This is a genomic window from Leptospira borgpetersenii serovar Javanica, from assembly GCF_003046425.1.
Lineage (GTDB): Bacteria > Spirochaetota > Leptospiria > Leptospirales > Leptospiraceae > Leptospira > Leptospira borgpetersenii.
Map to the genome: position 1 here is coordinate 130001 of NZ_QAJG01000003.1, position 57671 is coordinate 187671.

Consider the following 57671-nt stretch of genomic DNA (forward strand, 5'->3'; position numbering starts at 1 on the left):
ATGAGTCCCTATTGAAACTGATTACAAACGCAGAATCCGAACTTGTTTTGGGAGGTATTTTTCTAAGAATATTAAAAGAATTGAATTTTAATTCCAAAGAGTCTTCCCGCAGTTTGCTGATTCAATTTTCCAAAAACGAAAGGTCTTCCTACCTCAAGGAATTGGCAAAAGGTTTCGAATCCGCCGTGTTCGAAAAGAAATCTCCGGAAAATCTTAAATGTTCCAGGAAGGCGGTTTATTATTCCCTTTGTAAAACCCTACGTCTGAAAAAATATCTTTCCGACTTTTCTCCGAAGGCAAAATCATACCAAAGGGAATATCTGAATCTAAACCGAACGCTTGCTCCGTTCCTCGAAGATCCCGAACTAAAATACATCCCCTTTTTGAGTAATATCATCTACAACATAGCGGATGAACTTGCCGAACTCGGACTTTCCAGAGAAGCGGTTCACTTCCAAAAGATCCTCATCATTTCCGAAAATTTGAGCGGAAGAGTCGTCGGTTACTCGTATGAGAAACTTGCTTACTATTATTTGATCGGAGGGGATTTTATTTCCGCAGAGAAAGTTTTGGATTACATCCTCAAATATCGTACCGACTTAAGAACCTCTTACAAAAATCACTTGTACCTAAAGTTAGGCACCATTGCTTATCTCAATCAGGAATATAAGAAATCTTTGGATTATTATTTGAACCTGGATTTTTTAGAATGGTCGTCCACGATTTCAAATCCGTTTTTAGGGGAACCGATTTCGATCAATAGTGCGAGGGATTTGATTTCGATGGCGATCTGGAGATCGAAAAATTCCTTTAAAGCGGTCGATGCTCTCAAATCTGTTTCCACTCCGAAGAATTTAACCGAAGACGATTTGTTTACACGACTTAGAATCATACAAATTCTGATGAATGACGAACCCGAGGTCGCGGGAAAGATGGCGACGGAAATCACTTTTTTAGCGCAGAGTAAGGGTTGGAAAAGAGTGGAATATGCCTCCACCTTACTGAATGGATTCATTCATTACAAAAAAAACGATCTCAGAAAAGCGATCATAGAATTTACGAAAGCGTACGGAATCTTAAAAACCGCGGACCCGGTTTATACGGAAGAATGGATTCGACTTACCGGTTTATTCTATTCCCATAAAGAATCCAAATCCTTAAGAACCGTGAAAAACGCTTTAGACCAAGCGGTCGCGATTACGATCCACAGAATGCCGGACGACATGCTTCTTCAATTGAAGAATTATCTTCCGGTCGTTTACGGTGTGAGGGAATTTACGAACGCCGCAATCAACTACTATGCTCTTCACGGACATACGACAGAGCTTCTGGGTTTTTTATCTCGTTTGGAACAGAAAGAAGCGATGGGAAACACGGCGTATCCGAATACTCTCGTTTCCATAATCGACACTAGTCGAAGAATCTCTTCGTTTCGAGGGTTTTATCCCGGACCTAAGGAACGTTTGAGTTCGAGTCGATCCGAAATCCGCAAAACGGAGGTTATGCGACTTTTGGAGGAATTTGATCCGTTTCGAAATCAGGAGATCAAAAAATCCCGTTTACCCGTATTGAGCGTATTTGTAAGAGATAAAAGAACTTATATTTTTTGGAAACGGGGTAATTCTCGGGAATTGGAACTCAAGGAAATTCCTTCCGAATCCGCTTCTTCGTTCACCGTTCAAGTCGTATTAAAATCTTTGATCGAGTCCTTGAATAAAAAAACTAGCATTCAAATTTACTTAAACGTTTCCGGAATGGAATCTTTCGATTATCTCAAAAAAGAATTTCCGGACGTAGATTTTAGATTGTTCACTAAATTCAGTAGAAAGGACGATAAAATTAAATCAGAACGTATTTACGTCTGTGATTGTAAAAACCCGGACCAACTATCAAGTTCTAACTTCCAAAAGGTAAGTTTCACACATTTTGAAGGAAATAAGTTACTCGTTGGAAATCGTTCGATGATGGTTTGGAACTTGAAGGTAGAAGACAATTCTCCCGAAAATTTAAACGAATACTCTTGGAGTTGCAGCGAGGAACAGATTCGTTTTTCAAGATTACACAGGCGTTACGACTTTAGAAACACTCCGCAACGACTGATCTTTACGAGGGATTCTTTGAGCGGAAACGGCTGGAAAGGAAGATCGGAAGATTTTTTGGATTGGGTTTCCTTTTGGATCAATTCCGGAGTATATAGAATGTACTACGTTCCATCTTTGAACTTAAATTCAGAATCGGACATAAACCTTGTGGAAAAACTTTCTCAGGAAACGAACGAACCGGGTACCTCGTTTCATGGAATTCGAATCCGAAAACACATGGAATGAATTCGAGAAGCTGCATTTTTTCAAAACGTTAGTCCCATAAAATCGAGTGTTTTTTCTTTTAAACGATCGACATTTTTCGACAATTCAAAGATCCTATCCAGTAAAATCACATGGACGCCGAAGGTAGTCAGTTCTACATACTCAATTGCCGTTCCTCAAACCCAAAAATAAGGTTCATTCTAAATTCACACTATTTTAAATTTCATCTGATCTTTATTCTCCCACAATGGAATTAATCGGCTTTTTTATCATCGTACTACTTATATTCGCCAATGGATTTTTCGTTTCCGCAGAATTCGCTTTGGTTTCGATTCGTCCATCCCGTTTGGAAGAATTGATTAAGGAAAATAAACCTCTCGCGCTCGTCACAAAACGTGCCGCTCAAAAATTGAACGATATGTTGTCCGTCTGCCAGGTCGGAATCACAATCGCCAGTCTTTTGTTAGGTTGGGTCGGCGAAGGATACGTTTCAAGATGGCTTGTTTTTCTTCTAGAAATGTTCGGGTATTCCTCAAGCGAGGCTACAATTCACGGTTTGGCGATCACGATTTCGTTCACGATCATCACGTTTCTTCATATTCTTTTGGGAGAACTTCTTCCTAAAACGATCGCAATTCAGAATACGGAAACGATCGCTCTTTTTATCAGTATTCCTTTATTCTTCTTTTATTATATATTCTATCCGATCACTTTTTTCTTAAACGAGTTGACTTCCTTTCTTTTGAGGTTGATGGGAATCCAAGCCAATAAGAGTAGAATGATGCACTCCCCCGAAGAATTGATGATTATCATAGAAGAACAAAATAAACAGGGGAAGATCGACCAGGAAGAATTTCAGATCATCCAAAACACGTTCCAGTTTTCAGAACATCAGGCAAAGGACGTAATGACTCATCGTTTGAGTATCATAGGCATTCCGCACGATACCATGATGGATTCCTTGATTTCGATCATCGCGGAACATCATTTTTCGAGATATCCGATTTATGAAGGCAACACGGATAAGATCATAGGAATCATTCACGTTCAAACGTATCTTACTTGGTTATCCAATTCCAAAAAAGGAAGAAAGGAAAAAGTAACGGCTATTATGCAACCTCCAATTTTCGTCCCCGAGGGTCTTTCGATCGAAAAGGTGATGCAAAAACTCAGAGAAAACAAACAGCATATGGCGATCGTTATCGACGAATACGGCGGAGTTTCCGGCCTTCTTACTTTAGAGGATATCATCGAGGAAATTTTCGGACAGATTCGCGATGAAACCGACGATCACGAGACGGATCCATTTCCCACACAACATTCCGATAGTTTTACAATCGACGGGGCTGCAGAGTTGGACGATCTGAAAGAAATTCTCGTAGGTGTTCAAGAAGAAGAGATCAAGGACATCCGCACGATTGCGGGTTTTATTTTAGGTCGTTTAGAAGATATGCCGGAAGAAGGTTCTACGATTACTTTACAATCGGGAACTCTTACCGTCGAGAAAATGGAAGGGAATAAAATTCTTTCTGTACGTTTTACAAGAGTCGGCTTAGGCAATAAGGTTCAGTCTAAGAAATAAAATCGGATATAATATGTCTATGTCCAATTCCGGAAAAGAAATACTCGTTGCCGTTTCAGGAAGTATAGCGGCCTATAAAGCCTGCGAACTTGTGCGAAATCTCACAAAAGAAGGTTACCCTGTCGGTGTGATTATGACCGCACACGCGACTCAGTTTGTCGGTCCGATTACGTTCGAAGCAATGACAGGCAAAAAAGTTCGAGTCGACGAATACGAACAAGGAATGGCTCATATCGATGCAAAAAATTCCGCCTCCGTGATCGCAGTGGTTCCCGCGACCGCGAACATCATCGGTAAGATGGCAAATGGAATTGCGGACGATCTCGTAACTTCCGCGTATCTTGCGGCAACTTGTCCGGTAATCGTCGCTCCGGCGATGAATCCTTTTATGTACGCACATCCGGCGGTTCAGAGAAATTTAAAACGTTTAGCGGACGACGGAGTGATTCTCGCGGATCCTTCCGAAGGTGTAGTCGTTTGCGGAGATGAAGGTTATGGAAAGTTAGCCGAAATTTCTGTAATTCAAAAGTTAATTCTGGACGCGCACCAAAAAAATTCTTAAATACAGAGAAGTTTAAGTGGGATTTTCCAAGGCTATCATTACATCCGGACCGACTAGAGAATGGATCGATCCAGTTCGATATATTTCAAACGCTTCTTCGGGTAAAATGGGATTTCACATTGCAGAAGAAATCGGGAAATGGATCTCGAATGTTACTTACGTTCATGGCTTAGTTCAAGAAGAATATAAAAGTCCCATCGGAATCAAAAGAGTTTCCGTGGAAACTACTTTAGAAATGTGTGATATCGTTCTTTCTGAAATTCAATCCGATACTCTATTGGTTATGGCCGCCGCTCCGGCGGACTTCCGACCCGCCGAGAGTAAAGAAACCAAAATCAAAAAAGAGGACGGTCGTGAAACTTTGCTTTTGGAATTTGTAAAAAATCCGGACATTTTGAAGACCGTGAGTTCTAAGATTTTGAAAGATACAATCCACGGTTGTTGTTTGGTAGGTTTTGCGGCGGAAACGAATTCACTGGAAGAACACGCCATCGGCAAGTTAAAAAATAAGAATCTGGATTATATCGTTGGAAACTATGTCGGGAAAAATGAAAAGGGCTTTGGCGAAGGGGAAACGAGTGTGATTATTTATTCTTCTTTTGGAAAAGTCGCAGAGATAGGACCTCTTCCAAAAAAAGTTGTTTCGGAAAAGATAGTTGAGTTCTTGAAAAGGGAAACTTCAAAGACATTCGTAAATTTGTAGTTAGGCGCTATGTTAAAATCAAACTTATACCTTTTAAAGAGTAATTATTCAAAGGTAAAGTAAACATAATATGAGATTGGATAACTACGAAACAGCAATTTTTAGAAAAAGGACAAAATGATTAATTTAGAGAACAAAATTATAGCAATTGAAACAAATCTAAAAGGTTACAAATCTCTAAAAAATTTCAAATGGGAAAATATTCCAGATTTTGCAGTAATAACTGGTTTAAATGGAAGTGGAAAAACTCAATTACTTGAAGCCTTGAATGGAGGTGAAGAAATTTCCAGTAATGGCTATAATAGTGTTAAATCGAATAATATTACATTAAGCTATAAAAAGAATCAAGACGCAAACATATATTATATTGACGTTACATATAAACCACGATTAGAAAAGTATTCTGCAATTAGAAAATTAAAAGTACAAGAAATACAAAATAATTACTATAGAGACCCTAATCAAACTTCCAAAACAATAACCATTGAAGAAGATATTGGTGATTTAGATTCAAAAATTATAGAGAATTTAACAAGATATTTTTTGAATTATATTGAAGACAAATCTGTAGAAAGTTCTGGCAAAAATATTTCTTTGAAAAATGAAGCTTTGAATTTCTTCAATAAAGAATTTCAACTTTCTGCAGAAGAAATGGTAGCTAATCTTAATGATTTGATAAAGAAATATTCAAAATTCAATATTGGTTATATAATAATCCAAATTACTCTTGAGTATTTGGATTACGTAACTCAAAAGGTGCATAATCCAAAATCCAATTATAACAATAAAATAAACCTGGATGATACTTTATCTAGACTATTTGTCATACACCATAAATGTAAGCGAGATTTAATTAAAAAAATTCAACAATACAAAGAACAAGAAATATTAACAATTGAAGAAGCTCATGAACTAGAATTAGGAGTTGAAAGTTATTTTTATAAAAAGGAGCATCCATGCAAGTTAATAAATAATATTTTAAATGAATGTCGACAAACCTACAAAAACCACTTTAACTTGAAATACAATATTGATTATGATAGGGACAAAGCCATTAAAGATGGAGAAGCAGATATATATTTAATTGATTTGGAGACAAACGAAAAAAGAGATTTTACTCACCTGTCTTCTGGAGAAAAAGTAATAATTTCTTTACTAGTAAAATTCTTTACTATTCCTAAATTAGATTGTGTTGATATCATATTAGTCGATGAATTCGATGCCTTTCTTAATCCACAAATGGCATCTATGTATACTAATATTATGTATAACATTTTCTACATGAAATATGGAAAACAAGTTATTCTAACAACTCATAGTCCATCAACTGTTTCTTACGTACCGGAAGAAAACTTATTTTGGATGGAAGAAGGAAGGGTCCATAAGGAAGAAAAAATGAATATAATTCATAAACTTGCTTTCGGCTACCTTGCAGAAGAAGATTCTTGTCCATTTAATAGCTATCTTATCGATCCAAGAAAACCATACTATATTCTTGTTGAAGGATATACAGATATTTTGCATTTTAAAACTGCTTGCAGAAAACTTGGAGATAAGTACGAACAAGGGATTTGGAATAAATGCAATTTTATTAGCTTAGGCGGAACTAAAGAAATATATGCAAAAACTTTTATAAGCAATTTTGGGCATAGTAAAAAGATAATATCTATTTTTGACAACGATAAAAGTGGTAATGATTTATTTTTAGATTTATTTAAAAATGCTTATGATAATAATAAAGCGGAAAAAAACATTAAACAAATTAATAAAGATTCAATTGGCTTATTATTAAAGCCACCAAATGATATTAATTATTCTAAATTATATAAAAAACAAATTACCTTAGGATATATAACAATAGAATTACTTTATCCAAAGGCGGTAGTAGAAAATTTCAACATACAGAACAACGGATTTATTAGAAAAATTGAAAATATAGATGATTTAAAAAAATATTATAGCAATCCAGGAATTGCAACAGATATTCAAAATTGTTTTGTTATCGAAAAAGATAAACTGAAACTACAATTTGCGAAAGAATATATTAAAAATCATGAAAAGGATAATTTTATTTATTTTCGAGCAACTTTAGATTTAGTTTTAAATATTATAGAAAATTGGGAAAAAATTGATAATGAGATTACAAATGTGAAAATTGCAAAATAAATATATTATCTTAACTAGAAAATTACGCATATCGACTAACTAAACGTAAAACGCATCGCTCACCACTAGTTCGTTAGGCGATATTCTGAGAACAGTTTCTGAGTTCAAGATCAGATTGAGGAGACTTTCGGATTAATAACATAAAATGCAGAAAGGTTAAATTTAAAAAATAGTATCGAATTCCAGCAATATTAATTGTGATTAGCTCTTTCAAGTTGTCAGAAACGGAAAAAGTTGGGAATCAAGAGTTTTCGAAGAAATCACCTAATCAAATCCAAAAGATTGCGTATCGAAAATTAGTTATGATAGCACGATCAAAGAATATTGAGGATTTAAAGATTCCACCTTCTAATCGTTTAGAAAAGTTATCAGGTAAAAGATTAGGCCAATATAGAATTAATGATCAATGGCGCCTTTGTTTTAAATAGAAAGAATTAAATGCTTATGATGTCGAAATAGTCGATTATCATTAGGAGTAATAATAAATGAAAAAAATTCCAAATGTTCATCTTGGTGAAATCCTAAATGAAAAGTTTTACTTCCAATGAATATAACTGCCTATCGTTTAGCAAAGGAAACAAAGATAAATCCAACACGAGTGAGCGAAATAATTCATGGGAAGAGGGAAATTACTGCGATTACTGCTTTAAGATTTTCTAAATTCTTTAGAATGGTTGGCATCCGAATTTCAAGCAAAGATAAAGTATTTTTGAGATAGTTTTTAGTCTTTTCTTACGGAAAAAACTGGCGAGGAACAGATTTGCAGCTTGATCTTTCCGACAAAGTAAACTGAAGTTTTAGGACAGGTCTAAAATTTGTAACGCAGACGGTCAAATCGCTCTAAAAAAAGGAGAAAAACATGGCAAAGTTAAAGAAAAAAATCAGCCCGCCGAAGCAGAAATCTGATGAAACGAGAGTTAAATTCGTGGGCGCTCCGTCGCACAGCATAACACCTTTTCTTATGTTCAACGCGAACCCCGAAGAAGCGGCGAATTTCTATGTATCGATCTTCAAGAAATCCAAAGTTCTTAGCGCAAACGCGATGCAAGCCGATTTCATTCTGAACGGCCAAAGGTTTTTTTCCTACAATGGCGGGCCTGATTTTCAATTCAGCTGGGGCGTCTCATTCATGATCAGTGTAGAAACACAAAAAGAAGTCGATTATTATTGGAACGCCCTTCTCGCAGACGGCGGCAAAGAAAAGATGTGCGGCTGGATCCAGGATAAATACGGCATGTGGTGGCAGATAACGCCTAAGATTCTCTTGCAACTTATATCGCATAAAGATCGTGCGAAGGCTGAGCGCGCAACACAAGCGATGTTGAAGATGCAGAAAATTGACATCGCCGCACTTAAGGCTGCAGCCGGCTAAAACGGTTTTTACTTTTTGCCCTCGCAAGAAAAAACGCTACTTTCGCTTCGGGCTTCCGCCTCAGATAACTTTGTCGTTTCGTTCGGGATCGCTCATGCAATCCTCATTGTGGCCTTTGACACATTCGCTTTATCACTCAGTGTGCGAGACGTAGCGTCGAAAAGCTATTTCGTTGGCCACAGGTTTCCAAGCGGAAATTAAAAAACTTTCCTATACTTATTTAGAGGAGCAAAGCCGAATAGGGAAAGTCAAGTTAGCAAAAAGAAATAAATCACAAATTGATTCGATCGTTTCTAACGATGATAGTTTGTATAGATTCAGAGTTTGTTCCAAAACTGTCTTCTGTGGAAGCGACACTGTCATCAGTCCTCAAAATGTAGGAACTCACACGTTTGATTCAAAATTCCTAAAAAACGATCACACAAATTTTTGAAGGTTTCTGGACAAGCTCTCAAGTGTTTTATTGTCAATCATCTTCCAAAGAACCGACTTTACATAAATCAATCACGATGTGGAAAACTTTTGAGCTTAGAGTAAACTCAATGCTCTTAGAAGCAGAATGTAAAATTACCGTCAAAAGGGCTTACTTTCATAATACAAAGAAAAACTAAGAGTCTTAAAAGCCGTCGAGCCGGTAAAAATTACTGAAATCCATAATTTTATTTCGAGAGGAAAAAACAATCATTTCGTAATTTAAAGGTTAGCCAATTCGGAAACAATCCTAACTGGTGAGAAAAATCACATCTGTCGATTTTCTTTACGGCTTCTTAAACTAATCCGGCCAATTTTTCTTGATCTTGGGCGAGAAGAATTACGGATTCGCAATAAGTTTCCCAATCGGTCCGTCCGGAAACAAAATCGAGATAAACGGATTCCAATAAAAGAAAAAACATAAATTACCTCTTTTCTACAAGATCGAACCAATTTCGGATTTTCCTTGAGTTCTTTTTCTTGTGGTAGATAATCGAGGAACGTCGTTTAGTGTTCCTATGTCTCTTGCTCTTTCCGAACTTCAGATCCGAACTCTGAAACAAATCTTAGAATCTTCTAAAATACCTTTTAAATCGGAAGTACGCCTAGACATTCTATCTTCATTTAAAATCGGCGGAATTTGTCCGGTGGTTGTCGAACCTGAAAATTCAAACCAGGTTTTGGAAACGCTTTTTATTTTTTACAAATCAGAAATACCTTGGAAAATTCTTGGAGGAGGTTCGAATCTTTTAATTTCGGATCATCCGGACAACTTCGTCACTTTGCGTTTGTCCGGCAAATTTAAAGAATTTGAATCTTTAGGAGGGGGAAAATTCCGAATCGGATCGGCGACCAATACCACGCCGACATTTCGACAAATTTCACAATTAGGTTATACCGGAGCCGAGTTTTTAAGTACAATCCCGGGATGGACAGGTGGAGCGGTGATTCAGAATGCGGGTTGTTATGGAGGAGAACTTTTTGATTTGATTCAAACCGTTGAATTTTTGAGAAACAACGAAATATTTGTTCGCAGTCCCTCCGAAATCAAACATGGTTACCGATTTACTGAATTTTTAAACGAAAAGGATTCTATCATCTTAGGAATTGAAATTCTTCTCAAAGAAGGAAATTTAGAAGAAATTCAAGCGTCGTTAAAAGATAAAAGAAATAGAAGAAATTCTTCTCAACCTGAAAACAAAAAGAGTGCCGGTTCTGTTTTTAAGAATCCCAAAATTTTTCTGGAGAATGGGAAGGAAATCAAAGCTTGGGAATTGATCGATCAAGTCGGTTTGAGGGGAAAGATAAAAGGTGGGGCTCAGATTTCTCCCGAACACTGTAATTTCATCGTAAATGTAGGAGCTGCGACCGCTGCAGATGTGAACTATCTGGTCGAACTCATTTTAGATAAGGTCTTTCAGACTACCGGAATTCGTTTAAATCGAGAGATCGAATACTTCGGCGATATACCGTGATGTTGCCTTTCGAAGCTACGCTCTTAAAGTTGTTATTAACGTGAATTCGGCATAAAAAGAAATTTTTTCCCAAAGTAGAAGTTCCCAAATTGTATTTGCAGAAAGATGAGAAGGTTATCTACGCCAAATTCATGTTAACTCATGTTTTTTAGAAAAAAATGGGGCATACGATGGAAATCTGTCTAGTTCTTTTACAGCAAACTTGAGCTCGGACTACTACGGAAAAATTTTAATCTTTAGAAGAATACATTGAAAGATCTGCCTCATGAATCAATTCATCCAGTTTCTGAAGGGGACCGACGGACATACCCCAAGTAAAATGAAAAGGAGGATTATTCTCTTTACATTTTCTCAAAAGAATCGACATCGCTTCCTCAAATCTCTTCCGGGTTTGAATGATCTTTTCCTTGTTCTCATTTTGAAAAAGAATCAAAAATTCATCCCCTCCGATTCTAAAAATGTTATCCGTTCCACGAATAACATAACGCAGAACATTTGCAAAATGACAAAGGACTTGATCTCCCACCTTATGACCGTAGGTGTCGTTGATTATTTTAAAATCATTCAAATCGAGAAGAGCAACTAACGCAATACGGTCTTCTACTCTTCTATCGGACGATTCATTCTTAAGATGATTCAACTTATTACGATTAAATACTCCCGTTAACGCATCTCGAAACGCGAGAACCTTCGTTTCTTCGAATTGATTGGAATGCGCCAAAGAAATTGCCGTAAAGTCTGCAATTGTTTGAAGAATGACTAAATCTTCCGGAGTAAAAGAGGAACCATCAAATCGATTTACCAATTCGATGACTCCGTAAACTTGTCCCCTGAAAATCATAGGAACTGCAATGATCGTTTTCGTTTCAAAGCCGGTTTTTTCGTCGACTCTTTTGGAAAATCTCGGGTCATTTCTCACATTCTCCACGAAAATCGGCAACTTTGTTTGAACAACCGAACCGGCAATTCCTTCTCCAGACTTCAACCGAATGTTCTTGATACGATTGAGTTCAAGACCTTCTGCAATTAGGAAGAATAATTCCCCGGAATTCTCATCGTATCGCATAAGACTCCAGTTTTCAGGACTGAAAAACAAACGAACTTCTTCCATGACGGCATCTAAAACTTCTTGTTGTTCCAGGGAAGACGTAATAATTTTCCCAATGGAGGAATATAACTTTACCAGCTCTGGCTCTTTTATAGTCATTTGTGTTTCTTGGTCTTTCGGCGGATTGGTCATCATTACTTTTTTATTCGAATACAAACTTTTATTTTAAGAAATTAAGGCGTTATGTATCAAAAAAAATTACTCCTTGAAACGACATTTTGAGACAAAATCAGAAGTTTTTTATGATTAATTAAAGATATTTTTAAAAAAAACCAGCCGATTTTATTTCAATTTTATTTCATTAAAAATCTAAGATTGTCTTAACGAAACTTCGTCTTTTTCGAGGAAATCTCCAAGCATACAGATGTCTATTCCAAAATTTATCCACCTATATTCTAACGCCGCTTTACGCTTTTATGAATTATTTTAGGAATAGACTTGAGTCAATTTTGTATTTCGCTTTAAATAAATTGTCCTTAGACGTTTGATTTTTGAAGAACTTTCCCTCTTTTAAAACGATTCGATTCATAAACAAAGGCTTTGCACATTGAAATTTAAGTACAATAAATCGATAAAAATTTTATCGATCACCCTTCCGTCAGGCCGAAAACCAAGTCGCATTCATCCTTGCAACACGTTCAATTTCATAAGTCCTTAATTTCCTAAGTATCTTGTGTCAAACCTTTCCACAATTTTTTACATAAGAACATAAAGTTTAAACTTATGAAACAAACAATCTTCGTCGTAGTAGAATCAAAAAGAGTTCTTACATTCTAAGATTTTGGGACAAGTTCAAAATTAAAGTTTTCCTAATCGGTCTCTTTTAAAAGTAGACCATCTTCGAATTCAGAACCTCTGTGCGGAAAAGCCTGTTCATAAAATAATGCAGCAAACAATTCAAAATCTTCATCGGTCGGGAGCGAATTTTCTTCCCAATATTCGTTTCTTCGTTTAATCAACACGGAAATCGTTTCGTCTTCAAGTGAAAATTCCTCTTCTGCTTCGTTAAGTTTTCGAATCAGCCAGTTAAGATTATAAATTGTGTAAGGCCCCAAAAATTCCAGAGTAGCGACCGTAGGTTCCCATTTCATCAAGGCTTCCGTATGAAATAAAGGAATCCTCAAATCGTAGGGGTCGTTTGTTTTTAAGTACTGTTTGTAATTGGCTGATATCGATTCCAAAAAAGAAAAGGTATTTATATAACTGTTTCGAATTAGAGTTTCTTTTTCCGGATAACGAAACATCACGTCTAAAACGTCTACAAATTCTCCTTTGGAAATTGCATCTTTTAAAATCGCGTCTGCGGGTCTTGGAATCGGATCGATTAACTTTACGAACAAATATTTCACTTCGTAAGCGAATCTGGATTCTCGGGGAATATAATATTCGATCCAAATCGGTTCTTTATAATAATGAACGAGTTCCCCTTTGGGAAGATCGGGAGTTACGTTTAAGGACTTTAATTTCTTAACATCGTCCGTGATTACTTTTTTGCCCTCAACCCTCGTTCTAGATTTTTTGATTTGTCGTAGTTCCGACTTATTCAGTAAAGGTTTAGGTTTGAACGGCTCCATAATATATAATATCGGTTTTGAAGAAATCGAATCTAAATTCAAAATCTACCATAAAATCTACGTACACAACACGTCTATAGGAACCACTTCCTTCAAATGGAAAGTTAAAAGAAAGATACAATCCAAATCCTCAGAAAGAAGCTAAGAGGATTCATCATCCCGGAATCCATAAAACGAATCTTACCGAACCGATCCAAAATCACAAAAGATGGGTAGGAGTTGATCTTCCATTCCTTCAAAAGGGAAATATTTGCGGGAATGACTTTAAATCGAAGATCTTTTTCCCGTATGTATTGATTCAGTTCCTCTAGATTTTCTCCTTCTTCGACGCTTACAAAGGAAAATCGAAAACTGTTTTCCAATTGATGAGAATACCATTTAATCAAAGGAAGATGAAAGGAACAAACTCCGCACCAAGTCGCCCAAAAGTAAACGACGGTTACTCGACCTTTGGAATCATATCTTTCTCCTTCGAAGGATTTCATACCATCGATTGAGATAGACGGTTTTACATCGGACGCTTTGAAAATCGAAAGTACAATCGTAATCGTTAAAAATAACAAAATCCAAAGCGTGACATTTCCGCTCTTTTTCAGAATTTCTTTCATATCCTTTAAATTCGTCTTATTCCGAGAACGTTACATCTTATTATTTTTCCGATGAAACGTTCCGGCAAAAAAATTCGCGATCTCAAAAGGGCTTGCAGTTTTTAAAACTTGTCGGAGGGTTTCAGAGATATTTTTTTCCAGGCCTTGGGACAATTTCTTAAGGAACATTGATCTTCATCGATTGATTTTTCGAATGGATCATATTTTTTCCGGACGAATTTTTTGCACGAACTTCAAAGATCGAATCGGATTCCAAAATCGGAATACATAATCGTTACCACCAAAACGACCCAAATCAGACCGGCAAATAAAACTCCCCAATCAGAAAGAATCGCTTTCGTAGGATTGTGTCCCATATTCTTGATATAGATGATATACAAAGATCGAAAGATTGCATACACGACGATCGGAATCGTATAAATCAAACGGTCTGTTCCAAGGTTAGCGATCGTAGCAGGACTAGTGACGTAAAGAACATAACTCATCAAAGTCATCGTAGCTACCATTCCAAGCATCATATCAAGAAAACTAGTCGAGTATTCGTCCAAAATTTTACGATGTCCCTTTGCATTTCCTTCCAAAATGATGAGTTCCCCTCTTCTTTTGGAAAACCCCCAAAAGAGTGCGAGCATAAAAGTACACAATAAAAGCCAAGAGGAAAAAGTTACGTGAATGATCACGGAACCCGCAATCGCACGGATCACGAATCCGATGCTGATACTCATCACGTCCAGAATCACCATATGTTTTAAAAATCTGCTATAAAGCACATTGAACATGAGATAAAAAGCGACTAACCCGAAAAATAGAGGATGCAATAAATACGCCATGATTAAGGACAAAGGAAGTATGATTGCCGTGATAAAAAGAGCAAACGAAGGATCCAACTTTCCGGAAGCTAACGGTCTATGTTTTTTTTCGGGATGTAACGCATCTTCCTTACGATCCAAATAATCATTGAGAACATACTGACAACTAGCAACAAGTGAAAAAAGAAAAAAAGCCGAGATGACTCGTTGCACCGACTCCGGATCGGTCAACTTTTTAGCGAAAATAATACCCGCAAAAATGATTACATTTTTGATCCATTGATGAATCCGGAGTAATTTCAAATATTGTAAGAGCATACTCGGTTATATTCCGGATAATCCTTCAAATCATCAAGGAAAATCCAGGAATCCCATCGAAAGATCCTTAAGCGATATCAAATCGGCAAAGGACATTTTATCCAAGCGAAAAAGCACTGTTTCTTTTGTGGGTAAAAAACTGTCATTCAACCGTGTTTAAAATCAAAAATATCCGAATGAAATCGTCTATAAATCAACCTCTACTGATTCTTATTCGATATAAGTACACGAATGTTGAATTTGCGATATAAATTGAGAATTTTCAACCTACTTGAATTTTCAATCCGTCGTCCTTTCCTCCCAGATCTCCTAACCCGGAATGACCCGTAAACGCGATCAAAAGTGTGAAAGTTCCGACTCTCCCCATGAACATGAGTGCGATGTAAAGAAACTTCTCTAAGTCGTTTGTATAAGCCGTCATTCCTAAACTTAAACCCACAGTTCCAAATGCGGACATCACTTCGAAGAAGATGGTTTCAATTCCGTATTTATTTCCGTTTGCAAGTGTGATTAAAAACATAAATACGACCAAAGAAATGGTGGCAAGAAAGTAGATTCGAGTGGAAATAGCCACCGAATTTTTAGAGACGTCCTCTCCCCAAGCCTGCACTCTCGCTTGCGGTCTAATTACGTTTTTCAAATATAAGATTAATATAAAGAAGGTAGTGATTTTGATGCCCCCTGCAGCTCCTTGAGGACCTCCTCCGATAAACATCAAAGCACAGAGGAGAACGTAAGTCGCGCTTCGAATTTCGGTGACGTCGAACGTATTAAAACCTGCGGTCCTCGAGGAAACGGAAAGGAAAAAGGAATTGAACAATTTCTCCGTAAATCCCATTTTTCCGATCGTTTCGATATTATTGTACTCTATGAGTAAAATTGAAATTCCTCCGATATGAATCAGAATCAAAGAACCTAATACGATGATCGCCATCTGCATTCGATTCGCGTCTCCAAATAACTCTTTTCGATACAGCTCCAATCGTACGGAAGCCGTAATGATGAAGATATACCAAGTCGGCGGATCTTCTCCTAACAGAACCGTCCTTCTCATCATAAAAGTTTCCGTGACCGCTTCGATCTTCTTCATGAACTTTTGGATGATCTCCAAAATCGACTTTTCAATAAAGATAATCACAGGAAATCCTATTCCACCCATCACGATCAGAAACTGAATAATGAGCAAACACAAAGGATCTTTCGCCAAAAAACTCAAATCGTCCACGATGGAAAATCCGGCGTTATTAAAAGCGGAAACAGAGGTAAACACACTCAGAAAGAATCGACTCGGAGTTCCCGGAAGACGATCCGTCTCGGGCATACAAAAGTAAAGAAGACCGGCTCCCACTGCTTCGATCGAAAGTGAAATATTAAAAAGAGATAAAAGCATTCTTCTCACATAAAATGCTTCAGCTTCGGTCTTATTCTTTCCGGGCAGAATAACTCCGGAATGTTGTTCGGATTTTTTATCCTGCATTCTTTTTGCGAAATGAGCATCCGTCGCCTCGTAAACAAAGGAAGCAAGACGAGTACTCCTCGACAAACCTCTAACAACCAATACACCGATCAACACTGTAAACGTGATGATTCCCAACCCCCCGATCTGAATTAGAAACATCATAATCAATTGTGTAGAGCGTTGGAATTCCGACAATAAAACAGGAGAAAGCCCCGTGACACAAATTGAAGAAGTAGCCAGATACAAGGAAACCGTGTAACTTAAACGACCGGACTCTGAAATGAAAATCCCGAAAGAACCGACCAATATGGCAATCGCGAAGCCAAGGCAAAGGATTCTAGCGACGGACAACAAAAGAAACACTTTTGCAATCCTATTTACGTTTCGCTTGATAAGTTTGAACGGTTGCATCAGTTTTCTATTCGAAGCGGGTTTCAAAAGCCTAACGTAAAAACGTCATTTCGTGTTTTGTCAAAGACGCAAAGTTCATCCTTTTTGAAAACCGTTCCCAGGCAAATGAAAAACTCCTTTAAACGGTCTGACTCGCCGATTTGAGTTTACAAAACCACTCTTTTTTGGAATTTGGTAAATTGAGGGATTTTCTTTAAAAACTCTCAACCGGTGTTTTTACCGAAAAGTATCTGCAATCTTTTATAAGAGGATGGCCATGAGCACTGCTGTTGCCGAATTCAAACCGAGCGAAAAACTTCTAAAAACCAGAAATATCGGAATTTCTGCCCACATCGATTCCGGAAAAACGACCCTTACCGAAAGGATTCTATTTTATACGAATCGAATCCACGCCATTCATGAGGTTCGTGGAAAGGATGGAGTCGGCGCAAAGATGGACAGCATGGATCTCGAAAGAGAAAGAGGGATCACCATCCAGTCTGCCGCGACCTATTGCCAGTGGAAGAACCACACGATCAACATCATCGATACCCCGGGTCACGTTGACTTTACCGTAGAGGTAGAACGTTCTCTCCGCGTATTGGATTCCGCGATTCTTGTCCTTTGTGGGGTTGCCGGAGTTCAATCCCAGTCGATTACCGTAGATCGTCAGATGAGACGTTACAACGTTCCTCGCGTCGCGTTCATCAATAAACTCGACAGAACGGGAGCAAACCCTTTTCGCGTAATCGAGCAACTCAAAGAAAAACTGAAACACAATGCCGTTCCGGTTCAAATTCCTATCGGTCTGGAAAACGACCTAAAAGGAGTCGTAGACCTCGTTACGATGAAAGCTTACTACTTTGAAGGAAAGGACGGAATGGACATCCAGGAAAAAGAAATTCCGGATGACCTCAAAGAACTCGCGAACAAAAAGCACGAAGAACTTTTGGACGCAGCTTCTATGTTCTCTGACGAATTGACCGAGGCTCTTCTCGAAGGAACTCCTACCGAAGAAATGATCAAAAAGGCGATCCGTACCGGAACGATCGAGCTCAAAATGACTCCTGTGTTCATGGGCTCAGCTTTCAAAAACAAAGGGGTTCAAAAACTTCTGGACGGAGTTTTGGATTATCTCGCAAGCCCTGTGGACGTTAAGAACAAGGCTCTCGACCAAAACAACAACGAAGAAATGATCACTCTTGAATCCAATTACGAGAAACCTCTGGTTTGTCTCGCATTCAAACTCGAAGACGGTCGGTACGGTCAGCTCACCTACGTGCGTGTTTACCAAGGAAAACTTTCCAAAGGTATGACCATTTACAACATGTCGAATAACAAGAAGCATAACGTAGGTCGGCTCTGCCGAATGCATTCCGACGAGATGGAAGACATCGATTCGGCGGAAGCGGGTGATATCATCGCCCTTTTCGGTATCGATTGTGCTTCCGGAGATACGTTCACCGACGGAAAACTCAAAGTTTCCATGGAATCCATGTTCGTTCCCGCTCCGGTGATTTCTCTTACCATCGAAGCGAAAGAATCCAAACATTTGAACAACCTTGCAAAAGCGTTAAACCGTTTTACCAAGGAAGATCCTACCTTCCAGACGCATGTGGATCCGGAATCCGGGCAAACCATCATCAAAGGGATGGGAGAACTTCATCTTGAAGTTTATATCGAGCGTATGAAGCGAGAGTATGGAGTAGAACTCATCACAGGAGCTCCTCAGGTTGCGTATCGTGAAACGATCACGTCCAAAGCGGATTTCGATTATACTCACAAGAAACAAACCGGCGGTCAAGGTCAGTTCGGTCGTGTTGCCGGTTACATGGAACCGATTCCTCTTGAAGAAACCTTGGATTATGATTTCGTAAACAAAGTCGTAGGTGGTGCAATCCCGAGAGAATATATCCAGTCGGTAGACAAAGGATTCAAAAGCTGTTTGGAACGTGGGTCCCTCATCGGGTTCCCGATCATCGGAGTTCGCTGCGTGATCAACGACGGTGCTTATCATGACGTGGATTCTTCCGATATGGCATTCCAAATCGCAGGCCGCTATGCGTTTCGTCAGGGATTCAACAAAGCGAACCCTCAGATTCTCGAGCCGATCATGAAAGTGGAAGTCGACGGACCTTCCGAGTTTCAAGGAGCGATCCTCGGGTCGTTGAACCAAAGACGCGGTATGATTTTGAATACAACCGAAGAGGATGCATACTGTAAAACGGAAGCAGAAGTTCCACTTGCGGACATGTTCGGATATTCCACCGTATTACGTTCCTCAACTCAAGGAAAGGCGGAATTCTCTATGGAATTCTCCAGATACGCTCCGGTTCCAAGAAATGTTGCGGAAGAGTTGATGAAAAAATACAAGGTCAACAGCAAAGACGAAGATTGATCTTAGAGCAAAATTCTTTTTTCTCCGAAAAAGGGAGCCTTCTCGCTCCCTTTTTTTGTCCTCCGAGCCTTTCCTGAAGCAAGCTGATCAAGAAACCTGCCGATATTGAAAGAAATGGTCTTTCGACGTTTTGGAATTCTAACGTTTTTTTTAATCCTTTCTCGGATCTTTGCGGCAGGATCACAGCAGAATGTTTCCCTTTACACCGTCCAAAAGGGAGATACATATTATTCTTTAGGAAAAAAATTCAAAGTCGATTATCATAAGATTATGGAATGGAATGGAAAAAAGAATACGAATTCGTTACATCCCGGAGAAACCTTAAAAATCCAGAAACCGGCAGCACTAGAAAATGAAAAACTCTCTTCTAAAAATACAAAATCGACTCTTAAAAAGGAAAAAGGCGTCGAATCCTCACGACCCGTTCTTAAATTCCCTTTAAAAAACCGTCCCCCCATACAAAATCATTTTACAAAACTCAGCTTCGCTCCTCACAAAGGAGTTTTATTCAAATCTTCCAGACACAATCAAGTTCGCCCGGCTTCTCCGGGAAAAGTATTGGTCGTGGACGAGATGGAAGGATACAAAAAATACGTGATCATAGAACATAAGAACGGCTATTCTACGGTGTATGCGAATTTAAAAACCGTCTCCGTAAACGAAGGAGAAACCGTGAGTTCCTCAAAGATATTAGGCTTTTTGGAATCCGGAAAAGGACTTTACTTCCAGCTCAATCACGGTAGCTCCGCGATCGACCCAAGTTTACAAATCCGCTAGACTTGGCTTCAAAAAATATGGAATACGAACTCGTAAACGCCTGCATTGTAACCAAGGACCGATGGATTCCAAACGGAAGTGTTGTAGTGAAAGACGGTCTCATTGCATCGGTAAACGCGGGCGGACCTCCTCCTGGAAAAAGAATTCGCTTAAATCTCAACGGGCTCTATGTCTATCCCGGATTGTTCAACGCACACGATCATCTCTTAAGCACATACCTTCCTAAAGTAGCTCCGAGTAAACCATACTTAAACTGGTTACCTTGGGACAACGATCTTAAATCTTCGATTGTATTTTCTGAAAGACAACAACTCGACCCGGAACAACTCTACCTTCTCGGCTCTTATAAAAATCTAATTTCCGGCGTTACTTCCGTTCAGGACCACATTCCTCATTTTGTTCAGGATCCGTTTGTGGAAAAAATGCCGGTCAGGATTCTCAATCAATACGCATTGTCACACAGTATCTGCACTTACTCCTTGAACTGGGGGGACGGCCCCAAGGAAGAATATGCAAAAGCTCTAAAACAGAACATTCCTTATGTTACTCGTATCGCGGAAGGATTCGATTCTGAATCGAGGGATTCTCTCAAAAATTTACACAAGCTGGGATGTCTGGGAGAACATACCGTTCTAATACACGGGATCGTGTTGTCCGAATCGGATATCCAACTGATCTCTGAAAAAAAAGCGCATTTAGTTTGGTGCCCGGAAGCGAACCAGTTTTTGTATGAAAGGACCGTAGATATACGCGATCTCTTAAAGCACGGAATCAATGTCAGTCTCGGGACTGACTCAAGTATTTGTGGTTCTCTCAATCTCTTGGAAGAAATAAGTACGGCACGGAAATTTTATCAGACCGAGTATGGAGAGGACCTTTCTACCAAAACACTCTTCGAAATGGTTACCTGTAATCCTGCAAAGGCGTTTCGAGTCGAAAAACAACTCGGAAGCATCGAAGTAGGAAAAATAGCGGATATAGTCGTCCTAACTCGAAATATCGAAGATCCGTATGCCAATCTCTGCGAATCCGATCTGAGCAGTGTCCGTCTTGTTCTACGGGACGGTATTCCCGTCTATGGAGATGTAAGTTTAGAATCTTTTTTCGAAGAATCGGGAGTGATCGTAGAAAGGGTTCTTGTAGATAATATAGAAAGATATTTAGTTGCATCTCCCGGGAAACTTTTGGAATCTCTTGTCATCTCCCTTGGTTATAAAAAGGATTTGGCTTTTTTCCCCGTACAAAAAGAATTTGATAACTTTGAGTAGGTAATCCATTTGGCCGGTCCGATTATCAGAAATTATAAAGGCGGATCCATCATCTATTTTGAGAGGGACAAAGCTGAGGATATCTACGTCCTGAGAAACGGACGAGTGATACTAACCTTCCCTGCGGTGGATACGGGACAAGAAGTCAAAGAAGATGTCCGAATTGGAGAATTTTTTGGAGTAAAATCCGCTCTTGGAAAATATCCAAGAGAAGAAACCGCTCAAGTAATCGGAAGCGCCACCGTTCTCGTTTTTAAACCGAACGAATTCGAACAATTTGTCGCTGAAAAAACTCATCTTATTCTCAAGATGATGAAAGTTTTCTCCAGCCAACTCAGGCAAGTTCATAAAAAACTCAAAGAGATCCTAGGCCAGTCCGATACGCGCAATCCTGCATTCGAATTGATGAATGTAGCGGAAGTTTTTTACAAAAATAACAATTTCCCGCACGCAATATACGCTTTTGAGAAATACCTGCAACACTATCCGGGCACGACGTACACCGGTAGAGCTACGGAACTCTTAGAACTTGCAAAGAGAAGTAGTCCTTATCCCCTGAATATGCCTCCCTTAGTATTTGAAGGAAGTACAAGCAAAATAACACCGGAGACTCTTCAAAACATCATGAAACCTGCTGTGGAAAAGTCGTCGCTTACCAACACAGGTGTGGATAATTCAATCACTTCCCTTTACAACAGGGCCCATACCCTCGTAAACGTTGAAAAACACGGAGAAGCAATGGCGATCTATAAAGATCTTCTTAACAGGACCGATTTTAAATTCGATTCGGAAAAGAAGTTAGTGGAAAATTCCCTTTTTCAGCTTGGAGTTTGTCTATTAAAACAAAACGACTTAGACAGCGCAAATTCCTCCTTTTCAACCTATATCAAAAAATATCCATCGGGAGAATCGATCAAAGAATCCCTTTTTCATCTCGCGGAAATTTCCGAGCTTCAAGGAGATCGTCAAAGAGCGAGGATGTTATACGGTAAAGTCGCGCTTCTACCTCCCGAAAAAGACAGCCTCTCCCAAAAATCCAGGTTAAAAGCCAAGGAAATGGGAATCTGATGGATATGATGCTCGAAACTATGTTCTCTAAATTCGGTCAGACGTACGAGCCGAATCAGATTATCTTTTGCGAAAACGAACCCGGAAATAATTTTTATCTGATCCAGTCTGGAAAAGTGAAGATCGTAAAAACGGTCCCGAATCCAACTAAGAAAGAAGATTATTTGATCAAAACTCTCGATATCCTCGAACAAGGGGACATTTTCGGAGAAATGGCGATCCTGGAAGAACAACCTAGATCCGCGACTGCGATCGCAATCTCAGAAGTGAAAGTATTGAACTTCAACCGTACAAACTTTGAACTTTTAATGACTAAAAACCCCATGTTGGCGATGAAAATTCTCACAATTTTTTCGGTTCGAATCAATGACGCTAAAAGAAGGCTTTTGATACTTCTAATGGACGACATTCAAGGAAAGGTTGCCGACGTATTCCTAATGCTCTATGAAAAGATGCACGCGCATAGTGATTTCAAAGAAATCGTTTTGAATGTTTCTCAACACGACGTGGCGGAATGGTGTGCCCAACCGGTAGGCGAGGTGCAAAAGGTCCTAAATACTCTTTCCAAAAGTGGTAAAATCGAACTTTACGAAGATAAAATTGTTATACACAACATCGCCGACTTCCAGAGAATAGTCTCACAAAAACGGAAACCAAATTCTTAAACGCTCCCGTAGCTCAGGTGGACAGAGCAGAAGTTTCCTAAACTTTTGGTCGGAGGTTCGAATCCTCTCGGGGGCACCAATCTAATGCTGATAAAGGAATTCTCCATTTCAAAACCGAACTTTATATAGAAGTTGCCGTGCCCCATTTAGAGTCTTGCTCTAAAATCTGGAAATTTTTTAGTCTTGAACTCGTTCCTGTCTCCAAGTCTTTAGATCATAGATTCTTTTAAGATTTTCGTTGGAAATTTTTTTTCGGAATTTCAATGTTTGACCTTCGATCGGAAAATCGTATGTTCAGAGAATTCTTTCTGAACATCCCCAATGCTGGGAATCCCTTAGCCATTTTACGGGAAAATTTTTTGTGAAACGAAAGAATTCCCATATTCTAAAACCAAAAACATGCCAACATTCAGAATCTACTTTTTTCACAAATCGAAAATTTTCAAAACTTGATTCCGAACTTAGTTTGCAAGTTCTCATAATTCATCAAAATCTAGAATCGTACTTAAAAAAATGGAATCCACTGCAATGGAATTCCTTAACTTGACGACACTAAACCCGAATTTCAAACCGATGCAACATCCAGATTCAATTCTCACTCTTTTGAAAAAATCAGAGGAATTCTTGAGAAAGAAAGAAATTCCGAGCGCCAGATTAGATGCGGAAATCCTTTTAGCCGATCTCCTCAACCTCCAAAGAGTAAAGTTATACGTGAACTTTGAAAGACTCCTAACAGAAACGGAAAAAAACGCTTACAGAGAAAGAATCGTAGACCGTTCCAAAAACAAACCCACAGCTTATATTACGGGCCAAAAGGCTTTTTACAATTCTGTTTTCTTCGTAAACGAGAAAGTCCTCATACCGAGACCCGAAACCGAAGAGCTCGTGGAAAAGATTTTACTCGACTTCAAAGGTAATAATAGCGAACAAAACGTATTGGATCTTTGTACGGGAAGCGGTTGTATTGGAATTAGCTTGAAATCAGCGAGGAAAGATTGGAATATTACATTAAGTGATATTTCAAAAGACGCTCTTGAAATCGCGAAAAAAAATGCGATCCAAATTATCGGAGAAGGAAATAATATTCAATTTTTGGAAAGTAATTTATTTCTTTCGATCCCGAAAGAATCCGAATTCGATTTGATCGTCACAAATCCTCCCTATATTCCCATTTCAGATAAAACAGAAATGATGAAGGATGTGGTTGACTACGAACCTCATCTAGCGCTATTTTTGGAAGACCCAAAGGAATTCTTATCCAAATTGATCGAAGACGCCCGAATTCATCTGAAAGAAGGTGGAAAGTTTTATATGGAAACGTATCCTTCCTTGGCTTGGACTTTCGTTTCCGAATCGACAACAAATGGCTGGAAAGAAGGAAAAGTAGAAAAGGATCTTTCTGGAAAAGATCGATTTGTCGTTTTGACAAAATAGTCGAAGAATGTTTTCCTTTTGAATCGGAAACCTCCTAAAGACGCTTAGGTTCGTTTTTCCAAAAAAAATCCTAAATTTTTGAAAACGTACGGGAAATTTCTTTTCGCCTCGAAACATCTCGGTAAGAAAGCTGGGTGCACTTTGTATCAACCCTAGCCCGGAAAAACGAATGATGACGAGTCAACGTTAGAGTTAGTTTCGCAAGTCGGACTCTTTTTGGAATTCTTGCGTAGGCGCCCACGGAGTGTCCCGCTGTTATCTTTTTAATTTTTTCTATCCATACTTTTCAAGATAGAAAAAGGATTTTTGAAACAAGTCTTAAAAATACGGAAACCCTACGAAAATGGAACAACAAAAAAGACCTCAAAATCCATAAACTCTAAGGCAAAACCAATCTGGGGAACTCAATTACTTTATTACGAACTTACCAAATGATTATAGTTGAGTTCATTTGATGTTTTGAGACAGTTTTTTTACTCGGAACTATATAAAGAGTACCTAATATTTCACACTGAAACAGGTTTTTAGAATAAAAATTACGGTACTTAATTTTATAGGAATCAGTAGTAAAAAAAATCAGATCGCGGAACTCCCTCTTTCTCCGGTTCTGATCCGAATCACGTCCTCAAGAGGAGTAATAAAAATCTTTCCATCTCCTATTTTCCCGTCTCCGGTTTTTGCCGCTTTCAGAATAGCGTCCACAGTAGGTTTTACAAATTCATCATTAACGGCAATTTCAAGACGGACTTTTCTTAGAAGATTCACCTGGTACTCGTGACCTCGAAAAACTTCGGTTTTTCCTTTTTGTTGACCGTATCCCTGAACATCACTCACGGTAAGTCTGTAAATTTCATTCTTCGTTAATTCTGCCTTTACCTCTTCCAATTTATGAGGCTGAATGATAGCAACGATTAATTTCATAGAATCTCCTTATTCAAAATTCTTCAGTAGTTAATTAAAGAATATAACCTTTTTCGCCGTGGATCTCCGAATCCAAACCGGTGATTTCTTTTTCTTCCGAGATACGGAACCCGATCGTTTTATCGATTAGAAATACAAGAATCACAGACACTACAAAAGAATACGCCCCGGTTGCAATAACACTGATTATTTGAACGAGAATCTGATCTCCTCTACTTGCAACGCCCGCACCAAGAGTGAAAGTGAAAATTCCAGTAAGGATAGCGCCTAACGCACCTCCTACTCCGTGAATTCCGAAAGCATCCAGGCTATCGTCGTATCCGAGTTTTCCTTTCAAAAGAATCGCACCGTAACACACGGGACTTACGAGAAAACCCATGATGATAGCGCCTTGAACACCGACAAATCCGGATGCGGGAGTAATCACAACTAAACCTGCGACGATACCGGAAGCGGCTCCAAGAGCGGTAGCTTTTCTTGTATGAAGATATTCGATTATAAGCCATGCAACACCGGCAGCCGCAGGAGCAATCAATGTAACTAAGAATGCTCTTGCTGCGATTCCGTTTACCGCAAGCCCGGAACCTGCGTTAAAACCGAACCAACCGAACCAAAGTAAACCGGCACCGATTAAAGTGTAAGTAAGATTGTTCGGAGCGATCAGAGAAGGTCCTTCTCCTTTTCTTTTTCCGAGAACAATCGCTGCCGCAAGTCCCGCGATTCCGGAAATCAAGTGTACTACGGTTCCTCCCGCGAAATCCAAAGCGCTCATCTTAAAGAGCCAACCATCCGCCGACCAAACCCAGTGTGCAACCGGATCATAAACAAGAGTGGACCAAAGAAAAATAAAGACTATATAACCGCCGAATTTTACCCTTTCAGCAATCGCTCCCGAAATCAGAGCAGGTGTGATCAATGCAAACATTCCTTGAAAAAGGAAGTGAATGTATTTGGGAATCGTCAATTCCAACGTTTTTTCATCAATTCCGTTCAGGAAAGCGAGATCAAAATTTCCAAAATAAGGATTAGTTCCCGAAAACGCAAAACTATATCCAAAAACTGTCCACTGTAGAGTTAAAACTAAGATCGCCACAAAACTATGCATCATAGTCGAAAGAACGTTTTTAGATCTTACAAGACCGCCGTAAAACAACGCTAATCCAGGAATCATAAAAAACACGAGAGCCGATGCGACGATCATCCAGACTGTGTCTCCTTTATCCGCGACAGTGGAAGCAGTTGCTTCTTGTCCAAATACGACAAGTGGAAGAAGTAGAAGAAGCAATAAGATTAACCTTTTAGTCCAATTCATAATCATTCTTACCCCAAATCAATTGATACCTATTACCTGCAAAATCGATACCAACTAAAGAATAATTTAAAAATTTTCAGAATAGGAAAAGACTGCTCTTGAAATGCAGTAAATCCCACATTTTTTGAAAGAAGAGCCAAATACAAATCGGAGCCCAGACTCAAACTGCAAAAATTCTAAATTCAGAGTAAATCAATTACTTCAAATTGCCCAAAAAATAAGCAGCTTTTGAGATTTTGCTATTTCTCTATAATAGATGCTAATAAAATCTAAAAACTGCTACTATTCTAACGTGAATTCGGTGCAATAAAATCAGAGTTTGTTTCCAGTATAAAAACCCCACGAAATCAGGCCACGATCTCTCATCAACTTGGTCATCATAAATCGATTTGTGAACCACGGAACAACTTCTTCGTTGTGAAAAAGCCTTCTAAAACCGTAAAAAGAAGATAAGAACCCGTCGAGACCAGTCGGGAGCGAGACGTTGAGTTATCCAGCGACAATAGAAGTGAGAGGCTTTCGTTTCCTTCGCGATCGACAGAGCGATCCACAAGTTGGGTTGCAATAGTAAGGATCGAAAAACGCATATTTTTCCAAGTGTTCCGACAAGAACGAGGTTTTCTACTTGCAAAAAGTATGATTTTCTGATAGAGAAAAATCTCCGAAGTCTTCCCATCTATTTCGCGACCCGTAGAGAGCGAAATAGAGTTTATTCACCCCTCCACCCAAAAACGTGCATAACCTTACCCACAAGTTGAAGAGGACTTTAGAATCAGAAGGATCCAAACGCACATTTTTGAAGTGTTCCGACAAGAATGAGGCTTTTTACTTGCAAGAAGTATGATTTTCCGATAGTGGAAAGTCCTCCAAGCCTTTCTTTCCTCCTCCCAAAATTAGGGAAAACTCATGCAACGCTCTCTATAAATCATTTGCAGGTGTAAGTTTTACAGTGGATTTGTCGTAATTCCGACAGATTTATATTGAGATCCAAATACTTGTGGGTAAGGTTATGACCCAAAGAAACTCAGCGCAGAGCTTTCCTATGGGTCGCTCTGCAGGGCCGCCGAGTCTGTTTCACGGAGGATTGTCGGAAGAGATCCAAGTAATTGTGGGATTGATTATGACAGAGGATATTATGCTTCTATTCAGAGAGCGATCAATTCATCGAGCGTCCCGTCAGGAGCCGAGATACTTTCGTTTTCTCCACCGGCCTTCTTACTCCGTCGATTCAAGAATACCACATTCGGAACTGTCTTATATTCAAAAATCATACTTATCTAAGGATCGGTTCCGCAGATTTTGGGACAAGTCCTATATTCTCTTTCAAGCAATGTCAAAAATAAGGAGCAGAACAAAAAAGAAAGTAACTTATCCGATATACATTTCCAACCCAATCAAATTGTGGTTTAAAAATTCTCTACATTCTGAAAATTCCATAACGAGGATATTCCGGCCTTTTAGAATGGTCAGCATAAAGAGTGATTCCTAAAATATCTCTCGTTTTGACGGGATCGATTACTCCATCGTCCCAAAGCCTGGCAGAAGAATAGATGCAAGAAGATCTACTTTCGTAATCCTCCAAGATCGGTTTACGAAATTCGAACTGCTCGGCTTCAGAAAGTTTTTTGCCTTCTTTTTCCAACTGTTCCATTTTTACCGTCAAAAGGACATTTGCCGCTTGCTCTCCACCCATTACGGAGATTCTTGAATTCGGCCACATCCATAAAAACCTTGGATTAAAAGCCCTTCCGCACATTCCATAATTTCCTGCTCCGTAAGAACCTCCGATTACCACCGAATATTTAGGTACGACAGAAGTTGAAACCGCATTCACCATCTTGGCACCGTCTTTTGCAATTCCGGAATTTTCGTATTTTTTACCGACCATAAATCCGGTGATGTTCTGAAGAAATAAAAGAGGAATTCCTCTTTGATTACAAAGTTCGATGAAATGTGAAGCTTTAAGCGCACTTTCTGAAAACAACACCCCATTGTTTGCGACGATTCCAACCATCTTTCCATAAACTTTTGCAAAGCCGGTCACGAGAGTAGTTCCATAATATTTTTTGAATTCTTGAAAGCGAGATCCATCCACGATTCTCGCAATGATCTCTCGAACGTCGTACGATTTACGAATGTCCTTTTGTATGATTCCGTAAATTTCTTCAGAAGGATATAAGGGTTCTTCCCAACTGATTGAACCTTTTGCAGCAATGTTCCCCGCATGATACAAAGTGGAAACGATATTCCTAGTGATCTCAATCGCGTGCGCGTCGTCTTCCGCATAGTGATCCGTCACTCCGGAAATCGTACTGTGAACCAAGGCGCCGCCCAATTCTTCCGGAGTAACGATTTCTCCAGTCGCCGCCTTTACGAGTGGAGGACCGCCTAAAAAAATTGTTCCGTTTCCTTTTACGATAACGGATTCATCGGACATAGCAGGAATATAAGCTCCTCCCGCAGTACAACTTCCCATGACCACGGAAATCTGCGGAATCTTACAAGCGGACAAATTCGCCTGATTATAAAAAATCTTCCCGAAATGATCCTTGTCGGGAAATACTTCGTCCTGCATCGGAAGAAAAGCTCCTCCAGAATCCACAAGATAAATACAAGGAAGAGAATTTTGAAGAGCGATCTCTTGTGCTCGAATATGTTTTTTTACAGTAAGAGGATAATACGTTCCACCTTTTACGGTCGCATCGTTCGCGACGATCACACAATCAGTTCCGCAAATCCTCCCGATACCGGTCAAAATTCCGGCAGCAGGAACGCTATCAGGATAAACACCCTCCGCAGCCAGAGGAGAAAATTCCAAAAAGGAAGTTTCCGGATCAATCAGGGAAGAAATCCTTTCCCTTGCAGTAAGTTTGCCTCTTCCTTTGTGACGCTCAATTGACTTTTCACCACCGCCTAACTCGATTTTACGGATTAACTTGCGTAAAACTCCCACCTTCTGTTTTAGATCTTCAAAATTCTCTTTATATTCCGACGAGGACGTGCGTATTTTGGATTCTATGATTTCCATAAAACCCTCCGGATTTTTATTTTTTTACTTTAGATTCGTATAAAATGCGGATCAACTCTGTTTCGGATAACGTGAGTTCTCTATTTCTTCTTGCCATAATTTTTCGAGCGTCTCTTAAAAATAGATCGAGAATATAAGGTTGCCCGGATTCCGCCCAAGTAAACGGAGAAACATATCCGCCAATTCGAGAAGATACGACGTTCGATCCGAAATCCACTACGGTTCCCGTATTTAACATCACTCCAATCGCGATCTTACAATAGTCCGAAATCACGGAACCGAACTTGATGGAACCGGTGATACATTCGTCGTTTTCTTCCCGAATTTTTACGACGCCGTAATTGTTTTTTAAATCGGATGTGGTCGCAAGTGCACCTACATTGACCCAACTTCCGAGAATGGAATGTCCTAAAAATCCTTCATGATGTTTGTTCGTAAAATCTCCGATCAAACAGGTTCCCACTTCCCCGCCGATTCTACAAGTAGCTCCGATGCTCGTTGCTCCGGTGATCCTTGCGTTATCGATTTGAGAATTCGGTCCGACATAAACAGGTCCCTCAATGAAGGAAAAGGAAGTGATCTTTACATCCTTATCCACGATCACAGGGCCCGACGTCGTATCAAATACAACTCCGGGATAGATGACGGCGGACGAATGTACATGAAGGTGCTTGGATTTTCCGATAACGTGAAAGTGATTCGATTTTACTTTGAGTTTTCGAATCCATTTCTGAACTTCTTTGCCAAGCTCAAGATCGTCTTCTATATTTTTTGCGGTTCCATCAATTAAATTCCACGGCAAACAGGACTCAGGCGATAAGACCAAGTCCACATCCTTTTCATCATAAGGAAAAAGTTTCGGATTTCTTTCTAAAAAAGCCTGTTGAAAGGCAGGATTCGAATGCACATAGAAAATTTTTGCGTCCGGATAAAGTTCCTTTGTTCTTTGGACCGTACTCAAAATTCCATTGCGAATCTCCGAAAAAGATCGAATACGCGTTAGAGAACGTAAGCCGATAGGAATCTCTCTTTCATCGATGAGAATTCTCTGAACCTTCGGCATAAACTACTTACTCTACGGTTACGGACTTAGCCAGGTTTCTGGGCTGATCCGGAGGACAGCCTCGGGCGATCGCTGAATAATATGCGAGTAATTGCAAAGGAATCACGTTCAAGATCGGACTTAAAATCTCGGAACATTCCGGAATTTCAAAAGAATAGTCCGAAAGAGATCTCGCTTCTTGATCTCCCTCGGTCACAATCGAGATGATAATTCCTTTTCTCGCTTTGATTTCCTGAATGTTGGAAACCATTTTCGTATAAATTTCCGACTTGGGAGCGATACAAACTACGGGAACTTCACTAGTGATGAGCGCGATCGGCCCGTGTTTGAATTCTCCGCCTGCGTAACCGGAGGCGTGAATATAAGAAATTTCCTTTAACTTCAAAGCGCCTTCCAGTGCAACAGGATGATTATAAGTTCTCCCTAAAAAAATAAAATCCTTTGCGGTCGTAAAATGAGAAGACATCCGTTCGATCTTACTCGCCTGTGTGAGAATCCGATCTATCTTAGCAGGAAGTAATCTGATTTCTTCGATGAGCGTTTTTCTCTCTTCGTCGCTGATGAGCCACTTGAGATTGGCCATATAAATCGAAAATAAAAGAAGATTTAAAACCTGGGCCGTAAACGCTTTCGTACTCGCGACTCCGATTTCGGGACCAGCGTCGGTTCGGATATAAGAATCCGATTCTCTTGCAATCGTGGAATTTACGTTGTTCACGAGAGAGACCACTTTGATGAACTTAGCCTTTGCTTCATGAATGGAAGCTAACGTGTCTGCGGTTTCGCCGGACTGAGAGATCCCCATAATAAGGGTATCTCCTTCTACGACCGGATTCCTATAACGAAACTCCGAAGACGCTTCCGTATCGGTTTGAATCTTTGCGAAATTCTCAAGATAATGTTTGCCGATCATTCCGGCGTAATAACTAGTTCCTGCCGCTTGGATGATGATTCTATTGACCCTGGAGAGTACGTCTTTACTTAGTTTGATTTCCGGAAAAACAATTTCACCGTTATCTAATATTCTTTCTTGGATAATTTTACGGAAGATTCCCGCTTGTTCGTGAATCTCCTTGATCATGTAGTGAGGATAACCACCCTTGTCCAGATCTTCCCAGCGGAGTTCCTGTTTTTTGAATACGGGCGTAAGCTCCTTTCCGGAAAAATCCAAAAGTTTGAATTCGTTTTGAGAGAAATAACCCCATTCTCCGGAGCTTACATAATATACTTCTTCGCAGTTTCTGGTAAGAGGAGAAATATCGGAGGCTAAAAAGTATTCCCCTTTTCCTTTTCCGATCAAAAGGGGCGCCCCGTCTTGGGCGAAGTAAACACGATCGGGTTCGGTTTCAAATACGGTGGAAATAGCCCACTTTCCGTGGATCTTTCCGAAAAGTTCTAAAAATGCGTCCTTGTTGGATTTGCCGTTCTTTTTGCTTTCTTCGAGCAAATGAGGAAGAACTTCCGTGTCGGTTAAACTTTGAAATACGTGCCCCCTTTTCTTTAACTCGCTTTTGAGTTCGAGATAGTTTTCGATGATTCCGTTATGTACAACAGCAACTGTCGAGTTGGAGTCCGTGTGTGGATGGGCGTTGATCTGATTCGGCTCTCCGTGAGTCGCCCAACGAGTGTGTCCGATCCCTACGTTACCCGGCGCAGGAAATTCGCGCAAGTAAGCTTCCAAGTCTTTGATCTTTCCTTTCGCCTTACGAACCAAAATATCGCCCTGATCCAAAACCGCAATCCCGGCCGAATCATAACCTCTATATTCGAGACAGATTAGACCTACTACCAGTACTGATTCCGCATTCTTTTTACCCGCATAACCGACGATTCCACACATATTCAGGCATTCTCCATGAGACTTCTCGAACGGTCGAGCAGAGAATTGAGATCTTTTTTGGTTCTCGCTTCCGCTATAACTCGTATGATCGGCTCCGTGTTAGAAGGACGAATGTGAATCCAAGAATCCTCGGAAGCTAAGCGCAAGCCGTCCAGAGTTTCTTCAGAGAAAGCCGAAAATTCTTCACTGAACTTGGAATAGATATCTTGGAGATTTTTACCAGCCACTTTGAAGCTGGTTTTCTGCATATGAACCGCGGGAAGTTCTTCTACGATCGAATCGATCTTCTTTCCCGTCGCAGCCATTCCATTTAGGATATGCGCAATTCCGGAGAGTGAATCTCTTCCAAAGGAAGCGATTGCGGGATCGATCACTCCTCCGTTTCCTTCTCCACCGAAAATCGATTTTTGGCGAAGCATTTCAGACACTACGTTCGCTTCTCCTACTTTAGAACGAGAAACGGAAACACTGTATTGTCCCGCCACGAATTCGTTGATAAAACTTGTGGAAAGATTTACGACCAGATTGGCCTTTTTAGGCATCTTCCCCAGAGTGAGAGAAAGAAAACTCAAAGGGAGAGTATATTCTTCGGAGATTGCTCCTTTTTTCGGAGTGAGAACGACAAGCCGATCCGCGTCCGGATCCAGAGCAAAACCGATATCGGCACCGGAAGATTTCATCTTTCGAGAAGTTTGTTTGAGCGCGTCCGGAGTCGGTTCCGGTGGCCTTGGAAAGGTTCCGTCCGGACTGCAATGTAAAAGGATCGGCTTACATCCGAGTTTTCCCAGAAGTTCCGGAATTAAGGCACTTCCCGCTCCATTGACTGCGTCTACAAGAACCTTGTATTTTTTCTTTCGAATTGCGCTCACGTTCACTCGTTTGAGAACAGACTCGATGTGTTTTTCAGACCATTCTTTTCCGGAAACGATTTTAGAAGAAGGTTTGTATTGAATCTGTCTATAGGATTGATTTCGAATCGTGTCCAGAATTTGTTCCAAATCCGCCGCTCCGGTAAAAAATCCGCCTGGACCTATAAATTTAAACGCATTCCATAGAATCGGGTTGTGAGAGGCGCTGATCATGATTCCACCTCCCGCTTTGGAAAGATTAACGACCGCTTTCACGGTCGGAGTCGGAACAATTCCAAGTTGTAGGACGTCTTTTCCCATCGCCTGCATCAAACCTAAGGCAATGTTTTCGATATAAGGTCCAGAAGGTCTGGAATCGCGACCGATCACAACTTTAGATCCTTCGATCCATGTACCGAAAGCACGCAGCGCATTAAAAATAACTTCAGGAGAAAGTCCTGTAGGAATGATTCCTCGAATCCCAGAAACGGAAACCATGAGATCCGGATGATTGAATACGGGGACTTTTGTATTCATAAGTTTTAGAAATAGTTAATTTCTCCGGAAAAAGTATATGGGCGATGACAGGATCGAACTGCCGACATCCTGCTTGTAAGGCAGGCGCTCTACCAGCTGAGCTAATCGCCCTTTATCATTCCGTAGTTTTAGGCTGCTGCAGATACTGCGTTGAGGCGTTTTGCCATTCTACTTTTCTTTCTATCTGCGTTTTTAGAATGGATTAAATTTGTTTTTGCAGCTTTATCTAAAAAAGAGGTATACTCTACAAAAAGAGCCATTGCTGCATTTGGGTCTTTTTCTTTGATGGCTTTCAGAATTTTTTTAGCCTGAGTTCTGAGCCTGGATCGATTCTGGGAATTGGCCGCATTTCTGCGTTTCGTTCTCCGAATGTCCTTTTCTGAAGACTTGATATTAGCCAAGGCCTACACTTCCTATCGAATAAGTTTTTCCAGCTTTTCCGTACCCTAACTTCTGTCAAACGAATTCTTCTAAAATTCCGCATCGATTGAAAAGTTTCAGAACCTCTACGAACGACTTCCGGAACCGACACAAAAGGAGAGGCAAAAATGAAGCACAGTCATTTCGGAAATATTTTTTTGACTATTTTATTGGATCTAGACTTTTTTTCCCGTCTGCAAGAAGAAGAAATAGACCTTTCCGAGCTTTTAGAGTTGGGAGTCGTATTTTTAGAAGACTTTGAAAAATCAGGGAGGTGTTTCTTGTCGACTGAAAGAGAAAAAATTTCCACCTCGTTGTTAATTCGGAAAAGTTCTTATTTACAAATTTTTAATTATTGCTTCCATAGTTTTCGTTCGTTCGATTCGTTGATGGAAGAGATTTTGCATAACGTATATCTGGATTTTCACTTACGTTTGAATCAAAAGCCGGATTCTCCTTTTTTTGACAAATATGACGTATCCTATCCCGAAAACTTTCTTCAACACAATAATATCATATTTGAGGAAAAGTCGTCATGTTAAAACGATCCGAATACATCGAAATCGATTCTATTTCTTCGGTGGATCCTAACGCACTTTCCTTAGGCCAACTCAGTCAAAAATTTATCGATAAACAAGGAAACCGTTTTGCTCTTCGATTCAATCGGAATACCCGAAGAGCAGAATTCGTGAGAATTACTTTAGAATCTCCGAATGAAGCTCAAAAGCACAAACACGTTCCCCATTCGACTCATCATAGCCGACAAAGTGTAAAACCGGTCAAACCTCTTCCCATGCCAAAAATCTCTTCTCTACAGGAGATTATGACCAAAACCCAGGAGCAATCTTCCGTAAAAATTCCAAAGCCGAACCCGGACTTAACCCAAACGGTCAACGAAGTGGATGTTCAAAAAAACGCCTTTCAAAAACCGGCTCAAAATCGTCGTAAATCTCAAGAAAGTTCCGGTTTAGATTTAGAAAAAATGGATCTCAACATCTTGGAGAGCCCTACCACTTCCACCAAACAAGACCTAGGCGAACCTTTCTTAAAAATGGAATACGATTCCGCTCCTTCTTTCATTGAAATAGACGTCATTGAAAAAAGAATTTCCGAACTTGCAAAGATCAAGGAAAGAATCCAGTCTGTTTTGAATAACCTTCAGAATTCGAAAATTTTCGAAATCACGGGGGATCCTTCCGAAAACAAGAATATCATCGGAAACTTAAACAGGGAATTCGACATAGAATTTTTTCAGAGACTCGATCGAATTCTGAATTACCACAAAGAGTTGACCACATATCCGAGATCCGTAAATTACTACACGGCCAAATACGAATCTTCCAGAAAACAAATCCTCCAATCCAAAAATACTGACAGTGAAAAATTGAAACTCGTGACCCTTTGGGAGATGCAGGAATTGATGCTTGGATTGGTTCAAAAACTGAAAAAAATGGTTTTGAATACCTTGAACATTCTTAACATGAAAAACGACAACCACATCAAACAACTTTCATACAATCAGCAACAAATGTTCCGAGATTCCAGAACCGCACTTCTGTATTGTTCCGAAGATATATCTTCTTTACTTATTTTCCTGGAAAGATGGGTCGATACTGAATAGGAGAGATCTCCTATGGAACCCCTACAAAGCTCCGAAATCCATGCCGTTCTAGAAAAACTTAGGACGGAATATTCAGAACATTCCAAAAAGAATCCGAAAATCTTCGATTTGAAAGCGTTTGAGTCAAGGCTTACGATGATTCTCCAACAAAAAGGTAACCTTGCTCAATTTCTCAAAGACGAGATTCAATTTATAGAAACTTTAAAGGCCAAACACAAGGAATTAGAAGACAAAAAACATGCGGCCAAGGGAGAAACGATCAATAAGATCCTAGAAGAACAAGAAGCAAAACTCAAAAAGTATCAGAGGGTCGATTTTCATCCCTTAGCAAAACCGGAAATCCGTTACTTTTACGGCGCAATCCTTTCCTTTGCGGAAACCGAATTACCGGCCTTGATTTACGTTTTTAAAGGAACTCCCGAATTTGCGATCTTCAAAGATATGATCACCGTCATTGAAAGAATGGGAATCAGTAGAAGGGGAATGCCTTCGATCCGAATCAGCGAACACATCAAAGCTCTTTTGGATGCGAACGGAAACCAAAGTGCGATGGAAAAAGACGGTCAGAATATTCTAAAAGAAGTCTGTATCGCTTTGAAGGAAACGATCACTTCTATTCGGGAATGTATGGAAAAAAAGAGAGTTTCTCAAACTCTTTCCATCAAAATGGACGAGAGGGAATTCCCCAAAGCGGCGGAATTGTATCAGAATTTGGTTTTCGGAATCGCTCTTGAAAAAATAATAGTACGAGCTGATACAATTATTCGGGACTTCCGAATGGCCGAAATCACAGGTCTGGAGTTAACATGAAAGTTTCCATCGTCATTCCTTGTTATAACGAGAAAAATACGATCCGTAATATTCTGGAAACGGTTAAGAAAGTTCCGATCAAAAACAAAGAAATCATTCTCGTGGACGACTGTTCCAAAGATGGAACAAGAGATCTTCTTCAAACTCCGGCTATTAAAAAATTAACTAATCAAATCATCTTTCACGAAGTCAATTATGGAAAAGGAGCCGCCCTTAGAACGGGTTTTAAAGCCGCAACCGGAGATATTGTAATCGTTCAAGACGCAGATTTGGAATACGACCCTTTTGAAATTCCGGAAGTTATCGATCCGATTTACAAAGGCAAAGCAGACGTGGTATTCGGAAGCAGATTCTTGAGCGGACGTCCTCATAGAGTTGTTTATTACTGGCATCGTCTGGGAAATATGGTGCTAACAACCCTTTCCAACATGTTCACCAATATCAACTTAACGGACATGGAAACTTGTTATAAAGCATTTCGTAGAGAAATTATCCAGTCCATCGATATCAAAGAAAATCGTTTCGGCTTCGAACCGGAAATCACCGCAAAGGTCGCTAAAATTCCGGATGTTCGTATCTTTGAAGTAGGCATTTCCTATTACGGAAGAACTTACGCGGAAGGGAAAAAAATCGGTTGGAAAGACGGTTTTCGCGCGATTTATTGCATTCTTCGTTATAACTTATTCGACTGAGGTATGATATTACGTCTGAATTATGGGAATTTCCCATAATTTTAAGATTTTGAATCGAATCACCCCGACCTTAAAAGCCTGTTCAAATTTTTAAAATCAATCAGCTTTGATCATTCAGAAAGTTTGTAATAAAAATCCGAGAGCCCTCCTAGAGTCGGCTTTTGATCAGTTTTACCTGTCGTTTAAAATGGAAGTAGTTTCTATATTCATAAAACTGATGACAGTGTAGAATCGATACCGCTCCTATTTTCTCTTGATACGGTTCACTCGCGCTATATCTTGAATCTTTTGATCCATCACTTTTAGATTCTTCTTGAACTCTTACTCGACTATAACAATCGTTAAGCGTCTTGTGAAGGATCCCATTTCTAAAGTGGAAAATTGTTCAACCACTTGTAACGACTTATCGTCCAATATTCCGTTGTTGTACAAGTTATACTTAACGTGAGTTCGGCTTAACAAATGCGAAAGCGATTATATGTTTCGACCTGAAACGGCGCCCTTTAGGAAGCCGTTTCACTGAGTTTAGGGAGAAACATTGAGTTAAAGCGCGGTCCAGCCTTTGCAAGCAAAGGCCGGATTCGCACAAACTTTCTATATCGAACTTACGTTTACTTGCTACTCGAACGCATGAAAATTGTACCACAAACCTCTATAAAATACATTTTAGAATTCTCGAATGTCGTAAAACAGTGGTTTCTCGTAAGAAACCTTTATAACGTTCTTCTGTTGTTTTTTTATTTTATAGAGATGCCTAAAAATTAACTGGCGATTTTTGTAAAGATGCAGAAGCCCTTAAAACTTATCAATGTAAGGAAAAAAGTCCAAACAATCTTAAAAATCGAAATTCACAACACCTAACTTTTAGAATCTCCTTCGTTTTATCCTCAATGTTTTTACTCCGTTCCATTGTTTTGTATAAAATTTGAAAAATCAAAGAATGAAAAGTTAAAACCTTTTGTAAGCCCAATCAAAAATTTATTTCTTATTTGTAATTGAATCTACGGATTGATATAATTAATATGAACAAAGACATCTTTGGAGAAAGAATTATGGAAACTAAATCCGACCCCCTTAACCAAAAATCCAATGAACTGAAACTTTCGATTGAAAACATTTCCTCTTCCGGAACCCTTCCCGGCCCGGCGATCATAGTTCAAATACAAGGTGACATTAACATATTTTCGGCCAAAAAATTAAAAGACGCCTTTAACGAAGCTATAGAAAAAAAAGTTTATATTCATCTTATAGATCTTTCGGGTGTACGCACTATGGATTCCTCCGGAATCGCCACCTTTATCGGAGCCCAGAATCAATTGAGTAAAATCGCGGGCGGTGGGCTTGTACTCTATTCTCTCACTCCTCAAATCGAAAAAATGCTCGAATTAACGAGACTTAAAGCGCTTTTCCGTACAACTTCCAACTTTTCAGAAGCGATTCGAATTCTTAGCGTATAACTATTCCATTGGAAAACATCTGGAAAACAATCGAAAGAACTTGTATTTCGAGCTTACTAAAGATTTATTCAAGACCTATCTAAAAAATAACAGTATGAAATTTATGGAATTGTCAAAAAGTTTCATTGAAATATAGGAAAAAATATTTTTATCATTTGAAATAGTCCAAGTTATAAACTAAGGATAGAAAAAATACTACTACCCTTTAATGATCAATTAAATTCTCTTATAGCCCAATCCGAATCAATTCATATAGAATTGAACAAAAACCAAACTCCAGTAAAATGTCTTTTAAAATTCATCTTAAAATGTAAGAACTCCTACATTTTTTAGAAACTTACCGGGGATATTTAGAGATTTTTTTAGATTTCGAGACAAGCTCTAAGTTCCAATAAACCATCTTTCACAGTATACAATTAAAAACTTGTCCCAAAACCTCAAATGTTGGAACTCCTACTAGAATGTTCTAACGATAAAATCCGTTAGAACATTCATAAATCACCAATCTGCGGGAATTCCCACGTTCTATTACGAATTTATGAAATGATTGTGCTGATTATTTTTAAAATTTTGGGACAAGTTCTTAATTGTACTTACAAAAATCTAAAAGACATTCAATTTTTGAAGATATTCACACAACAATTATTCAAAATAAAAAATTATACTTTTCTTATACAAATCTACTTTGGCATGATAAAATTTGTCGTAAGAGATTTCGTTTAGTTTTTGTAAAAACGCTATTTCCCCTTTTTCTTTTAGGAACTTAAAATTTGAATTTAATTTTCTTGATTCAATGGTTTGCAAAAGAAACTAAAAGTAAAAATCTATCTCACATGAACCGATTCGAATTTACAATCTACGGAAAAAACATAGTCAGAATAGGTCTCCTTCCATTTTAGTATTTTTAAGATACTAAAATGGAGATCGTTCACTCCTAACTCCCATGAATTTAAATCAAACTCGAAATCTTAAAATTTCCTTAATGAATATCATTTACATTCTCATCTTTTGTTTCTCCCCGTTTGCCATGTTTTCGGAACTTCAAACGAAAAGTACGGACCAGCAAAAAGCCACTCCTTTCATACGAATCAACTTAGAAACTCAAACGGAACAAATTCTCCCAAACCAGTCCACATCTGTCAAAGCAAAGGAACCGCAGAAAAGAGTGGATCAGAAAAAGGGGACTTGGAGTTTTCAGTGGGGTTATAATCGTGATTCTTACACTCAAAGTGATATCAATTTTCACGGCCCCGGATATAAATTCACTTTGAAAGACGTGATCGCAAAGGATAAACCCGAAAGATTCGATCCGTCCGTTTATCTAAATCCGAGCATTTGGGAAATCCCCCAATATAATTTTCGTCTAACGTATTATTTTACGGATAAATTCTTCTTCGCTTTCGGCCAAGATCACATGAAATACGTGATGAGTCGAGGACAAGCGGCAAACATTTACGGTTATATCGACCCACTTTCAATCCAAAAGGCTCATCTTGGAACTTCTCCCGAGTCGGCGGTTTATCTATACCTATTCCCTGATGCGTATAAAAAATTGGAAGGATATCACAACGGAGAAACAATTAATATAACTCCGGACTTCCTAAAATTCGAACATACGGATGGATTAAATTTTCTTTATATGGATGTGGGAATAATCCAACCTCTTTTGATTTCATCTGATGGAGAAAACGCCCTCAGTTTCGTCGCATCCGTAGGCGGAGGCCCGATCATTTGTAGAAGCGACGTTCGTCTTTTCGGAGAAGGGAAAAACAATCATTTTCATACATCAGGCTATGGAGTTTCCGGTTATGTTGCAAGTCGCGTCGACATTTACCGACTCGTCTTTTTCGAGCTCGGCGCCAAAGGAGGATATATCGATCTTTCAAACATCCTTACGAATGGACATTCCAAGGACCGAGCTAGTCAAAATTTCGGTTTTTTAGAATTAGTGATTTTTGGAGGAGTGAATTTCTAAACATCTACAAAGAATCTCTCGTTCAAACAGACTTTCATCGTATTCTGTTTAGATCGTTTGATTTTTTATGGATCTTTGCATATACAAGTTAAACCTAATATACCTAGATACTGTTATATAGAATGTTTGGAAACGAACTTTTGAATCAACTCCGTCACTACGTTCGGTTGTTCTCGGTGCACCCAATGGTTAGAATCCAGTTTATGAATTTCTAAGCTATCCACATACTCATATGCATTTTCATATACTTCCGGAAGAACGATAAAATCCTTTTGAGGAATAATTAATTGCACAGGGACTTTGATGTTGGAAGGAGCGGAGATTACTGTTCTACCGAACAATAGTTCCCGAAACAGATTGATGGGGGCGATCGTTGCACTGTAGATATCGTTTCGATTCACTTTCCGGAGGAAATCCTTTTGAGGAATTCCGCCGAAGTCCATGATCCATTTGTAAATCAATTCACCGAAATTTTGCCACATCAATTCGGGGAGAATCGGAATTTGAAAAAACCAGATGTACCAGGAGCGAAAACTCTGATCAATTACTTTTTTCCAATTATCAAAATTGAGACTAAATAGATCGTCGATCATTCGTTTACCCGCAAGCCAGGGATGAGGACCAGAAATCGCAGTAAAAGAATTTACGTATTTAGAATATTCCGGATCACTAATAAACAACCAGCCGAGTGTAGCCCCCCAATCGTGACCGACTATATGTACCTTGCTATTCTTGGACAGAAAATTGATCGCTTTTAATAGATCGGGAAGTATCACCGCATAGTTGTATTCGGATTGTTCCAAAGGTTTGGAAGACCTGCCGAAACCTCTTAAGTCGATCGCACCTAACCTGAATCTTTCCTTTAAGGAATCGATCTGGAAGTCCCAGGTTTTATGAGTATCCGGGTATCCGTGGATGAATAGGATAACATTCTTCGAATCCGTGTCTGAATAAGAGAGAAATAATTTTACTTTTTGATTTTCTATGTATGTGTACTTCAAAATTTTAACCTCCTTCTTTGCCCCGGAAGGAAAACCGTCCTGCTATCGTTGTTTTTAGCGACAAATTTTCCAGTCTTTTTACGGAATCTCGACTTCGTTGTGATTGGATTTTAACCGAGATTTTTGTACATTGGCTCCATGTCGGAAAAACGATCCGAGAAATTCAATTCGCTTAACGATTTCGGAAGTCCAATGGCAATGTTTCGCAACAGACTTTCAAGAATGTCCAAACATTGGAAGAAGTGGGCGCGAAAAAGAGGTATAGAATGTTTTCGAATTTACGACCGAGATATACCTCAGGTTCCCGTAAGCGTGGATCTTTACGGACTGTACTGTCAAATCTCGGCGTATAAGAACAGTTATGAAATTTCGGATGAAACAAGAGAAAGGGAGAACGTGGAAATCAGGCAGATCGTCGCGGAAACGTTGAATCTTGACGCGGGTTTTATATTTTGGAAAAAGAGAGAACCTAAAAAAGGCAAAAAACAATACGAGAAACAATCCGAACAGTCGAAGTTGCTAGAAGTAACAGAGAACGGCCTCCGATTCTACATAAACTTATCCGATTATATCGATACTGGATTATTCTTAGATCATAGAATCACAAGGGATCTTATTCGCAAAGAATCAAAGGGAAAAAAATTCCTAAATCTTTTTTCTTATACGGGATCGTTTACCGTTTACGCGGCGTCAGGTGGAGCGACCCAAAGTTTAAGCATAGATCTTTCCAATACATACTTGGCTTGGGCTGAAGAAAATTTAAAGTTAAACGGACTCTCTCTTATAAAACATCGTCTACTCAGAGCGGATGTGGTGGAATGGCTTTATAACGAAAGAAAAAAGCCGGATCGGGAAAGATATGATCTGATTGTTCTCGATCCACCGACTTTTTCCAATAGCAAAAAAATGACGGGCATCTTCGACATACAAAAAGATCATGTGGAAATTTTAAACATTCTCTATCGAGACTTTGCTCTCCCCGGAGCCGTATTGTATTTTTCCACGAACTTTAGAAAGTTCGAACTTTCCCAAACGTCCGTTCTCTGGAACAATCCGAAAGACATTACAAAAATGACCCTTCCAGACGATTTCAGAAATCAAAAAATTCATTTTTGCTGGAAAATGGAAAAACCGAATCGTTCCTAAAGTTTTGGTACGGTTCTTATTCTAAAATCGAATTTTTGAAGAAACACAAAGTTGCATAATTCGAGCGTCATAACTATTCTAACGTGAGTTCGCATAACAAATACAAAAGCGATTATTATGTTGCGATCCATAGCAAGCGATATTTTAGTTTGAAAAACTCAGCTGAAACGCTTTTTACGAAAGAGTTCGGCTATGAAGTTTGTGAGCGATTCTCCCAAACTTTCTGATATCGAATTCACGTTATTCTATCATAACGTTACCCACAAATACTTGGATCTGAAGATAAATCTGTCGGAATTACTACAAATCCTCCGTGAAACTTACGCCCCCCTGATTTTGGGTGGAGGGGAGAGGAGGCGGGAAGACTCCGGTGGTTTTTCTATATCAGAAAATCATACTTATTGCAAGTAAAAAGCCTCGTTCTTGTCGGAACACTTGAAAAATATCAGTTTTTGATCCTTATGATCCCAAAAGCCTTCTTAATTTGTGGGTAACGTTATCCATTCTATGGATCGCTATGACAGAGAATAATAGAGTTGTTGAAAAATTAATTCTTCATCTGTTTCCGTTTCATGAAAACGGTCGATTAAAGCAGTTTTGTTAATCTGAATTTGGAATTTTTCAACAACTCTATTATCTTTAAAATCGCATTTCTATCCCGAAGTTGAACATCGGAATCTTAGTTTTACCGACATTAAGACCGTTTTGATTGATATATCCAGTAGCCGGATTCTGACCTGGAAGATAAGGAGCTAACGTATTATAAAGGGTATTTGAAACCGCAATCCGATTTCCCGTGAGATTGATGATTTCAAAATATAAATCCAACTTTGCCCAACTCGTCGTTATAAAACGATCGAATCGGATATCAATTTGATTATACGACGGAAGACGCGCAGACCGAAGATCCCTTGAATAGATCGGAGTGTAAAGATTTACGGAATTAATCGGAGTAAGTTCCGATCCGACAATCGGAGTATATGCATAATTCGTTAAATGAATGATTCTCGTACCAATTTGCCAAGTATCCTTATATTTCCAACCGCCGACTATACTAAGCATATGCGTTCGATCGAGATCGTAGTATTCTTCCTTCGAATTTTTCTTTAGAACCTCGATATTTCCATTGTCATAAACGTTAGTGTAATAATCCTTAGATACGTCCTGATATAAAGTCCTATGATTTTTAGCCAGTTCGTTGTGGATTTGAAGTTCAGTATCGTTGAGAACGGGCTGGTTTCTATTTCGTTTCGTCAAAGAGTTCGTATACGAAACCCAGCCGAAAAAGCCGGAATCTTCCGGAATTTCCTTTTTTATCATCAATTCAAATCCCTTGGACCAACCGGACATAGAATTCGAGTAATTTAAATTTCTCTGAGAGACAAATTCCGTGTTCTGATTATTAATCCCGGAAATGAGATTGTTGATGTTGGCGGCGGAGGAGTTGTAAATGAAATTGTCCCGAACGACTAAGTTATCAAACGTGTTTTTATAACCCTCTAACTTTATGGAATAACTCGATAAAAATTTCTGTTCAATTCCAAGATTGGAATGTTGGGATTCCTCCATCTTAAGATTAGGATTCCCCATTCTTTTGGAAATATAACTGACGTCCGTAGGAGCTTGAAAGAATTTTCCGGTCCCCCCGAAAAAAGTAGTTCTAGTGGAAGTTAGTTCCTTCGCAAACATAAGTCTTGGACTTGTTTTCCATTCATCCGATAAATCGTGATAATCCCGTCTCACTCCAAGAGATAATACGTTACCTTGATAATCAAACTTCATCTCGGAGAAATATCCTATCTGCCTATGAACCATTCTATCCCCTTGTAAAGTTGTAGATGTATTCGGGTCGGAAAGTATGAATTTAGTGATCTTAAGAAATTCTGGATTTTCGTTGATGTAGATTATTTTACCTTGAAAGCTGGATACGGTTTCCCTATATTGTCCGCCCGCCCGAAGCTTTAAGATTTTCTTGAATAAGCTCAATTCCATTACGTCTTCAAAATAGCGAAAATCTTCCGAAAAATTGTTCCCGAGAGTATTCGCTTTTTGTAATCCTTGCGCCAATAAGGCGGCAAGAGCCCCTTTAGAAGTATCGAAAAGATAAGTACTGTTTTGAGTTCTTTCTTCAAAATAACTTCTTGATATATTCATAGTATTCGAAACGGCTTCAAACGGTTTCCAAACATACTGAACTCCGTCGGTTCGAAAATTTCTATCAACAATCAAAGCATCGTTGATACTTTCCATTGAATCATACTTGGGTTTGTATTGTTTGTTCGCGGCAAAAGGATGGCGATAATCCTTCGTCCCGAAAGAGGAAAGTGTGACAGAGTTTTGATTGTCGATATCCCAGTTGATCCGAAATTGATAATCGCTATAATCGGAAACAAACGTTTGATTCGGTACTAAATCAGGAATTCTTCCCAAAACGTAGTTCGGATAGTATTTTCTCCCCGATACATTTACATTCAAATTTTTTGATATATTTTTAAATACGTAACCATCCACCAAAAAAGTATTTAGATTGAGGACGACGGAATCGTTTTTCTTTTTAAATCCTTCAACGGCAATGACCCCGCCTGTCGCAAATCCGTATCTGGCGGAATAAGTACCCGAATAAATTTCCAAAGAACGAATCGAATTATTGTTTAAAACGGAAGTGATCCCATCCGCGTGAAATGGGTAGATTAAAGGAAGACCGTCGTAATAAAATTGATTGGCTCTAGTACCCGCTCCTCGCATCACTAGAAACCCTCTCTGACTATTGGAAATATCGGGGCTTTTATTATTGGGGGCAGTGGGATTCAATCCAGTTGCCATTGCTGATTGAAAACCCGCGTTCGTATAATTTTGAAATATAGGCGCAATCCCCGGAATGTTGAATACCGCCTTTAAAGAATCTCCGAATGTACCAGGCATTTTATTGATTTCTTCCGGCTTTAATCGAACAAAATCCGGTCTATCCCTTTCGCCTACTACTTCAATAGCTCCCTCCTCTTTTTCTTTTATTTTATTTTGAGCGTATACATCTAAAGAAAAAATACCTAGAACGTAAAATAAGATTACATAGAAAAAAGAAAGTTTATTTATTTTCAATTTAGTTCTATGGGAACGAACGAACTTGAAAAGTCTTTTAATACTCGCATACCAATCCGAAAACTCCCGGAAGTTATTGTATTCTATTGCATTTTACACAACGAACATTCCCTAAGTAATTCTCCATAAAGATGCCGACAACACCTTTTTTAGACTTCTTACAAAATAACAACTCTAAGATAAAACTTATCGAGTGACACTTACAATAGAAAGCGAGATTTTAAAGTTTAGAAAGTCTAACGATTTTGGAATCAAAATGTTTGGAAATATCGGGGACTTCTTCTAAGACAAAATAAAAAACGCATAATGTTTACTGAAGATTTTCTTTTCAATCAACATTGTATTTCTAAACGGCCCTACAAACTTTTGATTCGTTTACAAACCGACTGGATTCTTGCGGCAACGTATAGAAACCAATGAGGAAGAACGATATTTAGATTGGCATATCGATTGAAAGAAATTTTCACGGAATCCAAATAATCATCGACCGTTTAAAATTTCGACTTACTACTCGGACATACGAAAAGAATATTATAGTAAGTTTATTTCAAAAGTTAGAATATTATATTTTCTTCAAAAAGTCGACAATTCTGGATTCGGTACAATTTTATGAGGACTTCTCTATCTTTGCAAAAATCGCCCATTCATTTTGGTACCATTTTCATGCGTCCGAATAGCAAAAATCTATCTTAAAACTTTAGGACGTGGGAACTTCTAAATTTTTGTGAAAAGTTCACAATGATATTTCCCCTAAGTTTCAGGACAAATATTAAACAACGAAAAAGACCGCTGAAAGCACATCAAAAACTACCGAAAGGAACAGAACTCCTGCTATTATGGACCTTGCCGATTTTTTTGAGGTTTTACTCATCTCTATATAATAGAGTGTCTAAAATTCTTCATCAAACGTGGGATTTATGCTCAAATTAACGGTACTCTATTTTATAGGGATCAGTAAAGCAGTCTTTAGTCTTTAAATTATCGATTGATTAGAAGCTATCTCAAAAATACTTTATCTTTTCTTGAAATGCGGATGCAGATCATTTTAAGATATTTCTGAGATAGCTTTTGGTGCAATCAGGTTCATCAATTATTTCATAGAGACTACTCCTACAAAGCCGTTACACAAATACGAATCATTTTCGGATAAATCCGCCATAGATACAAAGACGATTCTTTAGAAGAACATCGATATCATTTTCCACCTGGAAATGAAAAAACGATTCGGCGATTATTTTTAAACTACAAGATTTCTTGATTGAAATAAAAAACCCTGTACTAAAGGAAACCCCATTTCTGCTGCTATCAAAAGATCCTCTTGGGTTTCAATTCCCTCCAAAACACACAGGATGTCCGCTTCTCTCGCAAAATCCAAAAAACCCCAAACGATATTTTTATAATATGCTTTGGTCCTAAAAAGATCAAGCCAGCATTTGTCGAATTTAATAAATTTAGAATATTCTAAAAAATCAAAACAGAAAAGATTTCTCTTTCCGCCTACATCGTCGAGCGCAATCGGAATATTCGATTGCTTTAATGCGTCCAAACAGAATCGAGTATCTTCGATCAGAGTAGAATCCGTATTCTCTATGATTTCACAAACGATATCCCTTTCCTTGCTTAAAAACTCGTGCCAATCAATCGACTGCGATCGATTTTTACAGACATGGGGATCCAAGTTTAAAAATAATCTCTTCCCTTGTGGACGATTCCTTATCTGAAACCGTTTTAAATTCTTTTCGAATTCAAAAAATAAATCCACTTCCTGATGTAGTTCGTTAAAAACGAACTCGGGAGAAATACTTTTTCCTTCGACATAAAATCGTGCCAGAGCTTCGTATGCGAAAATTTTCCCCGTTTCCAGAGACAAAATAGGTTGATACTCCGTGTGGAAATCCCCAGTTTTTAAGATATTAGTCAATATCTTAAAAAGCGTTGAACCAAAAGTCCGTGTGCAAGGACCGTCTTCTTTAGAAGGAGAAGAAAATGGGGTTACGGTTTCAAACTCCGCAATCATTTTCCGAGCCGTTTCACGTTTTTCATTGAAAGAGAAAAGACTTTGAGCGACTCGCTTGTCTAAAGTTGAAATAGATTTTGGAAAATCCCAATTCACGTTAGACGACAGATCAAGAATTTCTTTCATTGTAAGACCTCTTCGTTTCCAAAGTAGAAGAGAGATCGAAAAAGTCAAGAAATATGAGAATGAAACTCAGGATCAAATTGATATCTAAAAAACGAAAAAAAAATTTCAATCATTCCCGTACGAAATGATTTTATAAGTTATCTTGAAATAGCTTCCAAAGTGATCACATGAAGTGGAAGACTTGAATCTTGAGTAATGGAATAGGAATGATTCTATTTTTGCTTCGGGAAAAATAGAATCTGTGGGAACTTCACATTTGATCTTTAGTATTATTTTTATACGCCTCCAGAGTAACATTCAAAGATTTAAAAAGCTGATTCTTTGATGGGTTTCTTGGTCTTTGATGTAGATTCCAGCGACGAAACAAGCAGGAATTGCAACAATTTGAAGCTTCTTGAATCAATATGACGGTTCTTTCGAGACTAGAATTGTCTCAAGACGAGATTACTCTAGTAGATTTCGTTTTTGAATGCGACCAACACGATGGGCATAAACATTCAGTGCCGGTTAGAGAAATTCAGTATCAATTTTCAATATAAAAATCCGTCGAGCGCCAATAGAAGCGAGACGTTTTAGTTACAGTTTGATCTTTCTGATAAAGCAGAAAACTCATGCGTCTCTCTCTAAGGATCGCTTCCGCAGGTTTTGGAACATGCTGTAAGTCATTCCGTTCATCAGTCAACCTTCCCAACGACATCTTCGAGAAACGTGATAAAATGATCCGTAAAATCACACTCTGTGTTTGCTCAAACGCCACGAAAGCAAAGACGAATAAACTATCATTCACAACTTATTTGAAAAATCGCAATTTAAAGGAAATAACGTAATTCTCTTTTTTCCGGGATTTCCCCTTGGAATTCCTTTTTTTCTTTTCTTTCTTTGAAGCAAAGTAAGATTGTTTTAACCTCTATGCAGGATTTAAAACGTAAGATTGGAAAAAGCCCCTTTTCTCCGGTTATCTTAAAGTCAGGGCTTTCGCCTAAATTCTTTCTCAATCTTCTCAAAGAAATTTCTCCTATCGTCGCAATCGACGATAAAAGAACAATTCTATTCGCTAACGAATCCTTTCGGAAAGAATTTGCAGGGAATTCTCGCAATTTGATGGGCAAAGATCTGTTTCGGATCCTCGGTCTCAATCCGGCGGATCAAGAGGAAATGGAATCGAACATCAAACTTTCCAAAAAAGGAATGGTTCAAAATCAAGAATTCAAAAAACAAAAGATTTACTACGGCTATTCCGTGTTTCGTTTCGGGGAAAGTATAGGAATCATTCTCAAAAATATTACGGAAAATAAAAGGTTGGAAAGAAAAATCGCCAACCTTCACACCAAACTTTTACAATCTCAGGAAGAAGAGAGAATTCGACTTTCCAGAGAATTACATGACGGAGTCGGTCAGACAATTCTCGCAGCCAAACTCAACTTCCAAGCATACAATAGAAATCCGAAAGTTTACGGGGCTCAGTTCGATACCGGCCTTCTTTTAATCGATAAAGCGAGTCAAGAACTGAGAGATATCTACACGAATTTACACCCTTCCACTCTTCGGGAAATCGGTTTAGAAGCCGCAATTCGCGCTTTGAGTTCGGATTTGTTTCCGTCTATGGACGTGGAAGCCGATTTGGATCTTAATCTAAAGCCGGATCTGGAATCCACGGTCGCAAATCAAGTCTTTAGAATCGTTCAGGAAATCTTTCAGAACGTGATCAAACATTCTCAAGCAAGAAAAATCTATCTCAAGATCCACGTCAAAGGAAGACAACTCTTCTTGGACGCGAAAGACAACGGAATCGGTTTCCAGGAAAAAAAAGCGAGAGCCAAGTCCTCCGGTTTTGGACTTGAAAATATCCGCAGAAGAGTGGAAGATTTAAACGGTAAGTTTAAGATCGAATCCTCTTCGGGAAAAGGAACTAAATTTATCGTTCGAATTCCTTTAGAAAAAACAAAAACACATCCGCCAAAAAAATATGAAACCTACTAACACAAAAATATTCTTAGTCGATGATCACGCTATTCTCAGAGAAGGGCTTAAAATGATCCTTTCCGGACAATTTGAAATCTGCGGCGAATCCGGAGACGCTGAAAAAGCTCTGGATCAAATCGGTAAATTGAATCCCGATTTGGTAATTACCGACATCTCTATGCCCGGTTTAAGCGGGATCGACCTTGTCAAAAATCTAAGAAAGCAGTATCCGAATATTCGGACCATTATTCTTTCCCGGCACGACAACAGAGAATACGTTCAGAAACTATTGGAATTAGGAATCAACGGTTACGTTTTGAAAGACGACGCCGGTAATGATCTCCTTCGCGCAATCGAAGCGGTTCACAAAGGAGAAACGTATTTAAGTCCCGGAATCACCGCTCATTTCCTATCCGGTTTTGTAGGTTCTGGAAAACCGGGCGAAGAAAATCAAGACGCCAAAAAAGCATTTTCTGTCCTTTCGGATAGAGAAAGAGAAATTTTAAAATTAGTCGCCGAAGGAAATTCCAACGAATCCATCGGTAAAATTTTAGGGATTTCTCCGGCCACGGTAAAAGTTCATCGAGCCAACATCATGAAAAAGTTGAATCTTCATAAGGTTGCGGATTTAGTTATGTATGCGATCCGCGCGGGTTTGATCGAATCTTAGATCGAAGTTTGTAAAATCCACGACACAATTTGATAAACGAAGAATCGACAAACTAATTCCGAACAAACAACGTGTTTCGATATCTGCTCATTTTACTCAGCTGTCTTTCGGTCTTTTTTTGTTGTTATGCGGTTTATACTAGAATCCCGATCGAATTTTGCATCGAAGACAAAATCGTTCTTTGTTTGAACGGATTGGAGCCTCCATTTTCTTTACCGGTTTTTCTACCGGGTTTGCTTTTAGAAATTTTAGGTTATTCTTGGATCTTCGTTCCATTGAATTATTCAGTTTTATTTCTCGTGTTGATATTTCCGATTCTACAAAAAAGGAATTTATCTGAAGAATCTTCGATTCCGAAACACACTTTAGTCTTTGCTAAACTCGTTTTTATATTTTCCACACTTTATTTCATTACCTTTTGGAAAGTGGGCGTCGCTAACAGAGGCGGTTCATTTATGAATCACGTTTTTTTCTTCTACGTCTTCGGTTGGGTTCTGATTTTTTCAATTTACATTTACAACCGAAAGCGGAAGACCTTAATTTCCAATTACCTTTTTCATCTCCTGTTTTTTGTTTGGTTCTTGTGGAGAGCGTTTCCGTGGTTCTGGGGAAGTATGTAGTTTCAAACTAGGAAAGCTTTGCGGCCTTTAATTTAGGGAGTGAAATACTTGAGTTTTACAAAACGTGGGAGTTCCCACATTTGTTTTTACGGAAAAATTAACGCATGAAAAGAAACTTCTTACACCCGAATTTACGAGTGAGATCATTCAAGAGCCCAACTTTGTTGATTCATTTTTGACTTGATCGAAGAAAAATTAGACAAAATTCTTATGCGAAAGGTTTTTTATGCTACGTCCATCCACTCTCGACTTTCTCAAAAAATTGGCCAAGAACAACAATAAATCTTGGTTGGAAAAGAATAAGGATCTATTTGTTGAAGCCAAGGCGGACTTTGAAAATTTAATCACGGAACTGATCGTAGGACTAGCGAAGTCAAACCCATCCTTGGCTGAAGTCGATCCCAAAAAGTGCATTTTCAGAATCTATAGAGACGTTCGTTTTTCTAAAAATAAAGAACCCTACAAAACCAATTTCGGCGCAAGTATAGGAGCAACCGGTAAGGATTTAGGGAAACCTCTCTTTTACCTTCACGTTCAACCGGGAGGAGAATCTTTTCTCGCAGGCGGTCTTTATATGCCGGATTCTCCCACGCTTAAAAAAGTTCGTGAACATATATTAGAATATTCTAAATCTCTAAAAAAAATCGTTCAGGAAAAAAAGTTTGTTAAAGAATTCGGCGGACTCTCGGATATGAAATTGAAAACAGCCCCGAAAGGTTTCGCCAAAGATCACCCCGACTTGAAATGGATTCAATATACGAGCTATATTGTGGAAAAAAGACTGAAAGATGAGGATCTTTTCGCGCAAAATTTCATCAAGAATACGATTGAGTCGTATAAAATTCTGCAACCGTTTCTTAAATATCTGAACGACTCCCTTTCCTAAGATTACTATTTTAACGTGAGTTCGGCGGATAAAGTTTCTGTAATGGAAATGGAGCGGAGGTGTCATGTCAAATCGGTCTGTGAACGGAATCAACTGCTTAAACAGGGAATTTTAGAATATCAATCTAAACGGCTTCTTGATTCAAAAATAATTTGGAAGAAGAAGCCAAGACTAAAAAGAACATTCCATTTTCGGAATGTTCTGGCGAGAGGCACGCCCAAATAAAAAAGCGATCCTGAAATTTTAAGACCGCCTTTGCATATCAAATGCCGACTTGAATTCGGTATTTTCAAACAAACACACATTCAATGTTAGCGGCTATTTTGGAAATACCTCTTAAGAATCGAAATCTTGACTCACACGAAGTTCGCGTTTTACTTTCCCGATTTGCGTTTTAGGAAATAAGAATCCGCCTCGTCCGTAATCGGACGGATCGCTTCCTCGTATTTTAAAATCGATTGAACCGCTTTTTCATAAATGCTCATCAGAAGCGCCTGAGCCGCGTCGCACATCTGCTCCTTTCTGAATTCTTCCACGTGAAGCGTTTCCGTAATCGAACCGTCCGGATTAAACGGAAGAGAAGCAAGCAGATTCGAAATCACAATTTTGTCGTCTCCCGCAACATGAGAAGGATCGTAAATCACCGGAAGAATTGTCTGATTTTTTACGTGAGTGATTACGTTTAAATCCGGAGTATTTCTGCAGTAGCCTTCCTTGATAAAAAGAGTCTTCACTCCTCTTTCACAAAGAACTATATTCAAATTTCCTTGATTAGCGATATATTCCGCCGCGGAAAACCATTCGACGGCTTCGTTTCCGAAGCCACGTTTTAAAATCACAGGTCTTCCAGTTCTTCCCACCGCTTCGAGAAGTTCGAAGTCCTGAGCATTTCTAGTTCCAATCTGAATCATATCGGCGTGTTTGGCGACTTCTTCCGCCATCGTATGATCCATAACTTCGGTCACATAAGGAAGACCGGTCTCGGCCTTAACCTTATCCATCATCGCAATTCCTTCCCAACCGAGACCTCTCCAATCGGTCGGACGAGTACGAGGTTTAAAAGCCCCGCCGCGAAAGATGATTCTATCTAAGATATTGTATTTTTTTCCAAGCTCAACCGCTTGTTTTGCGATCGTCAAAGTTTGCTCATAAGTTTGTGGAGAATCCGGTCCCACGATAAAGATATGTTTTCCGGTTCCGAATCTACGAACCAAACCATCCGGGCCTTTCACTTCCACGATTCTTGTTGCTCTATGAACCACTTCACCGTTTTTACCGGCCGCAGTTTTTGCGATGTTCTTATACGGAATGGACACGTTCCAGATTTTGGTGATCCCGGGAAGTTCTTTGACATAGCCTTCTTTTTCGGAAATCTTGCGAGTATCGCCTATAAAATGAATCGTATCCGATACCGCCGCACCGCGAATAATTTCGGTTTGATTTCCACATTCTTTAGCCAACTCTTTAATCTTACTCTCCGTATCCGGGTAGCCTTTTTCTAACTCAACTATGTCCACACTTCACTCCAGACGGGAGATTCTCCCTTAAAGTTTACAACCTTCTATATTTCCGATTATCGTCAAGAATTCATCAGAAACTGTGATCTTTCCCAGGAAACTCTCCAGATCTTACTTCCTCATGATAACTCTCGATCGCATCTTTGACGATAGAATGGAGATTGGAAAACTTCTTTAAAAACTTAGGCTGAAAATTCGCATCTAACCCAAGCAAATCATTTAAAACCAAAACTTGTCCGTCACAATCGGGACCTGCACCGATTCCGATGGTCGGAACCCCGACTTCTTCACTGACTCTTTTACCGAGTTCGGCGGGAATCATTTCCAAAACTATGGAGAATACACCCGACTCGGAAAGAGCCACAGCTTCTCTGAGAAGTTTCGCACTCGATTCTTCCCCTTTCCCCTGCACTCTATGACCGCCGAAGACATGAACACTCTGAGGAGTGAGCCCCAAATGTCCCATGACCGGAATACCGATTTGTTTGAGAATGGCGACTAACTCGCAAATAAAATCCGAACCGCCTTCTATTTTGACCGCGTCGCAATCGGTTTCCTTCATCATTCTTCCGGCGGAACGAATCCCTTCTTCGATGGAAGTCTGATAACTTAAGAATGGAAGATCGGCGATGATAAATTTATCGGGAGCACCTCGGCGAACCACTTTCGTATGATAGATCATTTCTTCCAAGGTTACGGGAAGAGTGCTCGAATTTCCTTGGAAGACCATTCCAAGAGAATCGCCCACGAGAATCGAATCGATCGGAGTTTCACCCAGAATTCTCGCGAAACTGAAATCGTAACACGTAACGACGGAAATTTTTTCTTTCCCTTTCTTTTCGGGAGAAAAAATTTTATGTATGTTTTTCATACTCGCCTCCCGCAAAACGTTCGTATAAGGAACCCTCGCCGATCGATTCCAAAATTTCCCGGATAAAAGGACGAGTAAAAAGAGAATGATGGGGAAGGTGCAGATTATGAGTATCCATCGTAATCACGTCGTAAGTGAGAATGTCGATGTCGATTTCTCTCGGTCCTTTTTTAATTTTTCGAATCCTACCCATCTCTTTTTCAATCCGAAGAGCAACCTCCAACAATTCCTCCGGATTGAAAGTAGTTTCAATTTTTAGAATCTGATTGAGAAAATCGGATTGATCGGTAACTTCCAGAGCAACGGTGTTTATCGGTTCGGATTCTTTTAAAATTTCGATCCCGATCGTATTTTTTAATTTGCGGACGGCGATTTTCAAAAACTGGGCTCGATTTCCGAGATTGGATCCTAAGGAAAGAAAAGCTTGTTTCACCCTCTTCCTCCGGACTCAGAAAGTTTCAAACGATAATCCGCGCATTCTAGATGAATTTCCATTGTCATCTCTTTCAATCTGGAATAAATTCTTCCTTCCGCTTTATCCTTCCACTCTGCAGGAGAAGTATTAGAAGTGAGAATGGTGAGTTTTTCCTGCTCGTATCTTGCGTCGATCAGATCGTACAATTTTGAGTTGGACCAATCGGATTCCTTTTGAACTCCAAAATCGTCTAACACTAATACTTCGACTTCGGCAAACAACGTTTCGATGGTTTTTTCCATCCCGTGGGTTTCTGAATCCTTTTGATACGTTTCTCGAAGAGTATTGAGAAAGTCACGGTTGATCTTCGCGTATTTGCAATTTGTTTTATATCGAAAAATCAATTCGTTGAGTATAATACAGGCAAGAAGCGTCTTTCCGGTTCCCGGCCCTCCCCAAAGATACAATCCATGTGGTTTAAACCTTGCGTCATTCCATTTGTGTACGAGTTCGTTCGCCCAATCGTGTGCGATCATAAATGAGATTCCGATTTCCGTGCTGTGATCGGCCTGATCTAGCGTTCGATAGATATATTTGGGAGGAATTCCAGATTTTTTGAATATAGTTTCCAAATGTCCGAGTTCCATTCTCGCGTTATGACAAACACAAGGAACCATCTTACTCAGACTCTCGTCGTATACTCTCCAGGGAGGTTTTCCCTGACAGGGGCAATTCTCAGAAATGCAGTGGCAAATCGAAAGAACACCCGAATGAGTTCCCGGAACATTCTCGGTAAGGGAGAATCCGACGCCCCCGCACTGCGTGCAGTCAGGAGCGCCTTCTTGGACGGCTGTGTAATTCTTAAGAATCATACTGGTAATTCCAATTTTTTCATTGAAAGAAAGAAGGAAAACCTTTTCTGAAAACAGAATCTGCTGGAAAAATCAAAGGAAGTATAGAAAGTAGGGAAAACTTTTAACTCCAGGAAAGCTTTCCAAAAAGTACAAAAGATTTTTTTGAATTCCAGAAATGAGATGTTTTATGTCCCTTCTCCGGAATAAAGTGGAAAAAAAATTCGTTCCTAGTTTATATCTCGAATTCTAAATCCGATAGTTTATTCAGGAGAAAAGACACAGGATGTATCTTTTTTCCTAATACCATTGAAAGAGAAGTAAAGGTGTGAGCATTATGAAGGTGATGAAAAGCATATTCATTCTTCTGGCCGTGCTGGGACTCAACCTGTCTGTTTTAGCTCAGCAAAACAATCAGGGCGATAATCAGCAAGCCAATCAAGCTGTAGAAAAAATTGACGAACTGTTAAAAGGCGAGTTGGTTCCCGAAGACGATGACAAGAACCTCACGGAAGAGCAGAAGCGTCGTAAAAAAGCAATCCAGGAACAAGAAGCTCTGTGGAAGAACCCTGATTTTAAGGGCTATGATAAAAATTTCCAAGAACTCCACCAGCTCTCCAAGGCATTCGCGAACAACAAATTTAGATTGGCATTATCCAATTACCAATCGGGAGTAAACACGGTTCTTAAAATGAGAGAATCCGTGGAACAATACCGTAAAGAAGAAGCCGAGAAAAAACGTCTCGATGAAAAATGGTATTGGCAAAAGGTCGATCGCAAAGCAAGAGAAGACCGTGTCGTTTCTCGCGAGAAACTCGTTGCAAAACAACAGGCTCTGAACTATTTCACTAAGGCGATCAACCACTTGGATGAAATTAAAAACCCGGATTTGAGAGAAAGACCGGAGTTCAAAAGACTTCTTTCCGACACTTATAGATCGTGGATTCTCACCGAGTATGATTTACAAAATCTTCCGCAGTGTATCCCCATTCTCGAACTTTATATCGAAATCGATGAAAACGAGAAGGAATATCCCGCTCACAAGTATCTGGCAAGTTGCTACGCTTTCGAAGAGAACATGATTAAAAAATACGGCGGAGCATCCGAAGACCAGATGTTCAAATACCGTTACAAGAAGAACGTTCACCTCTTAAGAGCAACCGAGCTGAAATACGGAAAAGATTCTCCGGAATACAAACACATCGTAAACCTTGTGAACAAGGACGAAGTGATTTCCGTAAGACCTTAACCTACTCTCTTTCAAACGAAATGGAAATAGACCCCGTTGATTTCAGCGGGGTTTTTATTTGAAGCGTCTTCCCCAAAATCTTAAAATAAATTCAGCTACAAATTTTTAACAAGTCCGTAATAAGGCATAGTAATTCCCACAGATTACGTCTCTCGCTTTTTGGTGTTTTATGGACTTTACAGCTACTCTTATTCACTAATTCCT

49 protein-coding genes, 2 tRNA genes and 5 pseudogenes (1 of these 56 cut by a window edge) are annotated in these 57671 nt (G+C 39.2%); 32 read left to right on the forward strand and 24 right to left on the reverse strand.

The window, feature by feature from the left end:
- The 10 genes and pseudogenes from CLV95_RS03410 to CLV95_RS20015 form a co-directional block, all read left to right on the forward strand.
- Positions 1 to 2327, forward strand: partial view of a hypothetical protein gene (locus tag CLV95_RS03410; protein ID WP_002732911.1) — the 3' portion only. The gene continues 259 nt to the left of window position 1, outside the view; only the last 2327 of its 2586 coding nucleotides appear in the window; its start codon lies beyond the left edge, outside the window; the stop codon is at positions 2325 to 2327.
- A 226-nt stretch (positions 2328 to 2553) separates the two neighbouring features.
- Complete coding sequence (locus CLV95_RS03415) at positions 2554 to 3888, forward strand: hemolysin family protein (RefSeq protein WP_002732923.1); 1335 nt, start codon at positions 2554 to 2556, stop codon at positions 3886 to 3888.
- A gap of 19 nt (positions 3889 to 3907) precedes the next feature.
- Entirely contained in the window at positions 3908 to 4450 is a 543-nt protein-coding gene (locus CLV95_RS03420) for a phosphopantothenoylcysteine decarboxylase (protein WP_002725754.1), read from the forward strand.
- A gap of 16 nt (positions 4451 to 4466) precedes the next feature.
- Positions 4467 to 5153 (forward strand): phosphopantothenoylcysteine decarboxylase domain-containing protein, encoded by a 687-nt coding sequence (locus CLV95_RS03425; protein ID WP_002725753.1) that lies wholly within the window; start codon positions 4467 to 4469, stop codon positions 5151 to 5153.
- Positions 5154 to 5270: 117 nt separating this feature from the next.
- Positions 5271 to 7319: an AAA family ATPase gene (locus tag CLV95_RS03430; RefSeq protein ID WP_002732915.1), complete on the forward strand. Its 2049-nt coding sequence runs from the start codon at positions 5271 to 5273 to the stop codon at positions 7317 to 7319.
- 197 nt (positions 7320 to 7516) lie between these two features.
- Positions 7517 to 7747 (forward strand): type II toxin-antitoxin system RelE/ParE family toxin, encoded by a 231-nt coding sequence (locus tag CLV95_RS03435; protein WP_042716849.1) that lies wholly within the window; start codon positions 7517 to 7519, stop codon positions 7745 to 7747.
- Positions 7748 to 7804: 57 nt separating this feature from the next.
- Positions 7805 to 7986: pseudogene (locus tag CLV95_RS03440) on the forward strand (HigA family addiction module antitoxin); the annotation flags it as partial.
- Positions 7987 to 8178: 192 nt separating this feature from the next.
- Entirely contained in the window at positions 8179 to 8691 is a 513-nt protein-coding gene (locus CLV95_RS03445; protein ID WP_002732943.1) for a VOC family protein, read from the forward strand.
- Positions 8692 to 8863: 172 nt separating this feature from the next.
- Positions 8864 to 9124 (forward strand): hypothetical protein, encoded by a 261-nt coding sequence (locus tag CLV95_RS19720; protein ID WP_002723153.1) that lies wholly within the window; start codon positions 8864 to 8866, stop codon positions 9122 to 9124.
- Positions 9125 to 9286: 162 nt separating this feature from the next.
- Positions 9287 to 9469, forward strand: a pseudogene (locus tag CLV95_RS20015) (hypothetical protein); the annotation flags it as partial.
- Here CLV95_RS20015 and CLV95_RS19610 read toward each other — a convergent pair.
- Positions 9459 to 9584: a hypothetical protein gene (locus tag CLV95_RS19610; RefSeq protein ID WP_002723202.1), complete on the reverse strand. Its 126-nt coding sequence runs from the start codon at positions 9582 to 9584 to the stop codon at positions 9459 to 9461. The pseudogene CLV95_RS20015 and the gene CLV95_RS19610 sit on opposite strands and share 11 nt — an antisense overlap.
- Before the next feature lie 96 nt (positions 9585 to 9680).
- Here CLV95_RS19610 and murB point away from each other — a divergent pair, with 96 nt between their 5' ends.
- The gene (gene murB, locus CLV95_RS03460; RefSeq protein ID WP_002732917.1) at positions 9681 to 10637 is read left to right on the forward strand and encodes a UDP-N-acetylmuramate dehydrogenase; all 957 of its coding nucleotides are present in this window, start codon (positions 9681 to 9683) and stop codon (positions 10635 to 10637) included.
- 229 nt (positions 10638 to 10866) lie between these two features.
- On the opposite strand, the gene CLV95_RS03465 is transcribed toward murB, so the two are convergent.
- From CLV95_RS03465 to CLV95_RS18725, 6 genes and pseudogenes are all read right to left on the reverse strand, one after another.
- Positions 10867 to 11844 (reverse strand): sensor domain-containing diguanylate cyclase, encoded by a 978-nt coding sequence (locus CLV95_RS03465; RefSeq protein WP_002723191.1) that lies wholly within the window; start codon positions 11842 to 11844, stop codon positions 10867 to 10869.
- A gap of 710 nt (positions 11845 to 12554) precedes the next feature.
- The gene (locus CLV95_RS03470) at positions 12555 to 13319 is read right to left on the reverse strand and encodes a hypothetical protein (RefSeq protein ID WP_002732939.1); all 765 of its coding nucleotides are present in this window, start codon (positions 13317 to 13319) and stop codon (positions 12555 to 12557) included.
- A gap of 104 nt (positions 13320 to 13423) precedes the next feature.
- Positions 13424 to 13927 carry a TlpA family protein disulfide reductase gene (locus tag CLV95_RS03475; RefSeq protein WP_002732909.1) on the reverse strand — a complete coding sequence of 168 codons (504 nt, stop codon included), beginning with the start codon at positions 13925 to 13927 and terminating at the stop codon, positions 13424 to 13426.
- 233 nt (positions 13928 to 14160) lie between these two features.
- Positions 14161 to 15054 carry a decaprenyl-phosphate phosphoribosyltransferase gene (locus CLV95_RS03485; RefSeq protein WP_002723145.1) on the reverse strand — a complete coding sequence of 298 codons (894 nt, stop codon included), beginning with the start codon at positions 15052 to 15054 and terminating at the stop codon, positions 14161 to 14163.
- A 262-nt stretch (positions 15055 to 15316) separates the two neighbouring features.
- Positions 15317 to 16924: a TrkH family potassium uptake protein gene (locus CLV95_RS03490; protein WP_107694868.1), complete on the reverse strand. Its 1608-nt coding sequence runs from the start codon at positions 16922 to 16924 to the stop codon at positions 15317 to 15319.
- Positions 16925 to 16947: 23 nt separating this feature from the next.
- A pseudogene (locus CLV95_RS18725) lies at positions 16948 to 17168 on the reverse strand (hypothetical protein).
- Positions 17169 to 17180: 12 nt separating this feature from the next.
- Here CLV95_RS18725 and fusA point away from each other — a divergent pair.
- From fusA to CLV95_RS19220, 8 genes and pseudogenes are all read left to right on the forward strand, one after another.
- On the forward strand, positions 17181 to 19301 hold the full coding sequence (gene fusA, locus CLV95_RS03495; protein ID WP_002732908.1) for an elongation factor G: 2121 nt from the start codon (positions 17181 to 17183) through the stop codon (positions 19299 to 19301).
- A gap of 114 nt (positions 19302 to 19415) precedes the next feature.
- A complete protein-coding gene (locus CLV95_RS03500) occupies positions 19416 to 20078 on the forward strand; it encodes an LIC_10271 family cell wall hydrolase (protein ID WP_100219941.1) in 663 nt (220 codons plus the stop codon).
- Between the two features lie 17 nt (positions 20079 to 20095).
- A complete protein-coding gene (locus tag CLV95_RS03505) occupies positions 20096 to 21346 on the forward strand; it encodes an amidohydrolase family protein (protein WP_002737416.1) in 1251 nt (416 codons plus the stop codon).
- 9 nt (positions 21347 to 21355) lie between these two features.
- Positions 21356 to 22414: a tetratricopeptide repeat protein gene (locus tag CLV95_RS03510; RefSeq protein ID WP_002723189.1), complete on the forward strand. Its 1059-nt coding sequence runs from the start codon at positions 21356 to 21358 to the stop codon at positions 22412 to 22414.
- The gene (locus CLV95_RS03515) at positions 22414 to 23079 is read left to right on the forward strand and encodes a Crp/Fnr family transcriptional regulator (RefSeq protein ID WP_002723155.1); all 666 of its coding nucleotides are present in this window, start codon (positions 22414 to 22416) and stop codon (positions 23077 to 23079) included. The genes CLV95_RS03510 and CLV95_RS03515 overlap by 1 nt, the downstream gene beginning before the upstream one ends.
- 2 nt (positions 23080 to 23081) lie before the next feature.
- A tRNA-Arg gene (locus CLV95_RS03520) sits at positions 23082 to 23158 on the forward strand.
- Positions 23159 to 23652: 494 nt separating this feature from the next.
- On the forward strand, positions 23653 to 24513 hold the full coding sequence (prmC, locus tag CLV95_RS03530) for a peptide chain release factor N(5)-glutamine methyltransferase (RefSeq protein ID WP_011670987.1): 861 nt from the start codon (positions 23653 to 23655) through the stop codon (positions 24511 to 24513).
- Positions 24514 to 24573: 60 nt separating this feature from the next.
- Positions 24574 to 24784, forward strand: a pseudogene (locus CLV95_RS19220) (DUF1564 family protein); the annotation flags it as partial.
- Between the two features lie 305 nt (positions 24785 to 25089).
- Here CLV95_RS19220 and CLV95_RS03540 read toward each other — a convergent pair.
- From CLV95_RS03540 to rpsT, 9 genes are all read right to left on the reverse strand, one after another.
- A complete protein-coding gene (locus tag CLV95_RS03540; RefSeq protein WP_002619748.1) occupies positions 25090 to 25434 on the reverse strand; it encodes a P-II family nitrogen regulator in 345 nt (114 codons plus the stop codon).
- Positions 25435 to 25468: 34 nt separating this feature from the next.
- Entirely contained in the window at positions 25469 to 26746 is a 1278-nt protein-coding gene (locus tag CLV95_RS03545) for an ammonium transporter (RefSeq protein ID WP_026053952.1), read from the reverse strand.
- A 1145-nt stretch (positions 26747 to 27891) separates the two neighbouring features.
- Positions 27892 to 28017 (reverse strand): hypothetical protein, encoded by a 126-nt coding sequence (locus CLV95_RS19615; RefSeq protein WP_002723210.1) that lies wholly within the window; start codon positions 28015 to 28017, stop codon positions 27892 to 27894.
- 146 nt (positions 28018 to 28163) lie between these two features.
- Entirely contained in the window at positions 28164 to 29774 is a 1611-nt protein-coding gene (locus tag CLV95_RS03560) for a carboxyl transferase domain-containing protein (protein WP_002732290.1), read from the reverse strand.
- Positions 29775 to 29790: 16 nt separating this feature from the next.
- Complete coding sequence (locus CLV95_RS03565; RefSeq protein WP_002723227.1) at positions 29791 to 30837, reverse strand: GlmU family protein; 1047 nt, start codon at positions 30835 to 30837, stop codon at positions 29791 to 29793.
- Positions 30838 to 30844: 7 nt separating this feature from the next.
- Complete coding sequence (glmS, locus tag CLV95_RS03570; protein ID WP_002723177.1) at positions 30845 to 32677, reverse strand: glutamine--fructose-6-phosphate transaminase (isomerizing); 1833 nt, start codon at positions 32675 to 32677, stop codon at positions 30845 to 30847.
- A 2-nt stretch (positions 32678 to 32679) separates the two neighbouring features.
- Positions 32680 to 34062 carry a phosphoglucosamine mutase gene (gene glmM, locus CLV95_RS03575; protein ID WP_002723173.1) on the reverse strand — a complete coding sequence of 461 codons (1383 nt, stop codon included), beginning with the start codon at positions 34060 to 34062 and terminating at the stop codon, positions 32680 to 32682.
- Between the two features lie 38 nt (positions 34063 to 34100).
- Positions 34101 to 34173 (reverse strand) — tRNA-Val (locus CLV95_RS03580).
- Positions 34174 to 34190: 17 nt separating this feature from the next.
- Positions 34191 to 34463, reverse strand: a complete 273-nt coding sequence (gene rpsT / locus CLV95_RS03585) for a 30S ribosomal protein S20 (protein WP_002732577.1) — start codon at positions 34461 to 34463, stop codon at positions 34191 to 34193.
- A 147-nt stretch (positions 34464 to 34610) separates the two neighbouring features.
- Here rpsT and CLV95_RS03590 point away from each other — a divergent pair, with 147 nt between their 5' ends.
- From CLV95_RS03590 to CLV95_RS03605, 4 genes are read left to right on the forward strand one after another with little or no spacing between them, the layout of a single operon-like run.
- Positions 34611 to 35024: a hypothetical protein gene (locus CLV95_RS03590; RefSeq protein WP_002723193.1), complete on the forward strand. Its 414-nt coding sequence runs from the start codon at positions 34611 to 34613 to the stop codon at positions 35022 to 35024.
- Entirely contained in the window at positions 35018 to 36103 is a 1086-nt protein-coding gene (locus tag CLV95_RS03595; RefSeq protein WP_002723237.1) for an LIC_10450 family protein, read from the forward strand. Before CLV95_RS03590 ends, CLV95_RS03595 begins: the two co-directional genes overlap by 7 nt.
- A 12-nt stretch (positions 36104 to 36115) precedes the next feature.
- A complete protein-coding gene (locus CLV95_RS03600) occupies positions 36116 to 36913 on the forward strand; it encodes a hypothetical protein (RefSeq protein ID WP_002723185.1) in 798 nt (265 codons plus the stop codon).
- Entirely contained in the window at positions 36910 to 37605 is a 696-nt protein-coding gene (locus CLV95_RS03605; RefSeq protein WP_002723163.1) for a glycosyltransferase family 2 protein, read from the forward strand. Before CLV95_RS03600 ends, CLV95_RS03605 begins: the two co-directional genes overlap by 4 nt.
- 202 nt (positions 37606 to 37807) lie before the next feature.
- Here the strand turns inward: CLV95_RS03605 and CLV95_RS19225 are convergent.
- Positions 37808 to 38036 (reverse strand): annotated as a pseudogene (locus CLV95_RS19225) (IS110 family transposase); the annotation flags it as partial.
- A 621-nt stretch (positions 38037 to 38657) separates the two neighbouring features.
- Between CLV95_RS19225 and CLV95_RS03610 the strand changes: the two are divergent.
- Positions 38658 to 39062 carry an STAS domain-containing protein gene (locus CLV95_RS03610; RefSeq protein WP_002723139.1) on the forward strand — a complete coding sequence of 135 codons (405 nt, stop codon included), beginning with the start codon at positions 38658 to 38660 and terminating at the stop codon, positions 39060 to 39062.
- A gap of 943 nt (positions 39063 to 40005) precedes the next feature.
- On the forward strand, positions 40006 to 41037 hold the full coding sequence (locus tag CLV95_RS03620; protein WP_002723144.1) for a hypothetical protein: 1032 nt from the start codon (positions 40006 to 40008) through the stop codon (positions 41035 to 41037).
- A 113-nt stretch (positions 41038 to 41150) separates the two neighbouring features.
- Here CLV95_RS03620 and CLV95_RS03625 read toward each other — a convergent pair whose 3' ends face one another.
- The gene (locus CLV95_RS03625) at positions 41151 to 42038 is read right to left on the reverse strand and encodes an alpha/beta fold hydrolase (protein WP_002723229.1); all 888 of its coding nucleotides are present in this window, start codon (positions 42036 to 42038) and stop codon (positions 41151 to 41153) included.
- 138 nt (positions 42039 to 42176) lie between these two features.
- On the opposite strand from CLV95_RS03625, the gene CLV95_RS03630 reads away from it, so the two are divergent.
- Both CLV95_RS03630 and CLV95_RS03635 read left to right on the forward strand, forming a co-directional pair.
- Positions 42177 to 43184, forward strand: coding sequence for a class I SAM-dependent methyltransferase (locus CLV95_RS03630; RefSeq protein WP_032850815.1), 1008 nt, complete (start codon positions 42177 to 42179; stop codon positions 43182 to 43184).
- A 192-nt stretch (positions 43185 to 43376) separates the two neighbouring features.
- Positions 43377 to 43595 (forward strand): hypothetical protein, encoded by a 219-nt coding sequence (locus CLV95_RS03635; RefSeq protein WP_016561349.1) that lies wholly within the window; start codon positions 43377 to 43379, stop codon positions 43593 to 43595.
- A gap of 228 nt (positions 43596 to 43823) precedes the next feature.
- Here the strand turns inward: CLV95_RS03635 and CLV95_RS03640 are convergent, their stop codons facing one another.
- On the reverse strand, positions 43824 to 46283 hold the full coding sequence (locus tag CLV95_RS03640) for a TonB-dependent receptor plug domain-containing protein (RefSeq protein WP_002737423.1): 2460 nt from the start codon (positions 46281 to 46283) through the stop codon (positions 43824 to 43826).
- A 1237-nt stretch (positions 46284 to 47520) separates the two neighbouring features.
- On the reverse strand, positions 47521 to 48426 hold the full coding sequence (locus tag CLV95_RS03650; RefSeq protein WP_002732297.1) for an EAL domain-containing protein: 906 nt from the start codon (positions 48424 to 48426) through the stop codon (positions 47521 to 47523).
- Between the two features lie 909 nt (positions 48427 to 49335).
- On the opposite strand from CLV95_RS03650, the gene CLV95_RS03655 reads away from it, so the two are divergent.
- The 4 genes from CLV95_RS03655 to CLV95_RS03670 all read left to right on the forward strand — a co-directional run bounded on the left by CLV95_RS03655 (position 49336) and on the right by CLV95_RS03670 (position 52564).
- The gene (locus CLV95_RS03655; protein ID WP_002727745.1) at positions 49336 to 50406 is read left to right on the forward strand and encodes a sensor histidine kinase; all 1071 of its coding nucleotides are present in this window, start codon (positions 49336 to 49338) and stop codon (positions 50404 to 50406) included.
- On the forward strand, positions 50393 to 51058 hold the full coding sequence (locus CLV95_RS03660) for a response regulator (RefSeq protein ID WP_011671000.1): 666 nt from the start codon (positions 50393 to 50395) through the stop codon (positions 51056 to 51058). The genes CLV95_RS03655 and CLV95_RS03660 overlap by 14 nt, the downstream gene beginning before the upstream one ends.
- 71 nt (positions 51059 to 51129) lie before the next feature.
- Complete coding sequence (locus CLV95_RS03665; RefSeq protein ID WP_002732540.1) at positions 51130 to 51678, forward strand: hypothetical protein; 549 nt, start codon at positions 51130 to 51132, stop codon at positions 51676 to 51678.
- A gap of 226 nt (positions 51679 to 51904) precedes the next feature.
- On the forward strand, positions 51905 to 52564 hold the full coding sequence (locus CLV95_RS03670) for a DUF2461 domain-containing protein (RefSeq protein ID WP_016561355.1): 660 nt from the start codon (positions 51905 to 51907) through the stop codon (positions 52562 to 52564).
- A gap of 374 nt (positions 52565 to 52938) precedes the next feature.
- On the opposite strand, the gene CLV95_RS03680 is transcribed toward CLV95_RS03670, so the two are convergent.
- The 4 genes from CLV95_RS03680 to zapE all read right to left on the reverse strand — a co-directional run bounded on the left by CLV95_RS03680 (position 52939) and on the right by zapE (position 56239).
- Complete coding sequence (locus CLV95_RS03680; RefSeq protein ID WP_002727738.1) at positions 52939 to 54081, reverse strand: N-acetylneuraminate synthase family protein; 1143 nt, start codon at positions 54079 to 54081, stop codon at positions 52939 to 52941.
- Positions 54082 to 54154: 73 nt separating this feature from the next.
- Positions 54155 to 54952 carry a 3-methyl-2-oxobutanoate hydroxymethyltransferase gene (gene panB, locus CLV95_RS03685; protein WP_002732364.1) on the reverse strand — a complete coding sequence of 266 codons (798 nt, stop codon included), beginning with the start codon at positions 54950 to 54952 and terminating at the stop codon, positions 54155 to 54157.
- Entirely contained in the window at positions 54936 to 55385 is a 450-nt protein-coding gene (gene folK / locus CLV95_RS03690) for a 2-amino-4-hydroxy-6-hydroxymethyldihydropteridine diphosphokinase (protein WP_002732739.1), read from the reverse strand. The genes panB and folK overlap by 17 nt, the downstream gene beginning before the upstream one ends.
- Complete coding sequence (zapE, locus tag CLV95_RS03695; RefSeq protein ID WP_002727751.1) at positions 55382 to 56239, reverse strand: AFG1/ZapE family ATPase; 858 nt, start codon at positions 56237 to 56239, stop codon at positions 55382 to 55384. Before zapE ends, folK begins: the two co-directional genes overlap by 4 nt.
- 316 nt (positions 56240 to 56555) lie before the next feature.
- Here zapE and fcpA point away from each other — a divergent pair, with 316 nt between their 5' ends.
- Positions 56556 to 57467 carry a flagellar coiling protein FcpA gene (fcpA, locus tag CLV95_RS03700; protein WP_002727737.1) on the forward strand — a complete coding sequence of 304 codons (912 nt, stop codon included), beginning with the start codon at positions 56556 to 56558 and terminating at the stop codon, positions 57465 to 57467.
- Positions 57468 to 57671: the final 204 nt, after the last annotated feature.

Coding starts and splice junctions, on each gene's coding strand:
- CLV95_RS03430 (WP_002732915.1), top strand. CDS start 5,271: ATGATTAATTTAGAGAACAAAATTATAGCAATTGAAACAAATCTAAAA.
- CLV95_RS03670 (WP_016561355.1), top strand. CDS start 51,905: ATGCTACGTCCATCCACTCTCGACTTTCTCAAAAAATTGGCCAAGAAC.
- CLV95_RS03605 (WP_002723163.1), top strand. CDS start 36,910: ATGAAAGTTTCCATCGTCATTCCTTGTTATAACGAGAAAAATACGATC.
- CLV95_RS03545 (WP_026053952.1), bottom strand. CDS start 26,746: ATGAATTGGACTAAAAGGTTAATCTTATTGCTTCTTCTACTTCTTCCA.
- CLV95_RS03540 (WP_002619748.1), bottom strand. CDS start 25,434: ATGAAATTAATCGTTGCTATCATTCAGCCTCATAAATTGGAAGAGGTA.
- CLV95_RS03630 (WP_032850815.1), top strand. CDS start 42,177: ATGTCGGAAAAACGATCCGAGAAATTCAATTCGCTTAACGATTTCGGA.
- murB (WP_002732917.1), top strand. CDS start 9,681: ATGTCTCTTGCTCTTTCCGAACTTCAGATCCGAACTCTGAAACAAATC.
- CLV95_RS03505 (WP_002737416.1), top strand. CDS start 20,096: ATGGAATACGAACTCGTAAACGCCTGCATTGTAACCAAGGACCGATGG.
- prmC (WP_011670987.1), top strand. CDS start 23,653: ATGCAACATCCAGATTCAATTCTCACTCTTTTGAAAAAATCAGAGGAA.
- zapE (WP_002727751.1), bottom strand. CDS start 56,239: ATGATTCTTAAGAATTACACAGCCGTCCAAGAAGGCGCTCCTGACTGC.
- CLV95_RS03595 (WP_002723237.1), top strand. CDS start 35,018: ATGTTAAAACGATCCGAATACATCGAAATCGATTCTATTTCTTCGGTG.
- CLV95_RS03500 (WP_100219941.1), top strand. CDS start 19,416: ATGGTCTTTCGACGTTTTGGAATTCTAACGTTTTTTTTAATCCTTTCT.
- glmS (WP_002723177.1), bottom strand. CDS start 32,677: ATGTGTGGAATCGTCGGTTATGCGGGTAAAAAGAATGCGGAATCAGTA.
- glmM (WP_002723173.1), bottom strand. CDS start 34,062: ATGAATACAAAAGTCCCCGTATTCAATCATCCGGATCTCATGGTTTCC.
- CLV95_RS03565 (WP_002723227.1), bottom strand. CDS start 30,837: ATGCCGAAGGTTCAGAGAATTCTCATCGATGAAAGAGAGATTCCTATC.
- CLV95_RS19610 (WP_002723202.1), bottom strand. CDS start 9,584: ATGTTTTTTCTTTTATTGGAATCCGTTTATCTCGATTTTGTTTCCGGA.
- CLV95_RS03415 (WP_002732923.1), top strand. CDS start 2,554: ATGGAATTAATCGGCTTTTTTATCATCGTACTACTTATATTCGCCAAT.
- CLV95_RS03655 (WP_002727745.1), top strand. CDS start 49,336: ATGCAGGATTTAAAACGTAAGATTGGAAAAAGCCCCTTTTCTCCGGTT.
- CLV95_RS03560 (WP_002732290.1), bottom strand. CDS start 29,774: ATGGAAATCATAGAATCCAAAATACGCACGTCCTCGTCGGAATATAAA.
- CLV95_RS03600 (WP_002723185.1), top strand. CDS start 36,116: ATGGAACCCCTACAAAGCTCCGAAATCCATGCCGTTCTAGAAAAACTT.
- CLV95_RS03590 (WP_002723193.1), top strand. CDS start 34,611: ATGAAGCACAGTCATTTCGGAAATATTTTTTTGACTATTTTATTGGAT.
- CLV95_RS03650 (WP_002732297.1), bottom strand. CDS start 48,426: ATGAAAGAAATTCTTGATCTGTCGTCTAACGTGAATTGGGATTTTCCA.
- CLV95_RS03485 (WP_002723145.1), bottom strand. CDS start 15,054: ATGCTCTTACAATATTTGAAATTACTCCGGATTCATCAATGGATCAAA.
- CLV95_RS03515 (WP_002723155.1), top strand. CDS start 22,414: ATGGATATGATGCTCGAAACTATGTTCTCTAAATTCGGTCAGACGTAC.
- CLV95_RS03490 (WP_107694868.1), bottom strand. CDS start 16,924: ATGCAACCGTTCAAACTTATCAAGCGAAACGTAAATAGGATTGCAAAA.
- CLV95_RS03635 (WP_016561349.1), top strand. CDS start 43,377: ATGAAGTTTGTGAGCGATTCTCCCAAACTTTCTGATATCGAATTCACG.
- CLV95_RS19615 (WP_002723210.1), bottom strand. CDS start 28,017: ATGATTTTTGAATATAAGACAGTTCCGAATGTGGTATTCTTGAATCGA.
- CLV95_RS03475 (WP_002732909.1), bottom strand. CDS start 13,927: ATGAAAGAAATTCTGAAAAAGAGCGGAAATGTCACGCTTTGGATTTTG.
- CLV95_RS03445 (WP_002732943.1), top strand. CDS start 8,179: ATGGCAAAGTTAAAGAAAAAAATCAGCCCGCCGAAGCAGAAATCTGAT.
- CLV95_RS03660 (WP_011671000.1), top strand. CDS start 50,393: ATGAAACCTACTAACACAAAAATATTCTTAGTCGATGATCACGCTATT.
- CLV95_RS03470 (WP_002732939.1), bottom strand. CDS start 13,319: ATGGAGCCGTTCAAACCTAAACCTTTACTGAATAAGTCGGAACTACGA.
- CLV95_RS03620 (WP_002723144.1), top strand. CDS start 40,006: ATGAATTTAAATCAAACTCGAAATCTTAAAATTTCCTTAATGAATATC.
- fusA (WP_002732908.1), top strand. CDS start 17,181: ATGAGCACTGCTGTTGCCGAATTCAAACCGAGCGAAAAACTTCTAAAA.
- fcpA (WP_002727737.1), top strand. CDS start 56,556: ATGAAGGTGATGAAAAGCATATTCATTCTTCTGGCCGTGCTGGGACTC.
- CLV95_RS03420 (WP_002725754.1), top strand. CDS start 3,908: ATGTCCAATTCCGGAAAAGAAATACTCGTTGCCGTTTCAGGAAGTATA.
- panB (WP_002732364.1), bottom strand. CDS start 54,952: ATGAAAAACATACATAAAATTTTTTCTCCCGAAAAGAAAGGGAAAGAA.
- CLV95_RS03610 (WP_002723139.1), top strand. CDS start 38,658: ATGGAAACTAAATCCGACCCCCTTAACCAAAAATCCAATGAACTGAAA.
- CLV95_RS03465 (WP_002723191.1), bottom strand. CDS start 11,844: ATGACTATAAAAGAGCCAGAGCTGGTAAAGTTATATTCCTCCATTGGG.